This is a genomic window from Streptomyces sp. NPDC021080 (genome assembly GCF_044333225.1).
In the GTDB taxonomy this organism is placed as follows: Bacteria; Actinomycetota; Actinomycetes; order Streptomycetales; family Streptomycetaceae; genus Streptomyces.
Window position 1 is genome coordinate 114,474 of the sequence record NZ_JBIRQM010000018.1, and the last position, 55,951, is coordinate 170,424.

The window sequence follows — 55,951 nt, forward strand, 5'->3', positions numbered from 1 at the left end:
ACCTGGCACGCCGAGGACGGTCTTCCGGGCATGCGGACCGTGTCCGTCTCGATCGCGCTGACCGAGAACCTCGACACCAACGGCGGCCTCATGATCATGCCGGGGTCGCACCGGACGTTCCTCGGGTGTGCGGGGGCCACGCCCGAGGACAACTACAAGAAGTCGCTGCAGATGCAGGACGCCGGAACGCCCTCCGACGAGGCGCTCACCGCCCTGGCGAGCCGGCACGGCATCAAGCTCTTCACGGGCAGGGCCGGTTCGGCGACCTGGTTCGACTGCAACTGCATGCACGGCTCGGGCGACAACATCACCCCGTTCCCGCGCAGCAACGTCTTCATCGTGTTCAACAGCGTGGAGAACGCCGCGGTGGAGCCGTTCGCGGCGCCCGTGCGCAGGCCGGAGTTCATCGGGGCGCGGGACTTCACGCCGGTCCGGTGAGCCCGTCGGCCGGACGATCGGTACGCGGCCCCGGGGAACACGCCCCCGGGGCCGTGCGTCGGCGGTCCCGCCGGTCAGCCGCCGAGCACGTCCAGCAGCCGGTCGACGTCGGCAGGCGTGTTGTAGAGGTGGAACGACGCCCGCAGATTGCCCGCGCGGTTCGACACCTCGATGCCGGCCCGGCTCAACTCGCCCTGCCGGTGCCCCAGTCCGGGCACCGACACGATGGCGGAACCGGGTGCGGGCAGCGGCTCGTGGTCCAGCGCGGCCAGCCCGGTGCGGAACCGGTCCGCGAGGGCCAGGTCGTGCGCGTGGACGGCCTCCACGCCGAGTTCCTCGATCAGCGCGAGGGAGTGGCGCACCCCGGCGTAGGTGAACAGGGCGGGACTCACGTCGAACCGGCGGGCGGAGTGGGCCAGTTCCTGCACCGGCCCGTAGCAGCTGTCCCAGGGCTTCTCCCCGGCCACCCAGCCGGCCAGCAGCGGGGTGAGCCCGCCGAGGTCCTCGGGCACGACGAGGAAGGCCGCGCCGTGCGGGCCCAGCAGCCACTTGAAGGTGGTGCACACGGTGAAGTCGTAGCCGTTCGCGTCGACGGGCAGCCAGCCCGCCGCCTGCGAGAAGTCGACGTAGGTGCGCGCCCCGTGGGCGCGGGCCGCCTCGCGCAGCGCGGGCAGGTCGGCGATCCGTCCGTCGGCGGACTGGGCGGCGCTGACCGCGACGAGCACCGTGCCGGGCCGCACGGACTCGGCGAGCCGCTCCAGCGGTACGGCGCGCACCTTCAGGTCGCCGCGGACGTGGAACGGGTTCAGCACGGAGGTGAAGTCGTCCTCGGCGGTGAGGACTTCGGCCCCCGGGGCCAGGGCGGTCGCGATGAGCGCGGTCTGGGCGGCGACGGACGGGCCGGCGGCGACCCGGGCGGCCGGGACACCGGCCAGCCGGGCGAAGGCGGCGCGGGCCAGCTCGACGTCCTCGAAGAGCGGGTCGAGCGGCCTGCCCGCGGCCCGCAGGGCCACCGCCTCGTTCACGGCGGCGACGGTACGGGCCGGCAGCAGGCCGCTGCTGGCCGTGTTCAGGAAGGTGTTCTCCGGGGCGAACTCGGCACGGACGAGGGTCTCGAAGGTCTCCATGCGACCACTGTGGGCCCGGACGATGCCCAAGTCCATTGCGGACCTTTACGTGGTTTCCCCAAGCGCTGCTTATGAATGGGCCCCGACCTGCGGCTTCCCGGGCCGGGACCCCTTCAGGCGCTTCTCAGTTCTGCGGAACGGCGCAGCCGTCCGGGCCACAGGCCTCGGCGTCGGCGCTGGCGTCCTGGATCGGTGTGAGCCCCGGACGCTCTCCCCAGGCCTGGGCCAGCGCCTGGGCGAAGACCTCGGCGGGCTGGGCGCCGGAGACCCCGTACGTGCGGTCCAGGACGAAGAAGGGGACGCCGTTCGCGCCCAGCTCGGCGGCCTCGCGCTCGTCGGCGCGGACGTCGTCGGCGTAGGCGGCCGGGTCGGCGAGCACCGCGCGGGCCTCGTCGGCGTCGAGCCCGGCGGCGACGGCCAGCTCCACGAGCCGCTCGTCGTCGCCGAAGACGGTCCGCTCCTCGGCGAAGTTGGCCTTGTAGAAGAGGCCGATCAGCTCGTCCTGGCGACCGCGCGCCTTGGCGAGGTGCAGCAGGCGGTGCATGTCGAAGGTGTTGCCGTGGTCGCGGTCCCGGGTGCGGTACGCGAGCCCCTCGGCGGCGGCCTGCGTGCCGAGGTTGTCCTCGCCCGCCTGCGCCTGCGCCGCGCTCATGCCGTACTTCTTGGTGAGCATCGTGATCACGGGCTGGATGTCGCCCTTGGCGCGTCCGGGGTCCAGCTCGAACGAGCGGTGCACGACCTCGACCTCGTCGCGGTGCGGGAAGGCGTCGAGCGCCTTCTCGAAGCGGGCCTTTCCGACGTAGCACCAGGGGCAGGCTATGTCGGACCAGATCTCGACGCGCATTCTTCGGCTCTCTCCAGGTCGTGCGGTTACGGGACACCCTCCGGGGACGTCGTTTAAGTGAACATTCAAGCGGCTCGGGTCATTCCCCGGCCGTGCCCGCGTGCCCGTCCGCGCCCCCGGTCCGGTCCGCGTGCCCGTCCGCGTGCCCGGCCACGGCGTACCGCAGGTACAGGTGATGATCACCCTCCTCGGGCGGGTTCTCCGGGTCGGGGACCCAGCCCAGGCGGGCGTAGAAGGCCTGGGCGCGCAGGTTGTCGACGTGCACGTCGAGGGTCGCCGTGCGCTTCCCGTCCGCCTGCCACTGCTCCACGCAGGCAGCGTGCAGGGCCCTTCCGATCCCGGCGCGCCAGCGGTCGGTGTCGACGTGGAACTGGAACAGTTTGACCGTGTCGGCGGGCGTGCCATCGGCCGTACGGAACGAGGCGATGCCGACGATCCGTCCCTGGGCGACGGCGCACAGCACCTGTCCGTCGGGGCGCGCGATGGAACCGCGCCAGGCCTCGGCCCAGTCGACGTCACCCTGCGGGACGCCGTCCGGGTAGTACGTCGAGCGGGCCCGGAAGTGCAGATCGGCGATGGTCCCGGCCTCGGCGGGCAGGGCGGTGCGGATCACCGGCGCGCCGGTCACTCGTTCACTGATCATGCAACGGAGGACGTCATCGCTCCGGTCGCGGTTGCGTGCCGGCTGAACTGGGCCCGGTAGGCGCTCGGGGTGAGGCCGGTGCGGCGGACCACATGGGCGCGCAGCGAGTCGGCCGTGCCGAGCCCGCAGGCCGCGGCCACCTGGTCCATCGGCAGGGTCGTGGTCTCCAGGAGTTCCCTGGCCCGCTCCACCCGCTGGTGGAGCAGCCACTGCAGGGGGCTGACCCCGCTCTCGGCGTGGAAGCGGCGGGTGAGGGTGCGCACGCTGACACCCGCGTGCCGGGCCAGGTCGGTGAGGGTGAGCGGCTTGTCGAGGTTGCGCATGGCCCACCCGCGGGTGTCGGCACAGGCGTTGCCGCGCTCGGGGGGCAACGGGGTCTGGGTGAACTGGGTCTGGCCGCCGGGCCGTACGGGGGCGACCAGGGCGAGGCGGGCGACCTCGTTGGCGACGGCGGCGCCGTAGTCGGTGCGGATGACGTGCAGGCACAGGTCGATGCCGGCGGCGTAGCCGGAGGACGTGAGGAACGGCCCGTCCTGTACGTACAGCACGTCTCCGCGCAGGTCGACCCGCGGGTAGCGCCTGCGCATCTCCTCGGCGTGGGCCCAGTACGTGGTGGCCCTGCGGCCCTGGAGCAGGCCCGCCTCGGCGAGCTGGAAGGCGCCCGTACAGATGGACGCGACACGCTTGCCGGCGTCGGCCGCCTCGCGGACGACCGCCACGATCCGCGGGTCCGGCTCGAACGGTGCCCCGGTACCGGCGACGACCACCGTGTCCGCCTCCCGCACGGCCTCCAGACCGTGCGGGACGTACAGGTCGAGTCCGCCGGTCGTGGGCACGGGTCCCGGCTCGGCCGTGCAGACGACCACCTCGTAACCCGGCCTGCCGTCCACCTGGACCTTGCCGAACAGCATCTCCGGCATCGCGAGGTTGAAGAGCGCGACCGGGGACGGGGCGATGACGGTGACGCGGTGCGGGGCGAACCGCTCGGGCATGGCCAGAACCTCCGGACGTATGGCATTCGGGCCACTACTGTACGGCGCCGCGGGTCCGCAGCATGGGGACATGACGACGAACCAGATGTCCAGATCCCACGAACCCGGCCTTGAGCAGGAGGATTTGGGGTCCGGGTCCGGGAAGCCCTCCGCCACGCTCACCCTCACCGCCGCGCTGCTCGGCTTCGCGCTGACCTGTCTCGACGCGTCCGTGGTGAACGTGGCCCTGCCCACGATCGGTTCCTCGTTCGGCGCCGGGATGTCCGGCCTGCAGTGGGTGGTGGACGCCTACACCCTGGCCTTCGCCGCGCTGATGCTGTCCACCGGCGCCTTCTCCGACCGGACCGGGGCGAGCCGGGCGTACGCGCTGGGCACCGCGGTGTTCACGCTCGCCTCCGTGGCCTGCGGCCTGGCCCCGGACCTGCCGGCCCTGATCGGCGCCCGGGTGGTGCAGGGCGTGGCGGCGGCGGTCGTGCTCCCGGCCTCGCTGGCGCTGGTGCGGCAGGCGTACCCGGAACCGGCGCGGCGGGCCCGCGCGGTGGCCGCCTGGGCGGCGGGCGGTTCGCTGGCGGTGGCGCTCGGCCCGGTGGCGGGCGGCGCGCTGACCACGGCCTGGGGCTGGCGCGGCATCTTCTTCGTGAATCTGCCGGTGGGCGTGGCGATCCTGGTCCTGCTCGTCCGGGCCCCGCGCTCACGGCCCCGCCCGGCCCCACTGGACCTGCCGGGCCAGCTCACGGCGGTGGTGGCCCTCGCGGCCCTGGCCTTCGCGGTGATCGAGGGCGGGACGGCGGGCCGCGTCGCGCTGCCGGTGGCCGTGGTCGCGGGTGCCGCGTTCCTGTGGATCGAGTCGCGGCAGGCGCATCCGGTGGTGCCGCTCGGCCTGTTCCGCAACCGGACGGTGGTCACGACGGTCGCCGCCGGATCGGCGGTCAGCGTGGCGTTCTACAGCATGGTGTTCGTCTTCTCGCTCTTCTTCCAGCAGGTCCAGCACCACTCCGCGCTGTACTCCGGGCTGCTGTTCCTGCCGATGACGGGCCTGATCGCGGTGACGAACGTGGTGGCCGGCAAGCTCACGGGACGCTACGGGCCACGGCTGCCGATGCTGGTGGGACAGCCGGTGGCCGTCGCCGGACTGCTCGCCCTCCTGACCGTCGACGCCCGCACGCCCCCGGTGCTGGTGGCTCTGCTGCTGGTCCCCCTGGCGCTGGGGTGCGCCCTGACGGTGCCGCCGCTCACCACCGCGATGCTGGACGCCGTTCCCGCCGAGCGGGCTGGACTGGCGGCCGGGGTGCTCAACGCGGCCCGGCAGGTGTCCGGGGGCCTGGGCATCGCGGTGTTCGGGGCGCTGGTCGCGAGCGGTTTCGAGGCGGGCATGCGGCTGAGCCTGGCCGTCAGCGCGGCCCTGCTCACGGTGACGTCCGCCCTCAGCTTCCGTCTCTCAGGTCGCTCGGCCAGTCGGGCCTGAACTCGATGTGGTCGTAGGTCACGACGCAGCCCTCCCCCATCGGCGACTGGGTCATGAAGCCCACCAGCGCCGCCCCGGTCTCCTTCTCGCCGCCCAGGGTGAAGAGGCGGACGAAGGTCCAGCGCTCGCCGTCGCGGGAGGCGTGGAAGGCGAAGGCGCGGCCGGTGCGGCTCACCCGCAGCCAGACGGAACTGCCCTCCACCGTGAAGGAGTTGGCGTCGTCGGAGTGTTCCCGGGTGACCACCGTGCAGACGGTGGGCACGTCCGGGGAGAACTCCAGGCACAGCTTCGCCCAGGCCCGCTCCCCGACGTGGACGTAGAGCACGCCCGCGTCGAAGGCCGCCCCGAACCCCACCGTCACGCGGGCGATCAGCTGGAAGTCCCCCTCCGGCGAGCCGAGCAGCCGCGGCGCGTCGGAGGCCGGGTCGAGTCCTTCACCGGTGGGCGTCACGAAGCGGTCCTGCCGGGGCCCGGCCCAGCCGGTGAGCACACCGTCCTCGTACGACCAGTTCCCGTCGGGTCCGTAGGTGCGAAGGGCGAAGGGGAGTTCGGGGAGTGTGACGTCCATGGCTCCGAGTCTCTCAGGTCCGGGGCCGGCCTCATCAGGGGCGCGGGGTGTCGCCCCGGCCCGCGAACGGCCGCGTGAGGAGCGGCGACGATTCCGGACGGGCCGGGAGGAACCGGGGGCGCGACAGACCCACCACGGAGCCGGACCGGACCACCACGGAGCCGGACCGGACCGCAGAGGATCCGGGCCGGTCCGTAACGGCACCGGACCGGCCCATCAGGGAAAAAACCGGCCCGCCGCGGAAGGCGCTAGCGCTCCAGGCGTCCGTCGTACCGGCGCGGCAGCCCCAGCGGGTTGTCGTCGCGCAGCTCGGGCGGCAGCAGGGCCTCGGGCACGCCCTGGTAGGCCACCGGCCGCATCCACCGCTCGATGGCGGTGCCGCCGACCGAGGTGGACGTCGAGGTCGTCGCGGGGTACGGCCCTCCGTGGTGCTGGGCCGGGGCGACGGCGACCCCGGTCGGCCAGCCGTTCACCAGCACCCGGCCCGCGAGCGAGGTGAGTTCGGCGAGGATCTCGGCGCCGCGTCCCTCGCCCGCGGCCTCCTCCGCGGAGAGCTGCACGGTGGCCGTGAGGTTGCCGGGGAGCCGGGAGAGCACGGCGCCCGCCTCGGACTCGTCCTCGTAGCGCGCCACGACCGTGAGCGGCCCGAAGCACTCCTCGAGGAGCAGATCGTGCTCGCCGTCGGCCGCGAGCCTGCTCGCGGGCACGGTCAGGAAGCCGGGGCTCACCGTGTGCTCACCGGCCGCGCCCGGTGTCACCGGGCTCTGGACGTCCGGCAGCCCGGCGCGCTCGGCGACCCCGGCGATGAAGTTGTCGCGCATGCGGTGGTCGAGCAGGACCCCGGCGGCGGTGTCGCTCACCGCGTCGGTCAGGGACTTCAGCAGCCGGTCGCCCGCGGCGCCGGCCGGCGCGAGCACCAGGCCCGGCTTCACGCAGAACTGGCCGACGCCCAGGGTCATCGAGCCCGCGAGTCCCGTGCCGATCTCCTCGGCGCGCTCGGCGGCCGCGGCCTCGGTGACGACGACGGGGTTGAGGGAGCCCAGCTCGCCGTGGAACGGGATCGGCACCGGACGCGCGGCGGCCGCGTCGAACAGCGCGCGCCCGCCGCGGACGGAACCGGTGAACCCGGCGGCCGTGACCAGCGGGTGCCGGACCAGTTCGACGCCGGCCTCGAAGCCGTGCACGAGGCCGACGACGCCCTCGGGGATGCCGTGCCGGCCGGCCGCGCGGCGCAGGACGGCCGCGACCAGTTCGGACAGGGCCGGGTGGTCGGGGTGGGCCTTGACGACGACCGGGCAGCCCGCGGCCAGCGCGCTCGCCGTGTCACCGCCGGCCACCGAGAAGGCGAAGGGGAAGTTCGAGGCCGCGTAGACGGCGACGACGCCCAGCGGCACCTTGTAGCGGCGCAGGTCCGGGATCGGCGGGGTGGCCGTGCCGTCCGGGTGGTTGATGACGACGTCGAGGAAGGCACCCTCGTCCACGATTCCGGCGAATGCGCGCAACTGGTAGCAGGTGCGGGCGAGTTCTCCGGTGAGCCGGACCGGGCCGAGCGCGGTCTCCGCGTCGGCGGCCTCGACGAGCAGGTCCTTGGCGTCCTCGAGCTGGTCCGCGGCGGAGCGCAGGAACGCGGCGCGCACGGAGCGGTCGGCCAGCGCGGGGCGCGCGGCGTGCGCGGCGCGGACGGCCTCGTCCACCTCCTGGCCTGTGGCCTCCACCGCAACCTGTTCCCGCTGCTTCCCGGTACGGGGGTCGACACTCCAGACTGGTGCTGCTGCCACCGCGGGTCCCTTCAGATGTGATGCCACAGTTCTCACCAAAGTTCTTGTGTCACTCACCAGGGGTGTTCGATATGCTGAACGCTGTCTCTGATGGTGAACTTCCTGTTCGGAGACTATTTCCCGTCCAACGAAGGGGTCAAGGGCGATGTCGGCAGGCGAGACAGGCGGCGGGGCGCAGGTCAAGTCCGCGGTGCGGACCGTTGAATTGCTGGAGTACTTCGCCGGCAAGCCCGGAATGCATTCCCTCGCCGCGGTCCAGGAGGCCGTCGGATATCCCAAGTCCAGCCTGTACATGCTGCTGCGCACGCTCGTGGAACTCGGCTGGGTCGAGACGGACGCCACGGGCACGCGGTACGGCATCGGCGTACGGGCCCTGCTCGTCGGCACCTCGTACATCGACGGCGACGAGGTGGTCGCCGCCGCCCGCCCCACCCTCGACCGCCTCTCCGACGACACCACCGAGACGATCCACCTCGCGCGCCTGGACGGCACGAACGTCGTCTATCTGGCCACCCGGCAGTCGCAGCACTACCTGCGCCCCTTCACCCGCGTCGGCCGCCGGCTGCCCGCCCACTCCACCTCGCTCGGCAAGGCGCTGCTGGCCACGTACGGCGACGAGCAGGTCCGCAAGATGCTGCCGGAGACGCTTCCCGCGCTGACCGAGCACACGATCACCGACCGGGAGAAGCTCATCGAGGAGCTGCACCAGGTGCGGGAGCAGGGGTTCGCGGTGGACCGCGAGGAGAACACGCTGGGGCTGCGCTGCTTCGGCGTGGCGATCCCGTACCGCACGCCCGCCCGTGACGCGATCAGCTGCTCGGTGCCTGTGGCCCGGCTCACCCCCGCGCACGAGCAGATGGTCAAGGACGCCCTGTTCGACGCCCGCGACCGGCTCACGCTGGCCACCCGCAGGCTCTGAGCGGCCCTCCGGCCGGCCGCTCGCTCTCCGGCCGACCGCTCCATGAGGGATGCATGAGAAAACCGGGCGGATGGGAACGATTCACGCCTGATCGCTCGTCCTTGTGTGCGGGATGAACAAGACGATCAGGCGTACCGCCGTCTTCACTCTGCTGCTCGTGCTCTCCCTGCTGGTCAGGGCGACCTGGGTGCAGTTCTACGACGGACGGGCGCTCGCGGACGACAAGGACAACCGGCGGAACGCGATCTCGCTGTACGCGAACCCGCTCGGGAACATCGTCGTGGCCGGTGAGGCGATCACCGGCTCGGCACAGACGACAGGGAGCGACCTCAAGTACAAGCGGACGTACAAGGACGGCAGCCTGTACGCGGCGGTCACCGGCTACAGCTCGCAGGTCTACGGGGCGACGCAGCTGGAGGGCATCTACCAGAAGCTGCTGGACGGCTCGGACATCTCGCTGAAGAACCCGCTGGACACGCTCACCAACCAGCACGCCGACCCCGGTGACGTGGTCACGACGATCGACCCGGCCGTGCAGAAGGCCGCGTACGCGGCGCTCGGGAACAACAAGGGCGCCGCCGTCGCGATCGACCCGAAGACCGGCAAGATCCTCGCGGTCGTCTCGACCCCGTCGTACGACCCGACGTCGATCAGCGCGGGCAACAACAGCGTCTGGAAGAAGCTGACCGGCGACCCCGACAAGCCGCTGGTCAACCGCGCGCTGCGGCAGCCGCTGCCGCCGGGCTCGACGTTCAAGCTGGTGGTGGCCGCCGCCGCGCTGGAGGACGGGCTCTACGCCGACGTGGACGCGAAGACGGACAGCCCGGACCCGTACACCCTGCCGGGCACGACGACCGTCCTGAAGAACGAGAACGCGTCCGCGCCCTGCGAGAACGCCTCGATCCGGGTCGCGCTCCAGTACTCCTGCAACAACGTCTTCGGCAAGATGGCGGTCGACCTGGGCCAGGACAAGGTCAGGGCGATGGCGGAGAAGTTCGGCTTCAACGACACGAAGCAGGACGTGCCGGTGCGGGCGTACGCCAGTGTGTACCCCTCGGGCATGGACGACTCGTCCACGGCGCTGACCGGCATCGGGCAGTACGACGTCACCGCGACCCCGCTCCAGATGGCCATGGTGTCCGCCGCCATTGCCAACGACGGCAAGCTGGTCTCGCCGCACATGGTGTCGCAGACCAGCGACGCCGACGGCAATGTGCTGAAGGACTACGACGACAGCGCCGGGACCAAGGAGATCGTCAGCTCGGAGACCGCCCGGCAGCTCCGGTCCGCGATGCGGACGGTCGTCGAGGACGGCACGGGCACCAACGCCCTGATCCCCGGCGCGACCGTGGGCGGCAAGACCGGCACGGCCCAGCACGGCGAGAAGAACAGCAAGACCCCGTACGCCTGGTTCACCTCGTTCGCGAAGTCCGACTCGAACGGCAAGGAGGTCGCCGTGGCGGTCATGGTCGAGCAGTCGGACGCGGCGCGCTCGGAGGTCAGCGGCAACGGACTGGCCGCGCCGGTGGCCAAGGCGATGATGCGGGCGGCGCTGAAGAACTGAGGCGCGCCCGGCCCGTACGCGAGGCGGCCCCGCACCCCGTCGGATGTATCGGACGGGGTGCGGGGCCGCTCGTGTACGGAGCTCGGCCGTGCGGGGCTCGGCCGTGCGGGCCGGTGGGTTCAGGTGCCGGCCCTCGCGCGCGGGCCGGTCACTTCACGCCGAGCAGCTGCTCCACCGGGTCGATGGCGAAGTACACCAGGAACAGCGCCGAGACGGCCCACAGCAGCCAGTTGACCTCCTTCGCCTTGCCCAGCACCGCCTTGATGACGACGTAGGCGAGGAAACCGGCGCCGATGCCGTCGGTGATGGAGTACGTGAACGGCATCGCGACGATGGTCAGGAACGCCGGGATCGCGATCTCGTACTTGTCCCAGTCGATGTGCTTGACGTGGGTCATCATCAGGAACCCGACCGCGATCAGCGCGGGCGCCGCGGCCTGGAGCGGGACGATGGTCAGCAGCGGGGTGAGGAAGAGCGCGAGACCGAAGAGGCCGCCGGTGACCAGGTTGGCGAAGCCGGTGCGGGCGCCCTCGCCGACGCCGGCCGCGGACTCGATGTAGGCGGTGTTGGAGGAGGCGGAGCCCAGACCGCCCGCGACGGCGGCGGCGCCGTCGATGAACAGGACCCGGCCGATGCCCGGGACCTGCCCCTGCTCGTCGAGCAGTCCGGCCTCGGCGCTGATCCCGACGATGGTGCCCATGGCGTCGAAGAAGTCCGAGAGGACCAGGGTGAAGATGAGCAGGACCGCTGTGAGCACCCCGGCCTCGGCGAAGCCGCCGAACAGGCTGAAGTGACCGAGGAGCCCGAAGTCCGGAGTGTCGACGATCTTGTCCGGGACCTTGGGGGTGGTCAGGCCCCAGCTCTTGATGTCGGCGACGGCGTCGATGACGATCGCCACGATCGTCATCGTGACGATGCTGATGAGGATCGCGCCCTTCACCTTGCGGGCGAGCAGCGCGATGGTCAGCAGGACGCCGAGACAGAAGACGAGGACGGGCCAGCCGGTGAGCCGGCCCACGGCACCGAGCTGTACGGGGACGGTGGTGTGCGCGACGTCCGGGATGCGGCTGACGAACCCGGCGTCCACGAAGCCGATGAAGGCGATGAACAGACCGATGCCGACGCCGATGGCCTGCTTGAGCTGCTGCGGGATCGCGTTCATGATCGCTTCCCGGAGGCCGGTGAGCACCAGGACGCAGATCAGGACGCCTTCGAGGACGACCAGGCCCATCGCGTCGTCCCAGCTCATCAGCGGCGCCAGCTGGAAGGCGACGACGGCGTTGAGGCCGAGGCCCGCGGCGATGGCGAGCGGGAGGTTGCCTCCGATGCCCATGACGACGGTCATCACGCACGCCACCAGCGCGGTGGCGGTGACCAGTTGGCCGGTGTCGAGCGTGTGCCCGAACTTGTCCTTGGCGCTGCCGAGGATGATGGGGTTCAGGACGAGGATGTAGGCCATGGTGAAGAAGGTGGCGAATCCGCCGCGTATCTCCCGGCCGATGGTGGAGCCTCTGGCGGATATCTTGAAGAACCCGTCGACCCCGCCTGCCGCCGGTGGTGCGGCACTTGGCCGGTTGTCGACCTTTTGCGCTTCGGACATGGCGATTCTCCTCGTTGCCTGCGTGCTCGGTGTGCGGATGCTGGCTGGATTGTTCCCCCGTTCAACCGGTTTCAGGTTTTCTCCGTGTTACGGAAATCGGGTTCGGCCCCTCGCCCCGCAGACGAACGCCCCCACCGGTGAGGACCGGTGGGGGCGTTCGACCATGGGGGCGGGTCAGCTCACGAAGTACGTGGGGTTCGGGAGCTTGTAGGTCTTGTCGGCGTAGCCGCCGTCGAGGTCCGAGTACTGGTCGCCGAAGTTGGCGACGATGTCGTACCCGAGGGACTCGATGTGCTTGCGGGTGCCGGACTTGTACTGCACGGTCGTGCAGTTCCAGGCGGCGGCGGTGGCGCAGTCGCTCAGGTAGGCGGGCGGGTTGGCCGCGTCCTTGAGGAACATGTGCGCGGAGTCGAGGTTGACGTCGACGCCGACCTTCTTCAGGTTCTCGACCGCGGAGACGCGCTGCGACTCCTTCAGGCCCGAGTTGTAGAACACCTCGACGCCCTTGGAAGCGGCGTAGTTGACGAGGTCGGGGCTGCCGAAGACGGCCGGACGGTCCGCCTGGGCGACGTAGGCGGCCCAGGAGGCCGAGTTGTAGGTGTAGTTGGTCTTCTTCTCGTAGTCGAGGGAGAGCAGCAGCGTGTCGTCGATGTCGAAGACGACCGCGGCCTTCTCGTGCCGGTGGTGGGCCTTGCGGGCCGCCTGGTCGATGTGCCGCTTCGCGGCGGCGTCGAGGCGCGCGAGGTCCTTGGCGTACTGGCTGTCGGGGGACGCCTGGTAGACCCCGTTGCTGTCGGCGGTGGTGCCGTAGTAGGTGTCGATGTCCTTGACGAGGACGCCGATGTTGTAGGGCTCGTGCGTCGAGTTCGCCGTCGACTGACCGGCGGTGGCGACGCCGGTGCCGTACAGGGCGGCACCGGCGACGACACAGGTCGCGGCGACGGCCGCGATGCGGAGTGGCTTATGCATGACAGGTTTTCTACGCGCGTAACGTCCGTGGGCGCGAGGACCTTTGCCGGATCGATACATACTTTTCGGCCGACTTGAGCCCCACGCCCTTTCCGGAGAGCGTCAGTTCATGGTCGCGCCGATGGTCGTACTGCCCGTCGTCAGGAAGGTGGTCGCGGGCAACGCACCCCCGGACTGACGGGAGTTGTACGTGGTGGTCGCGTCCGTGGAGATGAACGACGGGGTGGAGACCCCGGAGTCCCAGTTGTTGCCGGCCGACGTCACCGAGGAGCCCTTGGACACCGCGGTGCCGTTGCCCACCGCGAGGTTCTTGCCCAGTTTGGCGGCGCTGGTGGCGAAGTAGTAGCCGTACTTCCCGTTGGCGTAGGCGGTGGTGCGGTTGATGACGATGGCTCCGGTGTCGGAGTTCTCGGTGAACCCGTTGCCCGCGTCGTCCCAGGCCGCGGAGTTGTTGACGACGTGGGCGACGACCTCGCCGTCGCCGCCCAGTTTGTAGCCGTTGCCGTCGCCCGCGAAGGCCGAGTCGCCCCAGCGGTTCTTGCCGTTGCCGAAGGACCAGGTGTGTTCGACGGTGACGGGTGAGGAGAACGACCAGAAGTCGATGCCGTCGTCGGAGTTGTTGTACAGACGCGCCCCGGTGATCAGGTTGCCGGTACCGGAGCCGAACTTCACGGCGACGCCGTCCGCGTTCTCGCCGTGGGTGGCGGCGTCGTAGTTGCCGTACGAGTCGAGGTTCTTCACCGTGTTGTCGACGGTGCCGTCGCCGGTCAGGGTGAAGCCCGAGTCGCCGCCGTCGATGGTCTTGATGTTGTTCCAGACGGTGCCGGTGCAGGACTGGCAGACGACCGCGCTGTCCGGGGAGTTCTGGAACGTGATGCCCGAGACGTTCCAGTGGTCGGCGGTCAGCTTGAAGATCCAGCTGCCCGACGGGAGCGAGGAGCCGTCGATCTTCACGGTCTCCGAACCGTACGCGGTGAGGGTCACCGGCGAGGAGGACGTGCCGTTGGCGGTGGACTGGAGGGTGGCCGTCGGGTAGTAGGTGCCGCCGCGCACCTGGATGACGGTTCCGGCGGCCGCGCCGGAGATCGCGGAGGTCAGCTCGGCGGTGGTGTCCACGACGACGGTGGCGGCCTGCGCCTGTCCGGGCAGGACGGCGAGGCCCGCGCCCAGTGCCAGAGCGGCGCCGAGGGCGAGAGCGGTACGACGAGACATGGAGTGGGGTCCTTTCGTCGTGCTGGCGGACGGAACGGGGGAATCACGGACACCAGTCGCCGAGGTAGGCCGCACGGGTGTGCTGCTCGGCCTCCGCGTCCGTGAGCTGGGGACGGTTCTCCGGGACGGTGATCACCGCGCCGGGACCCGTGTTGCGGTACTCGGCGAAGCGCTGGCTCTGCCAGGGGTGGGCGGCGGACATGTTCGTATAGGGAGCGACCGCGTCGACGCCGGCGCCCAGACGGGTGTCGCGGACGGTCAGCATCGGCCGGGCGGTGGGGTCCGAGCCGGGCACCCAGGGACGGGCCAGCTTGTAGTACGCGTCCGGCGCGGCGCTGCCGATCCCGCAGCGGGTGACCAGGAATCCGCGCGGGTCGGCGACGGCCGTGGACGGCGCGAAGACGAAACCGTACGGGGCGCCGGCCAGGTCCGTGCGGTCCAGGGTGCGGAAGCGGCAGCGCTCGAAGACCGCCGTCGCCCGCCCGAAGACGAAGTCCACGTCCCCCTCGACGTAACAGTCCCGGTAGTACTGCCGGGCGAAGGCGGCGAGCGCGATCGTGTCGGCGTACAGCGTGTCCTGGTGGCCGAGGAAGCGGCACCGGTGGAACGCGGAGCGGTCGCCCTGCACTTTGATCGCCACGGCCTGGGTGCCGGTGATCCCGGGGTGGTCGGCGCGCAGCCAGTCGTTGGCGAAGGTGACCGCGCGGGCGGTGAAGCCGTCGGTGCGCACGGTGGTGGTCGCCGACCCGGTGGTGCCGTAGGTGCCCGAACCGTCGGGCTTCGGCGTGCCGTTGGCGTTGTCGTACACCACGACGACATCGCGCGGGTCGCCGGAGGCGCCGATCCAGGTCATCTCGGAGCCGGCGGCGCCGGGCAGACCGGTCGCCGGGTCGACCGCGCCGACCGACACCGTCTCGCGGTACACGCCGGGTGCGATGACCAGGGTGAATCCGGCGCCGGTCGCGGCGGTCACGGCGGCCTGCACGGTGGTGTGGTCGCCGAGGCCGCCCGGATGGACGTACAGCGTCTTCGCGTCGAGCCGCGCGGACGGCGAGCCGTGGCGCCCGAACGGCGGGCGCCCGGTGGCACGGGCCGGGGCCGCGAGCAGGGGAGCCAGCACGGCTCCGGTGCCCGCGGCGACGAACGCCCTTCTGCTGACGGGGTGTCCGGCCATGGTCAGCAGGTCTTTCCGGCGCCCGCGTGGTGGTCGACGATGCCGGGTACGGCCCTCGGCGGGTCGACCCTCGTCCGCAGGACCGGGGTCCAGCCGGCACCGGACCGGAGCGTCTCGGCGGGGATCTCCGCGTTGTGCACGGCGATCAGATCGGTGAGGACGCCGTTGACGTAGTTGTCGGAAGCGGTCAGCGGCGCCTCCTTCCACTTCTTCAGGATCAGCCCGGCCCCGACCGATTCCGGCAGTGTGAACGCGTTGTGCTCGGCGACGAGTCGGGACTCCATGCCGATGCCGTAGCTGTAGCCGTAGGTGGAGTCGGCCACGAAGTGGTTGTTGTAGGAGTCCACTTGCCCGAAGCGCACGCGCGGGGCGCGCTCGACGAGTCCGGTGAACAGGTTGTGGTGGAGGGTGACCTTCAGATGGCCCCGGTCCACGGCGGCGGTCGCCGCGCTGTCGCTGTTGCCGATCAGGATGGTCTTGTCGTGGTCGGCGAAGACGTTCCAGGAGGCGGTCACATAGTCGGCGCCCTTGACGATGTCCAGTTCGCCGTCGTGCTGTTCGTAGATCCGGCCGTAGTACGTCGGCAGCGAGCTGTCCGGGTGGTCGCCGTCGGTGAACGTGTCGTGGTCGAGCCACACATGCGTGGCCCCGTGGACGACGGCGCTGTCGTACTCGGAGTTCCAGTTGCCGGTGTCGCCGTCGGTGGGGTCCCACTGCGGGAAGCAGTCGAGGGGACTCTCGAAGGCGAGGTTGCGGACGATGACGTTGTCGACGTCCTTGATCTGGAGGCTCGCGCCCTTGAAGCCGGCGTTGCGTCCGATGCCGACGATGGTCGTGTTGGCGGGGACGTACGCCTTGATGGCGGTGTCCTGAACGGCGGCGGAGGCGGCGCGCAGGTCCTCCTGCTCGCCGCTGACGACCTGGTCGTATCCCCACACCGCGGGGTCGTAGTCGGCGAGGTACCGATCGAAGTCGTAGCCGGGCGCGGCGAAGGAGTCGCAGCCCTCGGCGTTGGCGTCGATGGTGCCCCTGACCTTGATGATCTTCGGCGCGCTGCCGCCCGCGGCGAGCGCGGCCTTGAACTCCGCCCAGGTGGTGACGGTGCTGACCTGCGCGGCGCCGGCGGCCGAGCCGCCGGTGGTGCCGGTCCCGTCGGACGCCCAGCCGTCGCCCGCGGCGAGCGTCTGCCGGCCGAGGTCACCGGGACGTGCCTCGGCGGTGGCGTTCGTGGCGGCGAGCACGAGGGCGGTGCAGCCGATCAGCGCGGCGGCTCTCCGCGCGGTGACCGCACGCCAATCAATGGCATGCTCATGCCATATTCGTGTGTTCATGGTGCGACTCTCTTTCCTTCGGCTCGGACTCAGGGACTCAGAAACTCAGGGACTCGGCGTTCATGCGGTGGGCCAGGTGATCCAGGACTCGGGTATCTCGGCGCCGAGACGGCGTACGTCCCGGGGCGCGAGCACCCGGCGGCGCAGCAGCGCGCCCGCGACGAGGCGGGCCACGGCGATGGCGCCGGGCGGGTTGAAGTGCGTGTTGTCCTGTTCGGTCGCGGTCCAGTTGAAGTACTTCTTCGTCTCCTCGACGCCGAGCCGCTGCCACAGCGCGATGGACAGGGCCTGGAGGTCGAGGAGCGCCACGTGCTCGTCCGCGGCGAGCGCGCGCATCGACGCCGGGTAGTCGCCGTGGGTCGGCACCGCGTTGCCGTCCGCGTCGAACTTCCTGCGCTCCACCGGGGTGGCGAGCACCGGCCGGGCGCCCCGGGCCCGCGCACCGTCGAGGTACTGCCGCAGACAGTCCTGGAACGTCGTCCACGGCTCGGTGTAGCGCGTCGGGTCGGCACTCTTCTCGTCGTTGTGCCCGAACTGGACGAGCAGGAGGTCGCCGGGCCGGATCACGTCGAGGATCGCGGCCAGGCGCCCCTCGTCGATGAAGCTCTTCGAACTCCGTCCGTTCACGGCGTGGTTGGCGACCACGACGTCCTCGCGGAGGAAGAACGGGAGCGCCGTGCCCCACCCGGTCTCGGGCGCGGCGTCGGCGTACTTCTGGGCGGCGGTGGAGTCGCCGGCGATGTGGAGCGTGCGCGGCCGGCGGTACGGGGCGGCGAGCGCGGGGCCCGCGGCGGCGACGGCGAGCGGTAAGGCGGCCACGGCCGCCGACGTGACCTGTCTGCGCGTGAGGGACACGGGGGTGTGCCTTTCGACAGAGGTTCGGGAGGGATCCGGCGGAGGTCCCGCGGGGACTCGGGCCGGGGTCCGGGAAGCGGTCGCCCCGGCCCGGCCGCGGCACTCGCCGCGGCCGGGACCCGCGGGCCCTGGCACGCCGGGCTAGTGATGGGCCTTCCAGTCGGCCTGCGCCTTGTTCAGCTGGTCGGCCAGCGTGTCCAGGAAGTCCTTCGCGCTCATCTTTCCGAGCAGCACCTTCTGGAAGTTCGGCTCGTTGTCGGCCTTGGAGATGGTGTTCCAGTCGGGCAGGTAGTACGGCAGCTGCACGATCTTGGTGCCGGTGCCGTTCAGGGCCTCGGCGGCCAGCCTGGTCGGCTCGGCCCGCTGGACCCAGGCGTCCTTGGCGGCGTCGGTGTTCGCCGGCACCTGACCGGCCGACTCGTTGAACTTGGAGTTCTCCGCCGCCGAGACGGCGAACTCGATGAACTTCCAGGCCGCGGCCTTGTTCTTGCCGGACTTGAACAGGCTCAGCCCGTCGACCGGGTTGGACACCTGCACCCGTGTGCCGTCGTCGAGGGTGGGGTTCGGGATGCCGCGGAACGCGCCGGCGCCCAGCGCCTTCAGATGGTCCTGGTAGGAGCCGAGGTTGTGGCTCAGCATGCCGATGGTGCCGCTGTCCCACTGCGCGACCATCTTGGTGAAGTCGTTGTTGACGTCGGCCGACGGAGTGTCCTTCTTGTAGAGGGCGACGTACTTCTCCAGAGCGGCCACGTTCTTCGGGTCGTTGACGGTGGTCCTGTCGCCGTCCCAGAACGAGGTGATGCCGGTCTGGCCGTACGCCGCGTCCAGCGCCGGGGCGATGGAGCCCTCACCGCCGCGGATGGTGAAGCCGAACTTGTTCCCGCCCTTGTCCGTGAGCTTCGCCGCGGCGTCGTAGAACTTCGTCCAGGAGGTCGGCGCGTCCAGGCCCGCCGCCTTGAACAGGTCGGTGCGGTACCAGAGCGTGCCGTTGTTGGCGGAGGTCGGCACCTGGTACAGGGTGTCGCCGCCGCCCGCGGCCCGGCTGACGTCGAGCAGGTTCTGGCTCAGTTTTCCGTTCAGCGGGCTCTTCTCGATCCGGCTGTCCAGCGGCTCGAGCGCCCCCTGGACGGCGACCTCGGCGAGCATCGCGGTGCCCACGCCGCCGACGTCGGGCAGGCCGCCGCCCTGGATGGCGGTGTCGTACTTCGACTGGGCGCTCGCCGCCGGGATGCCGACGTACTTGACCTTGATGTCCGGGTACTTCTTCTCGAAGTCGGCGATGATCTGCTTCCAGATGTCGGTGCGGACACCGCCGTTGTTGTCCCAGAAGGTGATCTCGCCCTTGCCGGATCCCTCGCCCCCCTTGTCCCCCGCACTGCCGCTGCCGTCGTCACCGCAGGCGGTGGCGGTCAGCGCCAGCACGGAACCGAGGGCGACGGCCACGGCGGCGCGTCCGGCGCCGCGGATGCCGGACTTCGGTGGGCCGGACTCCGGTGCGCCGGTCCCCAGTGGGCTGCTGTTCAGTGGGCTTCTCTTCATCGATCGGCTCTCTTCTTCTGGTTCCGGCGGGGTGGCGAGGTGTCCTCGGAGATCGGCACCCGGCTGCTTCCGGAAGGGACGCACCCTTCCCTCCACATTCGGCAAGCGCTTGCTACGGGGGTACGACATTGCGGCTCCCAACAGGCGGACGGACGGCTGACGAACACCGGCGAACGGCGGACGGTGACCCTCAGGGGGTCGCGGTGACTCGGAAACGCGTGAAGGTGGCGGCACCGGCGTGCCCCGCGCCGGACGGCGCGAGCGCGAACAGGCCCAGCAGGGCGCCGACCCAGCCCCGGCCGGTGGCGGAGAAGACCTGCCCCGAGGGCTGCCGGCCGCCGCCGGTGTCGTAGGAGAAGCGGCAGCGGGCTCCGGCGCCGATCTCGATCCACAGCCGGGCCCGGCCCTCGGGCGCCGAGCGTGCCGGAGCGGCGTCGCGCTCGCCCTCGCGCCGCCCCGAGCGCACGGCGGGTGCCCCGGCGGAGGGGGTCTCGGCGAACCGGTGCACGAGCCGTACCGACCCCCCGGGCTCGCGCTGGAGGCCGATCCAGCCGAACGCGTCCCCGAGCACCACGAGCCCGGCCCGCGCCCCCGGCTCCTCGCTGTCGAGGCACAGGTCGACCTGGACGGTGGCGGTCGTACCCGGTATCCGCTGGGTCAGGACGTGGGGCACCGCGCGCAGGTCGTGCGCGTACGCCGTACGGACGCAGCTCAGCCGCAGTCCGTCGCCGGAGTGCTGGGGGGCCCAGCCGTCCTGGGGGTTGGCGGCCCACTGCCACTGGCGTCCGAAGCGGCCGCCGGGGAAGTCGTCGTCGGTGGCGGGCGCGGACGGCGGCTGGGCCGGCAGGTCCGGCTTGCGGTGTACGGCCACGGGGGCGCCCCGGTCGCCGAGCACCGGCCATCCGTCCGCACCCCAGCTCATCGGCTGGAGGTGGACCACCCGTCCGTAGGACCCGCGCTGCTGGAAGTGGACGAACCAGTCCTCGCCCGCCGCCGTGCGCACCCAGCCGCCCTGGTGCGGGCCGTTGACCGGGGTGTCCCCCTGCTCCAGGACCACCCGTTCCTCATAGGGCCCGAAGAAGCCGCGCGAGCGGAAGGCACCCTGCCAGCCGGTCCCGACTCCCCCGGCGGGCGCGAAGATCCAGAACCAGCCGTCGTGCCGGTAGGCCTTGGGTCCTTCGAGGGTGAACCAGCCGGGAATCAGGTCGGCGTCGACGATCACCTTCCCCTCGTCGAGCAAGCCGGTGCCGTCGGGACGCATCCGGTGTCCCGTGAGCCGGTTCCTCACTCCCGAACGGGATCCGGCCCAGGCGTGCACGAGATACGCCTCGCCGGTCTCCTCGTCCCACAGCGGGCAGGGGTCGATGAGTCCCCGGCCCTCCTTCACCGGGTGCGGCCGGGTCCAAGGTCCCCTGATCCGGGGGGCGTTGACCTGGAAGATGCCGTGGTCGGGGTCGCCCCAGAAGATCCAGAAACGGTCGTCGTGGTGACGCAACGCGGGTGCCCACACACCACGGTCGGGCCGGGGAATCATGAACTCGCGTGCGGGTTCGAGGCGTTGGAGGGCGTGCCCGACGAGCGTCCAGTTCACCAGGTCCCGGGAGTGCAGCAGGGGCAGGCCGGGGACGCGGCCGAAGCTGGAGGCGGTGAGGTAGAAGTCGTCGCCGACGCGCAGCGGATCGGGGTCGGACCAGTCGGCGTCGAGGACCGGGTTGCGGTAGGTGCCGTCACCCAGGTCGGCGGAGGGCAGGGCCATCAGGGGGTCACCGCCTCGCGGACCAGCGCGGCGGCCCCGGCCTTGTCCAGCGCCCCGTCGGCGACGACGGTGACGACCCGGCGTACGAGCGTGTCGCCCGCCTCGACCGTGAGCCGCCGGTCGTGGGCGAGAGAGGAACCGACGCCGGGGTACTGGGCGGTGCGCACGAACCACGGGTCGCACCGGGTCGCGGCGGTCGCGCCGGCGAGGACGAGCGTCCAGCCGGCGCCCGCGAGGGCGAGCCAGTCCGCGGTCCGCGCGTGCACGGCCTCCTCGCCCTCGGCGTCGGCGGTGAACACGCTCGGGGCGTCCTGTTCCTTGCGGGCCCGCCAGAAGAAGCCGCCGTAGGCCGCGTCCGGCCGTCCGTTGGTGGCCGGGCTGCCGATCGACAGACCGCGCGCGGTGACGTTCGTGAGCGAGAAGGTGAAGTCCAGCGCCCAGGCGGTCTCGGTGAGCCGGGCGGCGGCGACCGTACGGTGTTCCCGCAGCAGTTCGGTGCCCGCGGCCGTCCAGCGCAGTTCCTCCACGAAGCCGTCCGGGTCGCGCAGCCGGAAGCCGATGTGCCGCTGGGCGCCGTGGTTGTCGAGCTCGGTCGGTCCCCGGTCGCGGACGTAGGTGCGCCCGCCCCAGAAGTTGTGCCCCTCGACGTCGGGTACGGCCACACCGACGCCGAGGTGGTGCGGGTGATCGGCCGGGCCCAGTTCGGTGACGGCCGTGCCGGCCAGGGTGGTGACGGGGTGCAGGTACGGGCGCGGCGAGAGCCGGCCGGGCAGTGCGGGCCGGGTGACACAGCGGGCGACGGGACGGCCACCGATCCGCAGGACCACCGAGTCGTCGTTCATCGGGTGCTCACCTCTTTCGGGAGCGCCCAGGGGGCGCCCAGCTCGGAGTAGAGGGCGAGGGTGTCGGCCGCCGCCGCGACGAATCCGTCGACGCCGGGCACGACGCGGCGGTGTTCGCCCGGGGGCGTCTCCCAGGCGTCCGGGGGCAGTGCGACCGGGTCGGGGGCCTGCCGGATCGCCTCGACGACCTTCATGAAGGCGCCCGTCGACTCGGGCGGGACCAGCAGTTCGGCGCCCCCCGTCACATGCCCGGCCAGGTTCTCCAGCAGGTCGGTGCGGCCGTACCCGGTCTCCTCGGGGCCGTGTCCGGACCGCTGCACGAGGACCCGGTCCTGCTTGTACCAGAAGGTGATCCGGCCGCCCGTGCCGTGCACCAGGACGTACGGTTCGCCGGGGCGTTCGGCGCAGAGCGTGGCGGCGACGGTGATCCGGCCCCCGGTGGTCGTCACCCGTACGCACGAGGTGTCGTCGGACTCGATGGCGTTGGCGCGCAGCAGCTCGGTCCGGACGCCGGTGACGTCCTCGGCGCGGGTCGAGCCGTCCAGCGCGAGGGCGGTGGCGACGGCGTGGGCCAGCGGGTTGGTCAGGACGCCGTCGACGACGTCCACGCCGTCGAGCCGGCGCCGGCCCGCCCAGGGCGCGCGCCGGAAGTACGCCTCGTCGCGTGCCCAGGCGCCTGCCCCGCCGATGCCGGTGACCCGGCCGACGGCGCCCTCGGCGATCAGTCTCCTGATGGCCGGCACGGCGTGCGAGCCGAGCGACTGGAAGCCGATCTGGCAGGCCACTCGGGCGGCCGCGACCCCGTCGGCCATCCGCCGGAACTCGGCGTAGGAGGGCGCGGGCGGCTTCTCCAGGAGCAGGTGGACGCCCCGGCGCGCGGCGGTCAGCGCGAGGTCGGTGTGGGTGGGGATGGGGGTGCAGATCACCGCGACGGCGGCGCCGGTGGCATCGAGGAGGGCCCCGAGGTCGGCGGACTGCTCGACGCGCCGCCCGCCCAGCTCCTCCTCGGTGAGCGGGGCCGGCTCACAGACCCCGGCGAGGCGTACCACGCCCTTGTCCTGGAGACGGCGGATGTTGTCCAGGTGCCACCGGCCGTGGCCCCGGGCGCCCGCGAGGACGACGGGCAGCGGAAGCCGGTGTGTGCCGGCGGGCGTGGTGCGGGGACCGTCCGGGTGCCGGTCACGGTCCTGGCGCGAGGCGGCCGTCATCCCTTCACCGCCCCGGCGCTGAATCCGGTGATCAGCCACTTCTGGATGAAGGCGAAGACGACGACCACGGGGACGGCGGCGACGATGCCGCCCGCGGCGAGCGCGCCCAGGTCGACGCTGTCGGAGCTCATCAGGGTGTTGAGGCCGACCGGGATGGTCTGCTTGCTCTGGTCGCTGAGGAACATCAGGGCGAACAGGAAGTGGTTCCAGGCGTGCACGAAGGCGAAGGAGCCGACGGCGATCAGCCCGGGGCGCAGCAGCGGGAGGACGACGATCCGGAAGGCGTCGAAGCGGTTGCAGCCGTCCACCCAGGCGGCCTCCTCCAGGGTGTACGGCACGTTCCTGATGAACCCGCTGATGAGGATCATCGACAGCGGCAGCTGGAAGACGGTCTCGGCGATGACGACGCTGACCAGCGAGTTGATCATCCGGAGCTCGGCGAAGATCTGGAAGAGCGGGACCAGGAGCAGCGCACCCGGCACGAACTGCGAGCAGAGCAGCGCGAGCATGAAGCCGCGTTTGACGCGGAAGTCGAAGCGGGCGAGCGCGTAACCGCCGGCGAGAGCGACGAGGGTGGTCATCACCAGGGTGGCGACGGCGATGATCACGCTGTTCTGGAAATAGGTCCCGAAGCTGCGCTCGGTCCACACCTTGTCGAAGTGGTCGAGGGTCATGGGCCAGGGCACGAGCGAGGTGGACCCGGCCGGGCGGAGCGCGAAGAGGAGGATCCAGTAGAAGGGGATCAGGGTGAAGAGGAGGTAGCCGCCCAGGGGGAGGTAGAGGTGGCTGCGCGGGACCTCGTCCCAGGCGCGCCGCTTCCTCGGCGCGCGCGGCCGGGGTGCCTCGAGGGGCGGGGCGGGTGCGGCCGGGGCGGTCGCCTCGGCGTCCTTGGTGATCACTTGTCCCCGCCTCCGAACTTGCTCAGCCGCAGATAGACGATCGAACAGAACAGCAGGATCACGAACGCGACCGTGGTGAGGGCCGAGGCGTAACCGAAGTTGTGGGCGTCGACGCTGGTGTTGGCGATGTAGAGCGGGAGGGTCGTCGTCTCGCCCGCGGGTCCGCCGCCGGTCAGGGTGTAGAGCAGGTCGACGTTGTTGAACTCCCACACGGCGCGCAGCAGCGTGGAGAGGACGATCGCGTCCTTGAGGTGCGGCAGCGTGATGTGCAGGAACTGGCGGACACGGCTCGCTCCGTCGACCTCGGCGGCCTCGTACAGGTCCTTGGAGACGGACTGGAGGTCGGCGAGGATCAGGATCGCGAAGAAGGGGACCCCGCGCCACAGGTCGGCGACCACGGCCGCCGGGAAGACGGTGGAGGTGTCCGAGAGCCAGCTCGTCCCGTACGAGCCGATGCCGGCGTCGGCGAGGTAACGGGTGATGCCCGTCTGGGAGTTGTAGAGCAGCACCCAGATCGCCGAGGTCAGCACCCCGGAGACGGCCCAGGGCGAGAAGACCAGGGCTCGTGCCGCCGCCCGGCCGACGAAGGTCTGGTTGACGATCAGCGCGAGTGCCAGGCCGAACAGCAGCTGGAGCCCCACCTCGACGACGACCCACTGGGCGCTGAACGTCAGGGTGTCCCAGAACTGGGGGTCGTCCGTGAAGGCGTGGGCGAAGTTGCCGAAGCCCGCGTAGCCGTTGCGCCAGGGTTTGGTCGGGTTGTAGTTCTGCAGGCTGTAGTAGAAGACGCTGACGACGGGGTAGGCGATGAAGCCCAGCATCAGCAGCGCCGCCGGGGCGATCAGCAGATACGGAAGCCTGCGCGGGGTCGTGGAGGCACGGCGCCGCCGGGGTGGCGCGGGCGGTTTCGCCACGGCTGCGGCTTGGGCCATGACTGTTCTCCGTTCGCAGTGGGGCACGTACAGCGGGTGCAGGAAGCGCTTGCTACGACCCCGTGGGCCGGGCACTTCCACGTGCGGGTGTGCTGGGCGGGTGTGCGGGTGTGCCGGGGCCTCAGCCCGCGTACGGGTCCGGCACCTGGCCCGGCCGGGCCAGGAACGCGAAGTCGCAGCCGGTGTCGGCCTGGGTGATCTGGTCGTTGTAGAGCGCGCCGTAGCCGCGTTCGTACCGGACGGGCGGCGGGGTCCACGCGGCCCGCCTGCGCTCCAGCTCCGCGTCGTCCACATGGAGGTGGAGCGACCGTGACGCGACGTCGAGGGTGATCCGGTCCCCGCTGCGCACGAGGGCGAGCGGGCCGCCGACATGCGACTCGGGTGCCACGTGCAGCACGCACGCGCCGTAACTCGTGCCGCTCATCCGGGCGTCGGAGATCCGCACCATGTCCCGCACGCCCTGCTTCAGCAGATGGCCGGGGATGGGCAGCATCCCGTACTCGGGCATGCCCGGGCCGCCCTTGGGACCGGAGCCCCGCAGCACGAGGACGCTGTCCGCGGTGATGCCGAGCGACGGGTCGTCGATGGTGCGCTGCATGGTGCGGTAGTCGTCGAAGACGACCGCGGGACCGGTGTGCTTCAGCAGGTGCGGCTCGGCGGCGATGTGCTTGATGACGGCGCCGTCGGGACAGAGGTTGCCGCACAGGACGGCGACTCCGCCCTCGGCCGCGACCGGGTTGTCCCGGGTGCGGATGACGTCGTCGTCGTGCACCCGGGCGCCCGCCAGCTGCTCGCGCAGGCTGTCGTGCGACACCGTGGGCCGGTCCAGGTGCAGCAGGTCGGTGATCCGCGACAGGAACCCGGGCAGGCCGCCGGCGAAGTGGAAGTCCTCCATGAGGTACTTCTGTCCGCCGGGCCGGACGTCGGCCAGGACCGGCACGGTCCGGGCGATCCGGTCGAAGTCGTCCAGCGTGAGCGTGACACCGGCCCGTCCGGCCATGGCGATCAGATGGATCACGGCGTTGGTGGAGCCGCCGAGTCCGAGGACGGTCGTCACCGCGTCCGCGAAGGCCTCGGCCGTCAGGATGTCGGACAACACGCGTCCCTTGTGGACGAGTTCGACGATCCTGAGCCCGGCCGCCGCCGCCATCCGGTCGTGTCCGGAGTCGACGGCGGGAATGCTCGACGCACCGGGAACGGTGACACCGAGCGCCTCCGCGGCGGCGGTCAGCGTGGACGCGGTGCCCATCGTCATGCAGTGCCCCGGCGACCGGGCGAGCCCGCTCTCCAGCTCGGTCATCTCACAGTCCCCGATGATCCCGGCGCGCCTGTCGTCCCAGTACTTCCACATGTCGGTGCCGGAGCCGAGGACCTCGTCGCGCCAGTGGCCCGGGAGCATCGGCCCGGCGGGCACGAACACGGCCGGCAGGTCGACCGACGCGGCCCCCATGAGCAGGGCGGGCGTGCTCTTGTCGCAGCCGCCCATCAGCACGGCCCCGTCCACCGGGTACGACCGCAGCAGTTCCTCGGTCTCCATCGCGAGCAGATTGCGGTAGAGCATCGGGGTCGGCTTCTGGAAGGTCTCGCTCAGCGTGGACACCGGGAATTCGAGCGGGAATCCGCCGGCCTGCCACACGCCCCGCTTGACGGCCTGGGCGCGGTCGCGCAGGTGCACATGGCACGGGTTGATGTCGGACCAGGTGTTGAGGATCGCGACGACCGGCTTGCCCAGGTGCTCCTCGGGGAGGTAGCCGAGCTGCCGGGTCCTGGCCCGGTGGCTGAACGAGCGGAGCCCGTCGGTGCCGTACCACTGATGGCTTCTGAGCTCCTCGGGCCGTTTCACAGCGACCATCCGGCGGCTATGGCGGCGACCTCGGACCGCTCGCTCGCGGGCAGCGGCCTGCTCGGCGGGCGCACGTCGGGGCGGCACAGACCGAGCGAGGACAGCGCTTCCTTGACCACGGTGACGTTGTTCGCGGAGGCGTCGGCGGCGCGCAGTTCCTCGAAGCGGCGGATCCGCTCCCAGACCTTCATCGCGGCCGGGTAGTCGCCGCAGCGGAGCGCCTCGATCATGTTCAGCGAGACGGCCGGGGCGACGTTCACGAGACCCGAGGTGAACCCGGTGGCGCCGGCCGAGAAGTACGAGGGGGCGTAGGGCTCGGCGAGGCCGGCCACCCACACGAACCGTTCGAGGCCGGCGTCCCGGGCGAAGGACGCGAAGCGTGCCGCGTCGGGGACGGCGTACTTCACACCGACGACGTTCGGGCAGGCGTCCGCGAGTTCGGCCAGCCGCGACCCGGCGAGCACCGGATTGCGGATGTACGGCACGACGCCGAGCTCCGGCACGGACTCGGCGATCGCCCGGTGGTAGTCGACCCAGCCGCCCTCCGAGACGTAGGGGTGGACGGGCTGATGGACCATCACCATCGGTGCGCCGAGGGCGCGGGCGTGCCGTGCGGAGGCGACGGCGGTGGGCAGGTCGTGACCGACGCCGACGAGGACGACCGCGCGGTCACCGGCCTCCTCGACGGTCAACTCGGTGATGGTGCGGCGCTCTTCGGGGGTGAGGGCGTAGAACTCACCGGTGTTGCCGTTGGGGGTGAGGGTGCGGACGCCGCCGTCGATCAGCCGGCGCAGCAGGGCCCGGTGGGCGTCCCGGTCGATCGTGCCGTCCTCGGCGAACGGGGTCACCGGGATCGCCACGACCTCGGCGAGTGCCGCCCGCTGGGTCTCGAACGTCGCTGTCATTCCCGTCCGTCCTCTTCCTCGCCCTGAGGGAAGGCCCGTCGCACGAACGAGGCGATGTGTGCGTGCAGGGCTCCGGCCGCGCCGTCGGCGTCGCCGTCGAGGGCGAGCCGCAGGATCTCCCGGTGCTCGCTCGCCTCCCGCTCCCAGGAGGGATCGGACGCCCAGGCGACCGCCGAGACGAGGGCCGCCTGGTCGCGCACCTCGTCGAGCATCCGGCCGAGCAGCGGATTGCCGCAGGGCGTGTACAGGGCGCGGTGGAACTCCCGGTTGGCCAGGGACCGTTCGGCGGTGTCGGCGGCGCCGTCGGCGCGGGTGAGCGCGTCACGGGCGGCGTCGAGGGACGCTCCCCGGCGCACCGCCCGCCGCAGCGCCTCGGGTTCGAGGAGCAGCCGTACGTCGTACACCTCGCGCGCCATGTCCGCGTCCACCATGCGCACCGTGACGCCCTTGTACTGGTTCATCACGACGAGCCCGGTGCCGGCCAGGGTCTTGAGCGCCTCGCGCACCGGGGTCTTCGACACCCCGAACTGCGCGGCGAGGTCGGTCTCGACCAGGGCCTGACCCGGGGTCAACTGTCCGGTGAGGATGCGGTGTTTGATCCCCTCCAGCACGAACTGCGTGCGGGACGACGGGATCGGGGTGGGCACAGAGGTCATGCGCGCCTCTCTGGTCTCACGTCTCGGATCACGGGAGCCGGGCACCGGTCGCGGACACCGGCCCCGGTCTCGCATATCGCGTCTCATATATGACGTACGAAGTACGACGCGTTGAAGGTAGGAGCGTGACCGTGTTTCGTCAACGCTTCCGGCAGAGGAAGTTACGGAGGGAGCCGTGCAGGGCGTCGAGGAGGGAGCCGAGGAGAGACGTGAGGCGCGGGCGTCCGGGGGTCCGCGCCTTCCCCGGGGCGGGGGCGCATCCGGATGTTCGCTCCCGCGATGCCGTACCGGAGTACGCGTACGGGCTGCCCGCTCGGCGGACAGCCCGTGACTCATCCCATGGAGACGGAAGTTCGGCAGGAAGACCGGCGCGCCGGCCCCGTGCGGCGGCCGGGCGGCCGGGCCGCCGCCGGCCGCCGTGGAGTCCGTGCGCTTCCGTGTGCTTCCGTGACGCGGCGGCGCCGAACCGCACCCCGCCGCCGGCCGCTCCCCGCTACGGCTTCCAGCCGGGGTCACGGCCGCTGAGGCCGATCACACGGTCGAGGAGCGGTGCACCGTCCGGCACCGGGACGACGGGGCCGAAGATGCCCCCGACGCGGGTCGGGTCGTCGGCCACACCGGCGAGGAACCGGTGCGTCACCTCCAGGGCGGTGTCGTCGGGGGTGTACTCCTGGCCGGTGGCCCGCGCGAGGTCCCAGCCGTGCACCACCAGTTCGTCGGCGGCGACGGCCGCCACGACCTCGGCGGGCAGAGTCACTCCGCCCGCCCGGGTCGTTCCGGTCCAGGCGGCCGGGTTCCGCCAGGCGTCGGCGAGTTCGTCGAGCGCCTTCGGCAGAGCCGCACGCCAGTCCGGCCCGATGTCGGGCAGGGAGGCGGCCGGGCTGGTGTCGGTCGTGGGGCCCAGGTCCTTGCGCCCGGCGTCACGGAAGGCGACGGCCAGTCCGGCCAGATGCCCGAGCAGGTTGCGTACCGCGTACTCCGGACAGGGGGTCACCCCGTCGAGCTGCGCGTCCGTGACACCCTCCGCGAGGCGCGCCACGACGAGGGCCTGCGGCCCGAAGTCGAAGGTCTGACCGGTCATTCGATTCTCCTCAGAACGCGTATCCGTCTGCTTGTCGGTTCGGGGACCCCCGGGAACACGGGGGCACCCGTGAGCGAGACCCGTGGGACAGGCCCCTCGGGGCACTCCCGTGAGGAAGCCCGCCCGGGCAGGTCCGCAGGGGACTCCCGCGAAGGAGACCCGTGCGGAATCCCACGAGGGCGACCCCTCGGACAAGCCCATGGGGGCGCTCCCGCCGGGGCGAGCCGTCGGGCAGGTCCGTGGGTGCACTCCCGTGGGGTAGACCCCGTCCGTACCCGAGACTCATCGGTTCCCCGGCGCGGGGTTCCGCACCGGGGCGGCCGGACGGCCCGGCGGCCCGCTCCTCCGTATGCAGCAGCGGCGCAGGCGGAGCGATCATCCGGGACCGAAGCTGGGCGTGCCCACGCCCCGCCCGACTCGGGAGATCCCCATGCCCCTGCCCCGCCGCCCCCGGCTGCGCCCCTCCCTCGGCGCCCTGCTGGCCGCCGCCTGCCTGACCGGCGCCGTGGCCGCACCGGCCGACGCCGGCCCCGGCTCCGCGGACCGCGACCACGACCGCGCCCTGCGGAAGCAGCTCGAAGAGCTGGTGCGCAGCCCCGGCGGCCCGCCCGGTGTCATCGCCGTCCTGCGCCGCGAGGGCGAGTCCCGTGTCGTGCGCGCCGGAGTCGCCGACCTCGGCAGCGGACGTCCGATCGAACCGGACGACCACACGCGGATCGCGAGTACGGCGAAGGCGTTCAGCGGCGCCGTGGCGCTGCGCCTGGTGGACCGGCGCGCGCTCTCCCTCGACGACACCATCGGCCGCCGGCTGCCGTCCCTGCCGCGACAGTGGGGCGCCGTGACGCTGCGCCAGCTGCTGAACCACACCAGTGGACTGCCCGACTACTCGCAGAGCCCTGAGTTCATCAAGATCCTCACCGCCGATCCGCACCACCACTTCGACTCGCGCCGGCTGCTCGACTACGTGGCCGGCGAGCCGCTGCTGTTCCGGCCGGGATCGCGGTACAAGTACTCGAACTCGGACAACATCGCGGTCGCGCTGATGGCCGAGGCGGCGACCGGGACGCGCTACGAGCAGTTGCTGCGGGGACTCGTCTACCGGCCGCTCGGCCTGCGCGACACGAGCCTGCCGCAGGGCTACGAGATGCCCGAGCCGTACATGCACGGTTACGACGTCACGCCGCCGAATCCGCCGGAGGACGTCAGCGAGGTGCTCAGCGCGTCGGGCGTGTGGGCGTCGGGCGGGATCATCTCGACCCCGGCGGACCTGACCCGCTTCATCCGCGGGTACGCGGGCGGGGCCCTGATCTCCGGGGCGACCCTGCGCGAGCAGCGCCGCTGGATCGACGGGGCCTCGGAGCCGGCGGGACCCGGCCGCAACAAGGCGGGAGCGGCGATCTTCCGCTACTCCACCCGCTGCGGAGTCGTCCTCGGCCACACCGGCAACTTCCCCGGCTACACCCAGCTGATCGCCGCCACACCGGACGGCCGGCGGTCACTGACCTTCTCGCTCACCACCCAGGTGAACGAGTCGACCAAGCCCGAGCTGCTGAAGGAGCTGCGCAGGGTCGAGGAGAATTTCGTCTGCGCCCTGCTGAAGAACTGACCGAGAGAATCCCCGGCGGGGCGCCCGGACCGGCACGGACGCCCCGCAGAGCGTTCACCTTCATTTCATTGCAACGAATTCGGTCGGAGCGTTGCATTAGAATCTGAACCATTGCAACGAATTTCCGGCATTGAACTGCAATAACAAGGGAGTTGAGCAACAAGCATGTTGCCTCATCCATGAATGCAACGTAGCGTTTCCATTGTCAGAAACAAACAGGGAACGCACGTGACGCAGACAAAGGAGAGCACCATGCAGAAGTTCGACACCCCCGCCCCCGTTTCGGCCGTCGTCGACATCCCCGCGGGACGCATCCGGTTCATCGCCGCCGACCGTGCCGACACCACCGTCGAGGTCCTGCCCGCGGACGCCTCCAAGGGCCGCGACGTGAAGGCGGCGGAGCAGACCGAGGTCTCCTGCGCCGACGGTGTCCTGCGCGTCGAGATCCCGGGGGCGAGGAACCGGCTGCTCGGTTCGTCCGGGTCCGTCGAGGTGACCGTGCAGCTGCCGGCCGGCTCCCGCGTCGAGGCGAAGGCGGCCGCCGCCGAGCTGCGCGGCGTGGGGCGGCTCGGCGACGTCGCCTTCGAGGGCGGCCACCGCACCGTCAAGCTCGACGAGGCCGACAGCGTCCGCCTGACCGGCCTCGACGCCGACATCACCGTCGGCCGCCTCAACGGCACCGCCGAGATCAGCACGCAGAAGGGCGACCTGAACATCACCCGGGCCGCACAGGGCACCCTCACACTCAGCACCCTGGCGGGCGACATCACCGTCGGCCAGGCCGCACAGGGAACCCTCACGCTCACCACCCGGAAGGGCGACATCACCGTCGGCGCGGCCCCCGGCGTCTCCGCGACCCTGGACGCCGGCACCACCCTCGGCCGGATCAGCAACACCCTCAAGAACACCGGCGACACCCCCGCCCTGACCATCCACGCCACCACCGCCCACGGCGACATCACCGCCAGCAGCCTGTGACGGGCTGACGTCATGGCCCGTGCCCGCCCCCTTCGCCCCGTCCCGGGCGGAGGGGGCGAAGTACGGGTGACCCCCGGCGGGCGGGCGCGGCAGAGAATCGGGACCCCTAGGGCCTGTCGTCACATTCCCGTCTGCCCCGCAACGTCTGGCACGTACTCTCGCCGCACCGAGCGAAAGCCCGAGTACGTCCAGTACGAGGACTTCCACCCGGCACGCCGAGAGCACGCACCAGACGCCGCGAGGCCGCCCTCCGGGCGACGACGGGAATGTGACGACAGGCCCTAGTCCAGCCCCGCCAACGCCCTCCGCACAGCGTCCAGATCGGCGTCCGAGGCCAACCCCGCGTGATACAGGCGCAGTTCCGTGGCGCCGAGCGCGGCCGCGCGGGCCGCGTCGGCCGCCAGACCGTCCGGCCGGCCCCCCATCCCGGACACCACGGTGAAGTTGGCGGCCAGCACCCTGCCCCGCGCCCCTGCCCGCACCGCCTCCGAGAACGGCGTCAGCAGACCCGCGCCTCCGGTACACGGCACGACCACACCGTCGGCCACGGACAGGATGTGCCCGGGGTCCACCCCGGCGTTGGCGCCGCAGTGGAAGGACACGGGGTCGGCGTGCAGCAGCACCTGGAAACCGGCCGGCGCGGCGGAGCGCACCGCCGAGACCGTCTCCTCCTGGAGCGAGCGGGCCACGTGGTCGCGCCAGACGCGGGTGGCCGCCGCGGTCCCCGCCCCGAGCAGCTTCTCGACTCCGGCCCAGCCGCCTCCGGACGGCTCCCCCCGCCACACCGGCTCCAGCGCACCGCGCACGAAGGACGCCAACTCCTGGGCGTCGAGGCCCTCTCGGCCGTACCCCTCCGCGCACACGGCGCAGAAGCAGAGAGACATCAGATACTGCCCGGCGTCCCCGAGCGGCACCCCGCCGGTCTTGTCGTGGGCGTGCAGATGAGCGAGCCCGTACCAGCCGAGCGACTCCAGTTCCGTACCCGCCGCACCGGGCCGGACCGCGGCCTCCACCGCGAGGTCGGCCAGGTAGGCACGGGTGGCGGGCCGGGCGACACAGGGGGCCCAGGGGTAACGGTCCCCGTAGGCGTTGACGACGGAGGTCTCCGGATGCTCCTCCCCCATACGGGAGTTGTGCGCGAGCACGACCCAGGTGTGGACGTCGAGCCCGGCCCCGGCGAGCGCGGCGGCGGCCTCGCCGTACGCGTCACCGGGTGCCCAGGCCCCGGCCGGGTACGGGCGAAGGGCCCGGCCCCGCCACCGCGCCTCGTCCACCGGATACAGCACGGCGGCGTGCGCGGCCGTGACGACCCGGTGCCGGGGGTGGCGGGGCGTCAGCGCGCGCGTGGAGTGATAGGCGGACGCGAGCGTCACCTGGCGGACACCGAGACCTGCGGTCCTGGCGGCGGCCTCCGGGTCCCCGTCGACGTCCCAGGGATAAAGGAACGCGGACGCCCTCACAGGCCCTCCTCGATGAGCGCGTAACCGCGGTCGATCAGCTGCGCGAGCTGTTTGACATGGTCCTCGGCCGGTTCGTGCAGCGGGGGCCGCACCTCGCCGACGTCCAGTCCGCGCAGCCGCACACCGGCCTTGACGAGGGCGACCGCGTAGCCGCGTCCCCGCGCCCGCAGATCGGCGAAGGGCCGGTAGAAGCCGTCCAGCAGCCGGTTCACCGTCGTGTCGTCCCCGGTGTTCAGGGCCCGGTGGAAGGCCAGCGCGATCTCGGGGGCGAAGCAGAAGACCGCCGAGGAGTAGAGCGTGATGCCCAGCCCCCGGTAGGCGAGCCCGGTCAGTTCGGCCGTCGGCAGACCGTTGAAGTAGAGGAAGCCGCCGGGCGTCTCGCTGCGTACGGCGCTGACGATCCGCTGCATCAGGTCCAGGTCGCCGAGCCCGTCCTTGAAGCCGATGATCCCCTCGGTGCGGGCGAGTTCGACCGCGCTCGCGGGGGTGAAGACGGCATTGTCGCGCTGGTAGACGATGACGTCGAGGGAGGTGGCGACGGCGATCTCCCGGTAGTGCCGCAGCAGTCCCTCCTGCCCGGCCGTCACGAGATACGGCGGCATGGCGAGCAGTCCGTCGGCCCCGGCGGCCTCCGCGAGGCGCGCGTAGCGCACGGCGAGGGCGGTCCCGTATCCGGCGCCCGCCACCACCGGGACGCGCCCCTTCGTCGCCTCCACAGCCGCCCGCACCAGGACCTCGAACTCCTCGGGCACGAGCGCGTGGAACTCGCCGGTGCCGCAGCACGCGAAGACCGCCGCCGCTCCGGCCTCGACGCCGCTTCGCACGTGCTCCCGGTAGACGCCGGGATCGACGGCGCCGTCGGGGCCGTACGCGGCGACGGGGAAGAAGAGCGGCCCGCTGGGAATGCTCAGCCGAGCGGCAAGAGGGGCTGACGTCACGGACTCTCCTCGTAAAAGATGCCCACCGAGTGCACGTTTCTGATCCACGTCCATATCCCTGAACGCGCCCACGCTAAGCCGCCACCTCCGGGCCGGTCAAGCACGCAAACCCGCAACACGAAGGCGGATTTCCCCCCCTCCGCGTGACACTTGACGCGACGCGCCGACGCTCCTTAGCGTGTCCACGGATGTGAATCTGATACACGAATACGGCTGACCGAACAGAGTCCCACCGACCGCCCCACGGGCGGAGCCCCCACCGACCGACCGACCACCCACCGACCGCCCCACGACGCCCGGCCCTGGCGCACCGCACCCCCACGGAGGAGACCCCGCATGCCCGCTCCCCGCACCGTTCTGCTCACCGGCGCCGCCGGCGGACTCGGCACCCTGATGCGCGGGCTGCTGCCGGCGTACGGCTACGAGCTGCGCCTGCTCGACATGCTCCCGGTCGAGGGCGAGCCGGAGGCGATCACCGCGGACCTCGCCGACCGGGCGGCGCTGCGCGCGGCGGTGCGGGGCGTCGACGCGATCGTCCACCTCGCGGGCATCTCCCTGGAAGCCTCCTTCGACAAGATCCTCAAGGCGAACATCGAGGGGACGTACAACCTGTACGAGGCGGCGCGCGAGGAGGGTGTACGCCGTGTCGTCTTCGCCTCCTCCAACCACGCGGTCGGCTACACCCCGCGCCCGCGGGGGGACGACCCCCTGATCCCCGTCGACACCCCGCGCCGCCCCGACACCTTCTACGGCCTGTCCAAGTCGTTCGGCGAGGACCTGGCGCAGCTCTACTGGGACAAACACGGCCTGGAGACCGTCTCGGTGCGCATCGGGTCCTGCTTCGCGGAGCCCACCAGCGTGCGCATGCTCTCGGTGTGGATGAGCCCCGAGGACGGTGCCCGCCTCTTCCACACGGCTCTGACCGCCGAGGACGTGGGGCACTCGGTCGTCTACGGCTCGTCCGCCAACACCCGCCTGTGGTGGGACCTCTCGACGGCACGGGCCCTCGGCTACGAACCGCGCGACGACTCCGAGCCGTACGCCGAGAAGCTCATCGCCGAGCAGGGCGAGCTCGACCCGGACAACCCGGACCACGCCCACCTGGGCGGCCACTTCACCACGCACCCGCCGATCTGGCCGTACTGACGCGGCGGTCGAAGGCCGAGGGGCGGGCGGGCACCGAACGGGCAGTTCTACAGCGGGTGTCGGTCATCCCCGTCATCGCATCCGACGACCACCACCCGCAAAGATCACGCATTCGAGACAAGAACTCCCGTTCCCTCCCGAACTTCGTACGCACGGAGACCGCCGACACTCACTCGCACACGCCAGAGCACCCTTGAACGCAGTCAACGCGCAGCAGTTGCCAACCCCCAGGCGCTGGAACAGTTCGCGTCGGGCGTAGGCCGCAAGATCGTCGTAGTGCCCTGAGAAATCCCGCACGCCGGGTCCCGGACCACCGGCCCGGGACCCGACGCACGCCCCGCCCCCCGGTCCCGGGCCCGCACCCCTGCCCCTGCCCCTACCCTTGAGTAAGGGAACGGTAAAGCGCCTCCGCTCGTTACCCCAGTCATGACAGCTATGACGCCCGGCTCGAACATCCCTCTCCCCGTCTCCCGCGTGACGGTGGACGTCACCGCCCCGGTGCGGCTCGACGTGTCGAGCCTGCTGCTCACCGCCGACGGCAAGGTGCGCTCCGACGCCGACTTCATCTTCTACAACCAGCCCACCGGCCCCGGTGTGACCTACCGCTCGGGCGGCGGCACGGAGCCCGACGCGATCACGGTCGACACGGCCGCGGTGCCCCCGGGCATCGAGAAGATCGTCGTCACCGCGAGCCCCGACGCGGCGGGCCAGTCGTTCCAGGGCATCGAGCCCACGGCCACCATCCGCAACGCGGACGACAACACGGTCCTGGCCACCTTCACCCCGCCCCACCTCGGCACGGAGACGGCCCTGGTGATCGTCGAGGTCTACCTCCGGGGCGGCGCCTGGAAGGTCCGCGCGGTCGGCCAGGGCTACGCGAACGGCCTGGCCGGCATCGCCACCGACTTCGGCGTGAGCGTGGAGGAACCCGCCCAGCCGACTCCCGTGGCCCAGCCCCCGGCCGCGGCCCCCCACCTCACCGCCCCGCAGCCCCCGGCCGCTCCCCCGGCCCCGCCGATGCCCCCGGCGCCGCCCGCCGCCACCGGCAAGATCAACCTGGACAAGGGCCGGGTCAGCCTCCAGAAGAACCAGACGGTGTCCCTGGTCAAGGGTGGTGCCCCGCTCCTGTCCACGGTCCGGATGGGCCTCGGCTGGGAACCCGCGTTCCGTGGCAAGAACATCGACCTGGACGCCTCGGTCATCGCGTACGGCCCGCAGCGCAACCACATCGACAGCTGCTACTTCGGCAAACTGTCCATCGTGAACGGCTCGATCAGGCACTCGGGCGACAACCTCACGGGCGAGGGCGGCGGGGACGACGAGGTGATCACCGTCGACCTCGGCCGTCTGCCCCAGGAGGTCACCGGCCTCGTCTTCACGGTGAACTCCTTCTCCGGCCAGAAGTTCACCGATGTGGCCAAGGCGTACTGCCGCCTCATCGACGCCGTCAGCGGCGAGGAGCTCGTCCGCTTCGACCTCACCAACGCCGAAGCCGAGACGGGCGTCATGATGGCCAAGCTGATCAAGCAGTTCTCCGGCGAGTGGGAGATGACGGCCCTGGGCAGCTTCGTCAAGTCCCGCACGGTCCGCAGCATGGTGAAGCCGGCAGCGGAATCCCTCTGACCCGAGACGAGCCACCCCCGGCCGGGGGCGAGAGCCCGGCCCCCGGCACCGCGTTTCCTCGCCCCCTCCGCCCCTGCCCGACCCACCCCTGGGGCTCCGCCCCAGACCCCGCTCCTCAAACGCCGGAGGGGCTGGACCCTCCCCGGCCGGAACTGAAAAGTGGACCGGTCGGGGCCGGAATACGGACCGGTACCACCACGCACCCGCAGCCGGGATCCGGCAGGAGGGGCCGTGCCGGTACATCGATGCCCGTCGCCACCGACGCCCACACCTCACCCGACGGCGACGGGCTGATGCACCGGCACGGCCCCGACCCCCAACCGGACCGACCCCGCGACGGCCGGCGCGAGCGAACCCGCTACGCCCGCAACCCCTCCGTCAGCAGCGACACATACCGACGGATGTACGCCCCGTCCCCGCTCCCGAGCTCCGACGCGGTGGCCACCCCGTGCGCCAGCCGCAACACGTCGATCGGCTCCACGTCGGTCCGCAGGGTCCCTTCCCGCTGAGCGGCCTCGACCAGCCGCCCCGCCGCCCCCTTCACAAAGGCCCCGCACCGGGCCAGCACCTCGGAGCTCCCGTCCGCGACGGCCGACCCGAGCAGCGCTTTCAGCCCGCGGACCTGGATCATCCCGAGGCCGAGTTCGTTGAGCCACTCCACGAGGGCCTCCCCCGGCGGCAGCTCGGCCGCGAGCTCGTCCGCACGGACGGCGAGCGCCTCGACGGCGTCCACGTAGACGGCCTCCAACAGCGCCTGCCGGGTGGGAAAGTGCCGGTACAGCGTCCCTGATCCCACCCCGGCCCGCTTGGCGATGTCGTCCAGGGACGCGTGTTCCCCGTGTTCGGCGAACGCGGCCGCCGCCTCCTCGAGGAGCCGCTCATAGTTCCGCCGCGCATCCGCCCGCATCGGCTTGACCTGGGCCATTCAGATACTCCTTGCGAACCGGGGACCCTCTCCGTATCTTGGCGAGAGTCAAACGGAGACAGTCCCCGCTTATCTCGGCGAGCAGTCCGCGCTGCCCACCCGCACCGTACCGGGGACGCCGGACCAGGAGAACTCCATGCCCACCCCGTCCACCGACACACCGTCAACCACCTTACGTACGAGCCGACTTGGCCCAGCCGGTCCGACCACAGCCGCCACCCTGCTCGTGATCGTGACCGCCTACCTGATGGTCGGAGTCGACTCCACCGTCGTCAACGTCGCACTGCCGGACATCCAGCGGGACCTCGGCTACACCTCCACCGGCCTGTCCTGGGTCCTCAACACGTACACGCTCGCGTTCGGCGGCCTGCTCCTCCTCGGCGGCCGGATCGGCGACATCGCGGGCCGCCGCCGCACCCTCGCCACGGGCGCCCTCCTCTTCGCCGCCGCCTCCCTGCTCGGCGGCCTCGCCACCGAAGGGTCCTGGCTCCTCGCGGCCCGCGCGCTCCAAGGCGTGGGTGCCGCGCTCATCGCTCCCAGCACCCTCGCCCTCATCACCACCAGCTTCCCCGAAGGCCCCCGGCGCCATCACGCCCTCGGCATCTACTCCTCGATGGCGGGGATCGGCGCGTCCGTCGGCCTGGTCCTCGGCGGCATGCTCACGTCGTGGGCGTCCTGGCGCTGGTCCCTGCTGATCAACGTGCCGATCGGCATCGCGGTCGCCGCCGCCCTCCCCCGCTTCGTCCCCGAGACCCCGCGTCACGCGGGCCGCTTCGACGCGGCCGGCGCCCTCACCGGCACAGCGGGCACGGCCTCACTGGTCTACGCGTTCATCCGGGTCTCGGAGGAGGGCTGGAGCGACGCCCCGGCGACGACGGCCTTCGGCGCGGCGGCGGCCCTGCTCGTCGGCTTCGTCCTGGTGGAGGCACGCGCGGAGCAGCCCGTCATGCCGCTGCGCCTGTTCGCGCACCGCAACCGCGCCGGGGCCTACGCCGGTGTCCTGCTGCTGCCCGCTGGCATGTTCGGCGCGTTCTACTTCCTCACGCTGGTCGGCCAGCAGGCGCTGGGATACAGCCCGTTGCGCGCCGGCTTCGCCTTCCTTCCCATGACCCTGCTGATGTTCACGACCGTGCGCTTCGTGCCCCGGCTGCTCCAGCGCTTCGGCGCCAAGCCCGTCCTGCTCACCGGAATGTCCCTGATCGCCGTCGCGGGCGGCTGGCTGTGGCGGCTGGAGCCCGGCGACGGCTACCTCGTGGGCCTGCTCGGCCCACTGCTGCTGCTGGGGCTGGGCGTCGGTCTGAGCTTCCTGCCGCTCAACGCCACCATCCTCGCGGGCGTCGAACCGCGGGAGGCGGGGTCCGCCTCCGGACTCCTCCAGACCCTCCAGTGGCTGGGCGGCACCCTCGGGCTCTCCGTCCTGGTCACCGTCTTCGGCACGGCGACCCGGCACGCCCACGGCTCGCCCACGGAGATCCTCACCGAGGGCTCGGCCCGCGCGTTCGGCGCCGGCTCCCTGATCGCCCTGGCCGCACTGGTGCTGTCGGCGCTGGTGATCACGAGCGCCGGACGCGAACGCGGCGCCTAGGGGGTGTCCTCACCGGACCCGGCACGCGCGAGGGCGCGGCCCGTACCGAAGTACGGACCGCGCCCACCCCGGGCTTCAGACCCGACCGCTCAGCCCCCGAGCCTCAGCCCGCCTGGGCCCACGGCCAGTCCGCGTCCCGCGCCGACTCGAGGAGCGGCACCATCCGGAAAGCCGCGTCCGAGAGCCCTCCGAAGGTGTGGCGGTTGCCCTTGCCCGAGGGGCCGTGGCCCGCCTGGTAGCCGGCGAGGTTCCACGTGTAGACCGGAACGTGCGCCGGCACCTGCTCGGTCGGGTCGCCGTACTGGCTGTACATGGCCTGCTCGTCGGTGACGATGAGGACCCTGTCGTGCTTCTTGTAGTGCGCGCGGACCGCCTCGGTCGTGTCGGTGCCGCCGAGGTCGCCGAACCGTCCGATGACCTTGAGCACGGACTCGCCCGCGCTGAAGTCCACTCGCTTGCTGGTGGTGCCGAACTCGACGAGGTCCGCGTCCGCCGCCCGCAGCGCGAGCGCCGTGCCGAAGATCGCCGCCGCGTCGGCCCGGTTGAGCTCGGAGCGCTCCGACAGCCGCGAGTAGAACATCGAGCCCGAACGGTCCACGAGCACCAGGGTCCGGCCGGGCAGCGCGGGCACGTTGGCCAGCGAGTGGCCGAGCGCCTGCTCCAGCGGGTACGACCAGCGCAGCGACGGCGCGTGCTGGTAGGCCGCGAGGTAGCGGAACGGGAACTGCCGCGAGCGCGCGACCTCCGCCGGGTCGCTGATCTTCGCGGCGACCTGTGCCGCCACCTCGTCACTGACGCCGGCCTCGTCGAAGTTGCGCAGGTTGCGGACGAGCGCCATGGCACCCATGGACGGGATGACGGCCTCCCAGGCCGCCTTGTCCATCGGTCCCTGGAGCCAGCCGGCCAGCGCCTCCCAGGTCATGCCGGCCTCCGCCAGACGCTGCGCGCCCTGCGAGCCGGTGACGACCTTGCGCCGCTTGGCGGGCCGCAGCGCCATCAGGTCGCGGTGGGCGGCGAGCACGGGCAGCGACTTGGGGACGACGGCCGTGTCCGGGTTGTGGCGCCGGTCCAGCGCGTACTGGAACAGGTCGCCCTGCCACGGCTTGTCCGGGTCCGGCGCCGCGTGCACGAGGTTGAGGATGTCGCCGAAGCGGTAGCCCTTGGACGCGGTGTCGTACTTCAGCAGCGACTTGGCGCTGTACATACGTCGTACGGCGTCGGCGACGCCCCGCTTGACGGGCTTGGGCACGCTGCGGCCGTACCGGGAGGTCCAGTAGGCGAGCAGCTCGCCCGGCTCGTCCGGACGGCGCAGTACGGAGGCGATGACCTGCCGGTTGGCCGGGCCGTCGGTGGCGCCCGCGTCGAGGCGTGCCTTCACGTACTCGGCGGCGCCCACGAGCGAGGCCGTACGCAGGTTTCCCTCTCCGCGCAGCCAGCCGAGCAGACCCGCGGTCCAGGACGGATCGGTGACGGCGAGCTCGCGCACGAGCGCGGCGAACCGGTCGTCGCGGGCGTCGCCGGTCTCGTAGAAGGTCTGCTGCGAAACGAAGTTGGCGATCGCGAGCAGGAAGAGCTCGGAGCGTGCGTCGCGCTCGCGGCCGAGGCCGCCCTGGTGCGTCCGCAGCACTCGGCCGGTGGACGTCACGCGCGAGGTGGGCTGTGCCTTCGCCGTCTTGTTGTTGAAGCGTGCCATGGTGAATTCCCCCGAATTCGTGAGTTTTTCGGAGGGAGGCGCAGCAAATGGAAGGTGTCCGAGGTCAGAATTCGGCAACGGGCTTACGCAGGCGCTCGGCCGGGTTGAGCCACACCGACCGGACGTCGGTGACGGGATTTGAACCCGCATCCTCCTGATCCCAGATGAAGTAACCGTCGCCTGCGCACCGGGCACCCACCATGAGCTGCGCCTCCCGAGATCAAGTCGGCAGCGGCGTGGATTCTTTGGAAGAGAAGTAGCCGCGGCCCGCGCACCGGGAGGTGCATGAAGTTGTGGTGTCCAGAGATCGAGATCGGCGGAACCGACGTAGGTGCTCTAACCCCTGAGCTACACCGGCGCGTTGTGCCGGCGGCGGGACTCGAACCCGCGACCGCCCCATTATCAGTGGAAGTAGGTCCTGCCTTCGCACCTGGACGTGCACCACTTTAGGAGGGCCGCCGCGAGTCCGGCGAGCGATTTAATTCCCGGGGAGAACGGCGGGAGTTCAGCCGCGCTTCTGCCGCTTCCAGGGGCCCGTGATGGCGAGCATGATGCCCGGTTCCTGGATGTTGGCGAAGAGGGTGCGGCCGTCGGGCGAGAAGGTGACACCGGTGAACTCGCTGTACTCCGGGGCCTCGGCGGTGCCGAGGTTGAGCTCGTTGCGGGCGATCGGGTACGTACGGCCGCTCTCGGTGGCGCCGAAGAGGTGCTGGACGCCTTCGCCGTCCTCGGCGATGACGAGGCCGCCGTACGGGGAGACGGTGATGTTGTCCGGTCCGTCGAAGGCGCCGTCCGCGGAAGGGTCGGGGTTCACGCCGATGAGGACCTTCAGCGTCAGGGTGCGGCGCCCCGGGTCGTAGAACCAGACCGCTCCGTCGTGGGCCTGGCCGGGGCTCTCGGCGCGGGCGTAGGAGGAGACGATGTAGGCGCCGCCGTCGCCCCACCACATGCCTTCGAGCTTGCGGGCGCGGGTGACCTGGCCGTCGGTGAACTGCTTGCGGACGGAGACGCCCGTGGCGTCGCGGTCGGGGACGTCGACCCAGTCCACGCCGTACACCGTGCCGATCCTGGTGGCGCGGGAGAGGTCGTCGACGAACTTGCCGCCGGAGTCGAAGCACTTGAACGCCTGGAGCGCTCCGGCGTCGTCGGCCAAGGTGGCGAGCTGTCCGTGGCCGTGCTCGAAGCCCTGCGGAGGCGTCCAGCGGTACAGCAGGCCGTTGGGGCCCGAGGCGTCCTCGGTGAGGTAGAGCCGGCCCCGCTTGGGGTCGACGACGACGGCCTCGTGGGCGTAACGGCCCAGTGCCTTGAGGGGCTTGGGGTTCCGGTTGCGCCGCCGGTCCTGCGGGTCGACCTCGAACACGTAGCCGTGGTCCTTGGTCATGCCGTTCTGGCCGGCCTTGTCCTCGGTCTCCTCGCAGGTGAGCCAGGTGCCCCAAGGAGTGTTGCCGCCCGCGCAGTTGGTGGAGGTGCCGGCGATGCCGACCCACTCGGCGACGTGGTCGTGGCGTACCTCGACGACGGTGCAGCCGCCGGACGCGGCCGGGTCGTAGACGAGTCCCTCGGTGAGCGGCACGGGGTGTGTCCAGCCGGAGCGGGGACCCTTGAGCTCGTGGTTGTTGACGAGGAGGGTGGCGCCGCGCGGACCCTGGAAGGTGGAGGTGCCGTCGTGGTTGGACGGCGTGAACTCACCCGAGTCCAGCTTGGTGCGGCCGCTGTAGGTGATGACACGGTAGGAGAAGCCGGCGGGCAGCGAGAGGAGGCCCTTGGGATCGGTGACGAGCGGGCCGTAGCCTACGCCGCCGTGGCGGGTCTCCGCCGAGCCCTCACCCGTGCCCTCGGTCTCCGTCTCCGTGGCGGCGAGCGCGTTGGGCGCGGTGGCGAGGGCGCCCACGCTGCCGATCAGGACCACGCCTGCGCCGGTGATCGCGGACTGCCGGGCGAAGTCCCTGCGAGAGAGCGACATGTGATGTCTCCTGTGACGGTGGACTCGGACTGTCGTGGGGGGTGGCCGGACCTCGGTTCGCGGCCACACCGTCCCGTCCCCGTCTGAACACGGGTTGAACGCGCGCCGACTTCCGAGGTCCCGCTTGCGTGAATCCACCCGACCGGCGCAGGGGAACGGACCGCTCCGCGGAACAGCCCACCCGCTCCCGGCCGGGCCTCTGGCCCCGGCCCGGGCACTGACACCCGGCACCCGGGCCGGGTCCGTCACAGAACAGGCACCCCGCACCCCGGGGCACAGCACCCGGGTCGCGGGTGCCACAGCATCGGGCCCCTGGGCCCCGGGCAGAGCACAGCCACCCGGCATCCCGCCCCGGGGCACCTCACCGGGCCGGGGGGGGTCACGCTCCCTGTTGCGACCGGGCCTTGAACGCCGCCTTGCGGGCCTCCTTGGCGACCTTCTTGTCGGGGTGCAGACGGCCCATGGCCTCCAGGACGTCCGGGGCGGCGGGGTGCTCGACCCGCCAGGCCGTGTCGAAGAAGCCGCCGTGCTGCCGGGCCAGGCCCTCGACCAGGGCCTGCAGTTCGTCGGAGTTCCCCTCGGCGGCGAGCTGCGCCGCCACCGTGTCGATGGTCAGCCAGAAGACCATCGCCTCGGAGGGCGGGGGCACGTCGGCCGCGCCGCGCTCGGAGAGCCAGACCCGGGCGAGACCGCCCAGCTCGGCGTCGTCGAGCACCTCGCGCAGCGCGGGCTCGGCCTCCGCCCCGACGAGCGCGAGCGCCTGCTGGCAGTGCAGGCGGCGCAGCGGGCCGCCCGGGTCCGCTCCGCGCGCGGCGGAGAGCAACTCCTGTGCGGCGGAGAGCGGTTCACGCCGGGCGAGCCACTGCTCGATCTCGGCCTGCGCGGCGGTCGGCGGGAAGCCTGCCGTGCCGTCCAGCAGCGTGTCCGCGCCCTTGTCGGTCAGCTCGCCCACCGCGGGGGCGGAGAAACCCGCCTCGATCAGCCGGGCGCGCAGCCCGTACAGACCGAGCGGTGTCAGACGCACCACCCCGTACCGCGACACGTCCATGTCGTCGGCCGGGGCCGGCTCCTCGGCGGTGTCCGCCATCAGGGCTTCGTCGACGGGCTGGAAGTCGACGAGTCCGACGGGCTCCAGCAGCCGGAACTGGTCGTCGAGCCGCATCATGGCGTCCGAGACCTGTTCCAGGACGTCGTTGGTGGGCTCTCCCATGTCGTCGGGCAGGATCATCGAGGCGGCGAGGGCGGGCAGCGGCACCGACACCCCGCCGAGCGCGTCCTCGCCGACGGTCAGCAGATAGAGGTTGCCGAGCACCCCGTCGAGGAACTCGGACTCCGCCTCCGGGTCCCAGTCCAGCGAGGAGAGGTCGATCTCTCCCCCCTCGTCCATGGCGTCGACGAGATCCCCGAGGTCGGGCACGCTCGCGTCGGCCAGGACGGCGTCGAGCGCGCCGAGCCAGATACCGAGGACGTCCTGCGGGGCCCCGGAGGTGAGCAGGGCGAGGTCCTCGCCCGCGGAGACGGTGCCCTCCTCCTCGTCCACGATCTCGACGAGCCCGGTGTCGACGGCCACCCGCCAGGCCTCGGAGGCGAGGGCGGCGGCGTCGTCGCCGGACAGTCCGAGCACGCCGGCCGCTTCGGGAAGCTGTTCCTCGTCGAGTTCGCCCCCGGCACCGACACGGGTGGCGGGGCCTGCCCAGCGGGCCAGCCGTGCGGCGCGGGAGAGCAGCGGCACGGCGAGAGCGTCCCGCGCCAGCCGAGCCTCGGAGTGCAGCCGCACGGGCGGCAGGGAAGAGCTGTCTGACATCGGCTGGGTTCTCCTCCGAACGACCACGACGGGCAGGGCGGGCGGGCAGGCAGGCAGGTGCCAACTGCTCAGCCTAGACGGATTTCCACCCATGCCGCCCGGTTCATGTATCCGACAGGTCTCGTACACCGTCGAAACCTTGACAACTCCCCCCGTCACACACGAGATTGACGCGCGTAGAAGTTCAACGGCCGTACAGCCGAGCCCTTCTACGCGCGTCACTGGCCCGCAAGCAGTTCGCGCTCCCCCCACCAGTCCACCCTCGTCCCGACGCTCATGAACGTCCCCGGAGGGATTCCCTTGCCGAGCAAGAGAACCGCGCGCATCGGCGCGCTGACCGTCGCCGCGGTCTGTTCCACCGTCTCCGCCGTCGTGCTCACCACACCGGCCCGGGCGGACACCGTCCACATCCACGACATCCAGGGCACCACCCGGACCTCCCCCCTCGCGGGCACGAAGGTCACCGACGTGCCCGGCATCGTCACCGGTGTGCGGACGTACGGTTCGTCCAAGGGCTTCTGGTTCCAGGACCCCACCCCGGACGCCGACCCCGCCACCAGTGAGGGCGTCTTCGTCTTCACCAGCTCCGCCCCCAAGGTCGCCGTCGGCGACTCGGTCACGGTGACGGGCACGGTCTCGGAGTACGTCCCGGGCGGCGTCTCCACCGGCAACCAGTCGGTCACCGAGGTCACCAAGCCGACGGTCACCGTCGTCTCCAGCGGCAACCCCGTCCCGGCCGCGACGGTCGTCGACGCCAAGTCCGTGCCGGACGACTACGCCCCGGCCGGCGACACCGCCGCGGGCGGTTCGGTCAACGCCCTCACCCTGGAGCCGGCGAAGTACGCCCTGGACCACTACGAGTCCCTCGAGGGCATGAACGTCCAGGTCGCCGACACCCGCGTGGTCACCGCCACCGACCCCTACAGCGAGCTGTGGGTCACGGTGAAGCCGCACGAGCACGCCACGCGCCGCGGCGGCACGGTGTACGGCTCGTACACCTCGCAGAACACGGGACGCATACAGGTCCAGTCCCTCGGCGCGACCGCCGACTTCCCGGCCGCGAACGTCGGCGACAAGCTCACCGGCACCACGGCGGGTCCGCTCGACTACAACCAGTTCGGCGGCTACACCCTGGTCGCCAACCAGCTGGGCACCCTTCAGAAGGGCGGCCTGGAGCGCGAGACCACGCGCAAGCAGGCGCGCGGCGAGCTGGCGGTGGCGACGTACAACGTCGAGAACCTGGACCCGGGCGACGGCACGTTCGCCGCGCACGCGTCCGCGATCGTGAACAACCTGAACTCGCCCGACATCGTGTCCCTGGAGGAGATCCAGGACAACAACGGCGCGACGGACGACGGCACGGTCGCCGCCGACCAGACGGTGAACAAGCTGATCGACGCGATCGTCGCGGCGGGCGGCCCGAAGTACGACTGGCGCTCCATCGACCCGGTCAACGACCAGGACGGCGGCGAGCCCGGCGGCAACATCCGCCAGGTCTTCCTCTTCAACCCCGAGCGGGTCTCGTTCACCGACCGCGCGGGCGGCGACTCGACGACCGCCGTCGGTGTCACGAAGGTGCACGGCAAGGCGCAGCTCACCGCGTCCCCGGGCCGCATCGACCCGGCGAACGAGGCCTGGAAGAGCAGCCGCAAGCCGCTCGCGAGCGAGTTCGTCTTCCGCGGCCGGACGGTCTTCGTGATCGCCAACCACCTCAACTCCAAGGGCGGTGACCAGGGGCTGACCGCGCAGTACCAGCCGCCGACGCGCAGCTCCGAGGTGCAGCGGCACGCCCAGGCGACCGTGGTGAACGCCTTCGTCGATGAGATCCTGAAGACGCAGAAGAACGCCGACGTCATCGCACTCGGCGACATGAACGACTTCGAGTTCTCCGAGACCGCCAAGATCCTGGAGGGCGACGGCGAACTCTGGTCGGCGATCAAGTCGCTGCCGAAGAGCCAGCGTTACACGTACGACTACCAGGGCAACGCCCAGGTCCTCGACCAGATCCTGGTCAGCCCCTCGATCCGCAAGGGCTGCGACCTGGAGTACGACAGCGTGCACATCAACTCGGAGTTCTCCGACCAGATCAGCGACCACGACCCGCAGGTGCTGCGGTTCCGTCCGTAGTCCCACGCAGGCGAAGAGCCCGGCCCCTTCGTCCGGGGGGCCGGGCTCTTCGTCTGTCCGGAGCGTTCGCTCCCCGCCCGCGGGTCAGCCCGCGAAGACCTCGTCGAGCCAGCCCTTCCAGGCCGTCTCGTTGCCCTTGGCGTCGGCACCGGGGGCGAAGTCGTGGACGCTCATGCCCACCGGTGCGCCCCAGCGGCCGCGGCCGAAGAAGCGGATGAGCGCGCCGTCGGTGCGCAGCCCGATGAAGTACGGGTTGCGGTAGTCGAGTACGGCGTCGAAGCCCTCGCCACCGGGACCCTGCGCCCGCACCCGCGCGCCCTCGGCGGTGTCCTCCGCGAGACCGAGGGCCCGTCCGACGGCCGTGAAGGCGTCGGTGCCCGTGGAGGCGCCGGGCCCGTCGAAGGTCGCGAAGGCCACCGGGCGGCCCGCGAAGTGGGTCACGTACTCGCGCAGGGTGTGCAGATAGAAGTCGGTGTGCTTGTCGGCTCCGTCGTACTGGTTGTCCCAGTCGTCGGTGAAGATGCCGCTGTGCACATAGCGGACCCAGGAGCTGCGGCCGTCGTCGCGGGGCTCGATGGTGTGGTCGATCTGGTTGAGGCTCTGCGTCGGGAATCCGACGTCCTCGGTGCGCACGGTCAGCCGGTGCGGCGGGTCCCAGGTGGTGATGACGCTGCCGAAGGGTCCGGCACCGCCCTCGCGGGGCTCGAACTCCATGGGCCACAGCCAGCCGCCGCTGCCGCTGGTGATCGCGTCCCACACCTGACCGGGCGGAACGCCGACCTCGTACTCGCGGGCGACCTCGAATTCCTTGGGCATGATGATGACTCCTGGATGATCAGTGGGTGGCTTCGGGACCCACGGGGGCTTCCACGACTTCGGCCTGCGCGACACCCTCGGCCTGCACCGGGGCTTCGGTCCCTACGACGACTTCGGTCTGCGCGGCGGATCCGGATCCCGCCGCGGATCCGGTCCGCGTCACGGCCTCGGGTCCGGCCGCGGCCTCGGGTCTGACCGCGGGGTGCACGGCGACGACGATCCGGTGCGGGCGCCCGGCCTCCGCGTCCCCGTCGTGGTACTTGCGGATGAGCGCGCTCACCCCGGCCGTCAGCTCCTCGATGAACGCGGCCCGGTCGGCCGCCGACGCGAAGGTCACCTCACCGTCGAGCGCGTACGTCGCCAGCCGCTTGCGGGCCTTCGCGGCTCCGGTGACGAGGGAGCCGACGTCCCGGACGAGCCGGGCGCCGAGCGCGAGGAGCCAGCGGGCGGACAGTTGGTCCCGGAAGCGGTCCGGATCGGGCTGCACGGCGGCCAGCGCCTGCGGCGAGATGACGTACGACGCCGCGGTCGCGCGCATCAACCGCTCGGTGACATTCCCCTTGCGGCGCTCGCCCGCCAGCTCGACCAGGCCGTGCCGCTCCAGCGTCTTGAGGTGATAGTTCACCTTCTGCCGGGGGAGGCCGACCTTGCCGGCCAGCATGGCGGCCGACGCGGGTCCGGCGGCCAGCTCGGCGAGCAGCCGGGCCCGTACGGGGTCCAGCGACACGGCGGCGGCCTCGGCGTCCTCGATCACGGTCACGTCCAACATGACTCCACCCTCCCACCGAAAACTTTTTTTGTCCAGACGATTCGAATCGTCGGTGGGTCGCGCGTCCGGGACTCCCGGGTGGCCCGCGCGCCACGAGGGCGGGCGCTCCGGACGCTCCCGGCGGGCTTCGGCGGAGCGGCGCGGGAGAAGGCGGAAACGAGTGTCGCGCCGGTGCCCGCGGAGGCGGCCGGGACACCCTGGGCGGATACGAGCTGCGGGCCCGAGGCTCGGGCCGAGGTGCGGACCCGGGCTCGGGCCGAGGTGCGGACCCGGGTTCAGGCCGAGGCGGCCGGACCGGGGCGGCCCCCGGACCGGCCCGCGCTATTCCTGCGTTCCCCGGTCGTGCAGCCGGGCCAACTGGCTCTGGAACCAGTCGAGTCGGGCTTGGAGCAGTGCGGCCTCCGCGGCCAGCTCCGACACCCCGAGGCCGGCCGGGGCGGCCACGGAACCACCGGCGGCCCGGACCCGCAGGCCCTCACCGGCCAGCCGCGCGAAGGAGGCGAGCGAGAGCGACGTACGGCCGCGCACGCATCCCGCACAGGCGGCCGTCAGGGCGCGCCAGCCCGGACGGCCCCAGCCGGCGTCGGCCAGCGCCGCGGCCACGGCGCCGCAGTCGCACGGGCCGACGGTGGCACCGCGCACCCGCTGGCGGGCGTAGCGGAACCCCCGCTCGAAGCGGATGTACGCGCCGAGGACGGAGACTTCGAGGAGGACGGCGGCGCGGTGTTCGGCGGTGCACAGCATCGCCTCGGCGACGGCGGACTCGTGCACACAGTGGAAGCCGCAGTCGCAGCGGCGGTGCGGCGCGCGATGCCGCCGTCCGTAGACACAGCGCGCCTCGTCCAGCACTCCGTACGGCAGCGCTCCGCCCAGCGACACTCCGGTGAACCCGGCCCGGGTGCCGTCCCGGGACAGCACCGGGTGGGCGATCTTGTATCCGGTCGGCGGCTCCGTCGGGCGTTCCTCGGGGAGCCGCAGCCTCATCGTCCGGCCGGAACCCCGTCGGGCACGGACGTCTCCGACTCCTCGACGTTCCCGGGGAGTTCGAGCGCATCCTCGGGTGCCGTGGTCTCTTCCCGCGCGACTTCCTCCGCGACTCCGGTGGCGAGTGCCTTGCCGAGCCTCATGACGCCTCCCATGACCTGCGGTCGGTGACCTTCCGATCCATGGTGGCCCATGAAGGGCCGAAAGGGACATGGGGCCTCGGGCCGGGGACCCGGCAGAACATCTCAGCAGCGCTAATCGATATCCCGTAGAAGATTTAAGTGGAGCTGTACGGTCATCGCGCCGAAACTGCTCGTATGACGAACTCCGACCGGTCTCCGGCACCCTTCGGCCGGGCGCTCTGCGCGATGATCACACCGTTCACCGAGGCGGGCGCACTCGACCTCGACGGCGCCCGGCGCCTGGCCGACCGCCTGGTGCGCGAGGGCTGCGACGGCCTGGTGCTGAACGGCACCACGGGCGAATCGCCGACCACCTCGGACGCCGAGAAGTCCGCGCTGGTCCGTGCGGTCCGCGAAGCGGTCGGCGACCGGGCCCGCCTGGTCACGGGCGTCGGCTCGTCCGACACCCGGCACACGGTCGGCCTCGCCCTGGCGGCCGGTGAGGCGGGCGCGGACGGCGTGCTCGTCGTCACCCCGTACTACTCGAAGCCGCCGCAGGACGCGCTGGAGGCGCACTTCACCGAGGTCGCCGACGCGAGCGCGCTGCCGGTCATGCTCTATGACATCCCCGGCCGCACCGGCACCCGCATCGAGCCCGGCACGATGGTCCGGCTCGCCGCGCACCCCCGGATCGTGGCCGTGAAGGACTGCTCCTACGACTTCCTCGGCACCCAGAAGGTGCTCGCGCTGACGGATCTGGCGTACTACGCGGGCTGCGACGAGCACGCGCTCGCCCTGTACGCGGTGGGGGCCGCCGGGTACGTCAGCACGGTGGCGAACGTCGTGCCGGGACTGATGCGGTCCGTGCTCGACACGTTCGACGCCGGCGACACGGCAGGGGCGACCCGGCTGATGCGGCGGGCCGTGCCGCTGATCGAGGCGATGATGGCGGCGGACCTGCCCGGCACGGTCACCGCGAAGGCACTGCTGGCCGCGCTCGGGCTGCCGGCGGGCCCGGTCCGGGCACCGCTGCGGCCCGCCGGCCGGGAGACGGCCGACGGGCTGCGGGCGGTACTGGCGCAGGTCACGGACGAGCTCGCGCCGGTCTAGGGCCTGTCTGACAATTCCCGTCCGCCCGGCCCCAGAACCCGCGGGGCAGCGGCTCAGCGCCGGGCGAAGACGGGCTCCCAGCGTCCCTCGCTGACGTCGCTGCCATGGAGGAAGCCGCTGAGCGGCACCTCCTTGTCGCTGCCGATCGTGACCAGCACCAGCCGCGGATGGAACTCGTTCTTGTCCGCCTTGCCGAGGTCCCAGGCGATGAGGGACTTCTCGTTCACCCAGGCGAGCAGTTGCTGGCCGTGGATCTCGGCCATGTGCTTGCCGGTGCGCGGGTCGAGGAGCCACGAGGAGGTGTGCCACTTCTCGCCCGCGAAATCCCCGGCGAGCTTGGAGCCGTCGGGCGACAGGCCGGCGTCGACGAACCAGTCGCGGTACTGCTCCCCGTCGGACACGCTCACCTTGTGTCCGGAGGCGTCGTAGAAACGCATGTACGGCTTGCTCGGCTGCCCGCCCCAGACGGTCTTCCCGTCGCGGCAGAAGTGGAAGTCCTGGCGGACGTTCAGCGAGTTGCCCATGATGTCCGGCTCGACCGTCACCGGGGCCCAGGAGCCCTTCCCCGACGCCACGTCGAAGATGTGGAACCCGGTGCGGACGGAGTCGTAGGGCTTGATGGGCTGATTCCCCTCCTCCTTGGTCCGGTGGTCGGGGTTCTTGTCGTACGTCGTCGCGAGGAGCTTCGTGCCGTCGGGCGAGAACTCGAGACCGCCCACCGGGTGGTCGACCGGGATCCACCGCTCCACCTTGCCGCTGGTGAGGTCGAGCAGCCCGATCCGGCGCACCGGCAGGTGCTGCTCCAGTACGGCGGCGGTCCGCAGGCCCGGGGCCACCGCGACCCACGACCATCGGGTGGTCTTCTCGTAGCGGCCGGACTTCGGGTTCAGCAGCGAGTAGGTGCGCACCCCGACGCCCTGGCGGGAGGTCTGCCAGTGGGTCTTCTCGGTGAAGTACGCGGCCATCACCGTGTTTCCCGCTCCGACCGTCCTGCGCGGCGGCGACTGCGCCGGCTGCGCGTCGATCCGGTCGTCGTGTTTCACCACGCCCGACGGCCGTACGTCGTGCCCGCCGGACTCCAGCCGCGGCACCCCGACGACGGCGGTGAGCACCGCGGCCACGGCCACGGCGGCGGACACGATGCGCCGGTTCCGGCTGCGTCTGCGCACGGTCAGCACCCGGTCGGCGAGGCCGGAGCCGGGCGGCGGCTGTTCGGCGGCCTGCTCGCGCAGCGCCTCACGCACCAGTTCCTCGACGTTCACGGCCGTACCTCCACGGGCGAGTAGTCACGGGACGCCGGCTGTCCGCCGACGGCCGGGGCGAGGGCGGCCAGTTCGGGCGCGAGGGTGCGCAGCCGGGCCAGGGAGCGGTGGGTGGTGGACCGCACGGTCCCCACGGAGCAGCCCAGCAGCCGGGCCACGTCGGCCTCCGGCAGGTCCTCGAAGTACCGCAGCACCAGGACGGTCCGCTGGCGCGCGGTGAGCCGGGACAGCGCCTCGCGCATCACCAGGCGCAGGTCGGCGGCGGCCGCCGTGTCGGTGCCCGGCGGTCCGTTCTCGGGTGGTTCGGCGACGCTGAACTCGCGTCGCCGCCACTTCAGCCGCCAGCGGCTGATCTGCTGGCGGTAGAGCACCTGCCGTACGTACGCCTCGGGTTCGTCGATGCGGTGCCAGCGGCCGGCGGCCTTGGCCAGGGCGCTCTGCAACAGGTCCTCCCCCGCGTGCCGGTCGCCGCCGCTGAGCAGCACGGCCGTCCTCAGCAGGGCGGCGGACCTACCGGCCACGAACTGTCTGAAGCTTTCGAGCCCTTCGGCATCCATCGTCACCTTCTCTTCCTCGGCAGGCCTCGTGTGTCCCACCCCTGTGCCCCTGATGACGCGCGCCGCCGCCCCCCGCTATGCCTCCCCGTGATGATCGAACCGCGAGAAATCCTCCCGCCCCCGGACCCGCTGTCCTCTACCGTGACCCGATGAGCCGCCCCCTGCTGTTCCTCGACGTCGACGGCCCGCTCAATCCGTACGCGGCCCAGAAGGAGCGCCGGCCCGCGGGGTACACCACGATCCGGGTGGCCCTGCACCCCGGCCGGCCGCTGCGCGTCTGGCTCCACCCCGGCCACGGCCGCGCTCTCCTCGACCTCGGCTACGACCTGTGCTGGGCCACCACCTGGATGGACGCCGCGAACCGCTGGATCGCCCCCGTGATCGGCCTGCCCGAACTCCCCTGGGTCGACTTCACCGGCGCCCTCTTCGACGAGCGCCCCGACGGTGTCCACTGGAAGACGGAACGCATCGTGGACTACGCCGGGGGCCGCCCGTTCGCCTGGGTGGACGACGAACAGGGCCCTCCCGACGACACGTTCGTGGCCGCCCGCCACCCGGCCCCCGCCCTCCTGCACCACGTCAACCCCCGTCTGGGCCTGCGCGAGAGCGACTTCGAGGCCCTGAGGGAGTTCGCGAAGAGCCTCGCGACGTAGAGATGCCCTCCCACGACAGCGGGAACTCCTGGTCGACGAGCCACGGTGCTGCCCGTGGTCGCCGGTGGAACCGGGCGATCAGGGGCAGTCCGACGCCAAGGCCTCCGGCCGGGTCCGTCACCGGTTCCCTTCGGCCGCTCGGAGCTCTTCCGCCAACCGGTCCCGATACCGACGGGAGAAGGTGACCGGTTCCTGCTCCGGCCCGAGCAGCGGCTCGAGGTCCCGCTCGTCGACCCGGTCGTCGGACCAGGTACGACCGCGTTCGGGACCGCTCACGACGAGCCACCGGCGGTAGGCGCAGCCCGCATGGCAGAGGACGACGGCGCCGACCGTCCGCTCGGGATTCCGCATCACCGGGTCCCACTTCTCGCCCCAGGCCTCGTACGCCTGGTCGAAGTCCTCGATCCCTTCGAAGTCCTCTTCCTCCGGGCGCTCCTCCAGGAGCGCGAGGACCCGCGCCGGGTCGGGCCCCTGGACAGGGAACGGCTCGGAGAGCCGGGCGAGGCCGAAGTGGAGCGAACTCCTCATGCGGTACTCACGCACGAGCGCCCTCCCGGGCCGGCCTCGGGCCGTGGAAGGGCGCTCAATGGTGACCGACGTCGACAGGCTCCGCCAGTTCGGCAGCAGGTCAACACGTCGACCGGTCAGGCGGCCGTACGTCACGGCCGCCCCTGATCAGTTGTGGCTGTGCAGGATCTCGTTCAGGCCGCCCCAGACCGCGTTGTTCGGGCGGGCCTCGACGGTTCCGGTGACCGAGTTGCGGCGGAAGAGGATGTTCGAAGCCCCGGACAGCTCGCGGGCCTTGACGATGTCGCCGTCGGGCATCGTCACGCGCGTACCCGCGGTGACGTACAGCCCGGCCTCGACCACACACTCGTCGCCGAGCGCGATGCCGACGCCCGCCTCGGCGCCGACGAGGCAGCGCTCGCCGATGGTGATACGGACGTTGCCGCCGCCCGAGAGCGTGCCCATGGTGGACGCGCCGCCGCCGATGTCCGAACCGTCGCCGACGACGACACCGGCGGAGATGCGGCCCTCGACCATGGAGGTGCCGAGCGTGCCCGCGTTGAAGTTCACGAAGCCCTCGTGCATGACGGTCGTGCCCTCGGCGAGGTGCGCGCCGAGGCGGACCCGGTCGGCGTCGGCGATGCGGACGCCCTTGGGAGCGACGTAGTCCGTCATGCGCGGGAACTTGTCGATGGAGGTCACCTGGAGGTGCAGGCCGGCGGCACGCGCGTTCAGCCGGACCTTCTCGACGTCGTCGACGGCGACCGGGCCGAGCGAGGTCCAGGCGACATTGGCGAGCAGCCCGAACAGACCGTCCAGGTTCTGGCCGTGCGGCTTGACCAGGCGGTGCGAGAGGAGGTGCAGGCGCAGGTACGCGTCGTGCGCGTCGAGCGGCTTGTCCTCCAGCGAGGCGATGACCGTACGGACCGCGACCACCTCGACGCCCCGGCGGGCGTCCGGGCCGATGGCCTGCGCGGCTCCCTCGCCGAGGAGTTCCACGGCCCGCTCGGCGGACAGCCGCTCGGTGCCGGCCGGACCGGGCTCGGCGGACAGTTCGGGGGCGGGGAACCAGGTGTCGAGAACGGTGCCGTCGGCGGTGAGGGTGGCGAGCCCGGCGGCGACGGCGCCGGTGGTACGAGAAGCAGTCGTGTCGGTCATGGATGCAACCTAACTTGACGGGGGCCGCGCGAGCGAACCGGTGCGCGGGGCGTCTCGGTGAGCGGGCGTCCGGTCGCGGCCCGAACCGCCCCCGGCCCTCCTGGCTTTCCCGCCCCGGCCCCTTCCCGGACCCCTCGGCTCACCACCCCGGCCCCTTCTCCGGACCCTTCGGCTCACCACCCCGGCCCCTTCTCCGGACCCTCGCCTCACCGCCCCGGGTCTTCCCCGGCTCCCTCGCCGCTCCCCAGGATCCGGGCCAGCACCTCCCGCGCGTACCCCTCGTCGTAGGTGGTGCCCGTCAGCAGTACCTGGAGACAGATGCCGTCCAGCAGCGCGACGAGCGCCCGTGCGGTGACCGGGTCCGTGCGGTGGGTCAGCGGGCCGACGAGGCTGTCGATCCACTCGGCGGCCACCGGGCGCAGCGCGGGTCTGCGCAGGGCGGCGAGGTAGAGCTCGTACTCCAGCTCCACGCCCGTACGGTCACCGGCCAGCCATTCGCCGATCAGTCCGGCGAGTTCGGCGGCCAGGTCCGCGTGGGTGTCCTCCAGGGTGCCGCGTGCGGCGAGCACCTTGGCGAAGCCCTCGTTCGCCTGGCGCAGGGCCGCGACCATGAGTTCGTCGAGGGTCTTGAAGTGGTACGTGGTGGAGCCGAGCGGCACGTCGGCCTCGGCCGCGACGGAGCGGTGGCTGAGCCCGGCGATGCCCTTGGCGCCCACGACACGGATCGCCGCGTCGATGATCCGCTGCCGCCGCTCGGGGTCGTACCGCCGCGCCGTCACGGCCGGCCGCCCGCCGCGCCGGGCCCGGACATCAGTGCGCCCCGCCCAGGTTCAGCAGGACGACCCCGCCGATGATCAGGACGATCCCGGCGGCCTTCGCGGCCGTGAGCCCCTCGCCGAGGAACAGCATGCCGATCACGGCGATGGCGGCGGTGCCGACGCCGGCCCAGATCGCGTAGGCCGTGCCGACGGAGACGGTCTTCAGGGTCTGCGCCAGCAGCGCGAAGGCGACGACGTATCCGAGGA

50 protein-coding genes (2 of these 50 only partly in view) are annotated in these 55,951 nt (G+C 71.7%); 12 read left to right on the forward strand and 38 right to left on the reverse strand.

Annotation, left to right across the window (positions count from 1 at the left end):
* Window positions 1-438: the end of an ectoine hydroxylase gene (thpD, locus tag ACH4S8_RS35910; protein ID WP_398401752.1), read on the forward strand. It extends 450 nt beyond the left edge of the window; the window shows 438 of its 888 coding nt (coding positions 451-888); the start codon falls outside the window, past its left edge; the stop codon is at window positions 436-438.
* A gap of 74 nt (window positions 439-512) precedes the next feature.
* Here thpD and ACH4S8_RS35915 read toward each other — a convergent pair whose 3' ends face one another.
* The 4 genes from ACH4S8_RS35915 to ACH4S8_RS35930 form a co-directional block, all read right to left on the reverse strand.
* Entirely contained in the window at window positions 513-1,565 is a 1,053-nt protein-coding gene (locus ACH4S8_RS35915) for an aminotransferase class V-fold PLP-dependent enzyme (RefSeq protein WP_398401754.1), read from the reverse strand.
* Window positions 1,566-1,689: 124 nt separating this feature from the next.
* On the reverse strand, window positions 1,690-2,409 hold the full coding sequence (locus tag ACH4S8_RS35920; protein WP_398401757.1) for a DsbA family oxidoreductase: 720 nt from the start codon (window positions 2,407-2,409) through the stop codon (window positions 1,690-1,692).
* 79 nt (window positions 2,410-2,488) lie between these two features.
* Window positions 2,489-3,052: a GNAT family N-acetyltransferase gene (locus ACH4S8_RS35925; protein WP_398401759.1), complete on the reverse strand. Its 564-nt coding sequence runs from the start codon at window positions 3,050-3,052 to the stop codon at window positions 2,489-2,491.
* A complete protein-coding gene (locus ACH4S8_RS35930) occupies window positions 3,049-4,044 on the reverse strand; it encodes a GlxA family transcriptional regulator (RefSeq protein ID WP_398401761.1) in 996 nt (331 codons plus the stop codon). Before ACH4S8_RS35930 ends, ACH4S8_RS35925 begins: the two co-directional genes overlap by 4 nt.
* Before the next feature lie 70 nt (window positions 4,045-4,114).
* Between ACH4S8_RS35930 and ACH4S8_RS35935 the strand changes: the two genes are divergently transcribed.
* On the forward strand, window positions 4,115-5,509 hold the full coding sequence (locus ACH4S8_RS35935) for an MFS transporter (protein WP_398401763.1): 1,395 nt from the start codon (window positions 4,115-4,117) through the stop codon (window positions 5,507-5,509).
* Here ACH4S8_RS35935 and ACH4S8_RS35940 read toward each other — a convergent pair.
* Both ACH4S8_RS35940 and ACH4S8_RS35945 read right to left on the reverse strand, forming a co-directional pair.
* Window positions 5,469-6,077 (reverse strand): DUF1349 domain-containing protein, encoded by a 609-nt coding sequence (locus tag ACH4S8_RS35940; RefSeq protein WP_398401765.1) that lies wholly within the window; start codon window positions 6,075-6,077, stop codon window positions 5,469-5,471. The genes ACH4S8_RS35935 and ACH4S8_RS35940 overlap by 41 nt on opposite strands.
* A 248-nt stretch (window positions 6,078-6,325) precedes the next feature.
* Window positions 6,326-7,855, reverse strand: a complete 1,530-nt coding sequence (locus tag ACH4S8_RS35945) for an aldehyde dehydrogenase (NADP(+)) (protein ID WP_398401767.1) — start codon at window positions 7,853-7,855, stop codon at window positions 6,326-6,328.
* A gap of 145 nt (window positions 7,856-8,000) precedes the next feature.
* Here ACH4S8_RS35945 and ACH4S8_RS35950 point away from each other — a divergent pair, with 145 nt between their 5' ends.
* Complete coding sequence (locus tag ACH4S8_RS35950; protein WP_362407137.1) at window positions 8,001-8,774, forward strand: IclR family transcriptional regulator; 774 nt, start codon at window positions 8,001-8,003, stop codon at window positions 8,772-8,774.
* 112 nt (window positions 8,775-8,886) lie between these two features.
* Entirely contained in the window at window positions 8,887-10,338 is a 1,452-nt protein-coding gene (locus ACH4S8_RS35955) for a peptidoglycan D,D-transpeptidase FtsI family protein (RefSeq protein WP_398401770.1), read from the forward strand.
* Between the two features lie 148 nt (window positions 10,339-10,486).
* Here the strand turns inward: ACH4S8_RS35955 and ACH4S8_RS35960 are convergent, their stop codons facing one another.
* The 16 genes from ACH4S8_RS35960 to ACH4S8_RS36035 all read right to left on the reverse strand — a co-directional run bounded on the left by ACH4S8_RS35960 (window position 10,487) and on the right by ACH4S8_RS36035 (window position 29,140).
* Window positions 10,487-11,938 (reverse strand): NCS2 family permease, encoded by a 1,452-nt coding sequence (locus tag ACH4S8_RS35960; RefSeq protein ID WP_398401772.1) that lies wholly within the window; start codon window positions 11,936-11,938, stop codon window positions 10,487-10,489.
* A gap of 174 nt (window positions 11,939-12,112) precedes the next feature.
* Complete coding sequence (locus ACH4S8_RS35965) at window positions 12,113-12,907, reverse strand: HAD family acid phosphatase (RefSeq protein ID WP_398401774.1); 795 nt, start codon at window positions 12,905-12,907, stop codon at window positions 12,113-12,115.
* A 102-nt stretch (window positions 12,908-13,009) separates the two neighbouring features.
* A complete protein-coding gene (locus tag ACH4S8_RS35970) occupies window positions 13,010-14,119 on the reverse strand; it encodes a chondroitinase-B domain-containing protein (protein ID WP_398401776.1) in 1,110 nt (369 codons plus the stop codon).
* 43 nt (window positions 14,120-14,162) lie between these two features.
* Window positions 14,163-15,293: a pectinesterase family protein gene (locus ACH4S8_RS35975; RefSeq protein WP_398401778.1), complete on the reverse strand. Its 1,131-nt coding sequence runs from the start codon at window positions 15,291-15,293 to the stop codon at window positions 14,163-14,165.
* 2 nt (window positions 15,294-15,295) lie between these two features.
* Entirely contained in the window at window positions 15,296-16,624 is a 1,329-nt protein-coding gene (locus tag ACH4S8_RS35980) for a polysaccharide lyase family 1 protein (RefSeq protein WP_398401780.1), read from the reverse strand.
* 60 nt (window positions 16,625-16,684) lie between these two features.
* Window positions 16,685-17,479, reverse strand: coding sequence for a rhamnogalacturonan acetylesterase (locus ACH4S8_RS35985; RefSeq protein WP_398401782.1), 795 nt, complete (start codon window positions 17,477-17,479; stop codon window positions 16,685-16,687).
* A 141-nt stretch (window positions 17,480-17,620) separates the two neighbouring features.
* Window positions 17,621-19,018 (reverse strand): ABC transporter substrate-binding protein, encoded by a 1,398-nt coding sequence (locus tag ACH4S8_RS35990; protein WP_398401784.1) that lies wholly within the window; start codon window positions 19,016-19,018, stop codon window positions 17,621-17,623.
* Window positions 19,019-19,208: 190 nt separating this feature from the next.
* Window positions 19,209-20,774: a family 43 glycosylhydrolase gene (locus ACH4S8_RS35995; RefSeq protein WP_398401786.1), complete on the reverse strand. Its 1,566-nt coding sequence runs from the start codon at window positions 20,772-20,774 to the stop codon at window positions 19,209-19,211.
* Window positions 20,774-21,616, reverse strand: coding sequence for a PmoA family protein (locus tag ACH4S8_RS36000; protein ID WP_398401789.1), 843 nt, complete (start codon window positions 21,614-21,616; stop codon window positions 20,774-20,776). The genes ACH4S8_RS35995 and ACH4S8_RS36000 overlap by 1 nt, the downstream gene beginning before the upstream one ends.
* Window positions 21,613-22,824, reverse strand: coding sequence for a Gfo/Idh/MocA family protein (locus ACH4S8_RS36005; protein ID WP_398401791.1), 1,212 nt, complete (start codon window positions 22,822-22,824; stop codon window positions 21,613-21,615). Before ACH4S8_RS36005 ends, ACH4S8_RS36000 begins: the two co-directional genes overlap by 4 nt.
* Window positions 22,821-23,723, reverse strand: a complete 903-nt coding sequence (locus ACH4S8_RS36010) for a carbohydrate ABC transporter permease (RefSeq protein WP_398401793.1) — start codon at window positions 23,721-23,723, stop codon at window positions 22,821-22,823. Before ACH4S8_RS36010 ends, ACH4S8_RS36005 begins: the two co-directional genes overlap by 4 nt.
* Window positions 23,720-24,655 (reverse strand): carbohydrate ABC transporter permease, encoded by a 936-nt coding sequence (locus ACH4S8_RS36015; RefSeq protein ID WP_398401795.1) that lies wholly within the window; start codon window positions 24,653-24,655, stop codon window positions 23,720-23,722. The genes ACH4S8_RS36010 and ACH4S8_RS36015 overlap by 4 nt, the downstream gene beginning before the upstream one ends.
* A gap of 121 nt (window positions 24,656-24,776) precedes the next feature.
* A complete protein-coding gene (gene araD / locus ACH4S8_RS36020; protein WP_398401797.1) occupies window positions 24,777-26,507 on the reverse strand; it encodes an L-arabinonate dehydratase in 1,731 nt (576 codons plus the stop codon).
* On the reverse strand, window positions 26,495-27,403 hold the full coding sequence (locus ACH4S8_RS36025; RefSeq protein WP_398401799.1) for a dihydrodipicolinate synthase family protein: 909 nt from the start codon (window positions 27,401-27,403) through the stop codon (window positions 26,495-26,497). Before ACH4S8_RS36025 ends, araD begins: the two co-directional genes overlap by 13 nt.
* A complete protein-coding gene (locus ACH4S8_RS36030; protein WP_398401801.1) occupies window positions 27,400-28,059 on the reverse strand; it encodes a GntR family transcriptional regulator in 660 nt (219 codons plus the stop codon). Before ACH4S8_RS36030 ends, ACH4S8_RS36025 begins: the two co-directional genes overlap by 4 nt.
* Before the next feature lie 493 nt (window positions 28,060-28,552).
* The gene (locus tag ACH4S8_RS36035; protein ID WP_398401804.1) at window positions 28,553-29,140 is read right to left on the reverse strand and encodes a TIGR03086 family metal-binding protein; all 588 of its coding nucleotides are present in this window, start codon (window positions 29,138-29,140) and stop codon (window positions 28,553-28,555) included.
* A 430-nt stretch (window positions 29,141-29,570) separates the two neighbouring features.
* On the opposite strand from ACH4S8_RS36035, the gene ACH4S8_RS36040 reads away from it, so the two are divergent.
* Together ACH4S8_RS36040 and ACH4S8_RS36045 are read left to right on the forward strand one after the other, a co-directional pair.
* Window positions 29,571-30,746, forward strand: a complete 1,176-nt coding sequence (locus ACH4S8_RS36040) for a serine hydrolase domain-containing protein (protein WP_398401806.1) — start codon at window positions 29,571-29,573, stop codon at window positions 30,744-30,746.
* A gap of 252 nt (window positions 30,747-30,998) precedes the next feature.
* The gene (locus tag ACH4S8_RS36045; protein ID WP_398401903.1) at window positions 30,999-31,724 is read left to right on the forward strand and encodes a DUF4097 family beta strand repeat-containing protein; all 726 of its coding nucleotides are present in this window, start codon (window positions 30,999-31,001) and stop codon (window positions 31,722-31,724) included.
* A 281-nt stretch (window positions 31,725-32,005) separates the two neighbouring features.
* Here ACH4S8_RS36045 and ACH4S8_RS36050 read toward each other — a convergent pair whose 3' ends face one another.
* Together ACH4S8_RS36050 and ACH4S8_RS36055 are read right to left on the reverse strand one after the other, a co-directional pair.
* The gene (locus tag ACH4S8_RS36050; RefSeq protein ID WP_398401808.1) at window positions 32,006-33,184 is read right to left on the reverse strand and encodes a hypothetical protein; all 1,179 of its coding nucleotides are present in this window, start codon (window positions 33,182-33,184) and stop codon (window positions 32,006-32,008) included.
* Entirely contained in the window at window positions 33,181-34,122 is a 942-nt protein-coding gene (locus tag ACH4S8_RS36055) for a 5-dehydro-4-deoxyglucarate dehydratase (protein ID WP_398401810.1), read from the reverse strand. The genes ACH4S8_RS36050 and ACH4S8_RS36055 overlap by 4 nt, the downstream gene beginning before the upstream one ends.
* Window positions 34,123-34,458: 336 nt before the next feature.
* On the opposite strand from ACH4S8_RS36055, the gene ACH4S8_RS36060 reads away from it, so the two are divergent.
* Both ACH4S8_RS36060 and ACH4S8_RS36065 read left to right on the forward strand, forming a co-directional pair.
* Window positions 34,459-35,268 carry an NAD-dependent epimerase/dehydratase family protein gene (locus ACH4S8_RS36060; RefSeq protein WP_398401812.1) on the forward strand — a complete coding sequence of 270 codons (810 nt, stop codon included), beginning with the start codon at window positions 34,459-34,461 and terminating at the stop codon, window positions 35,266-35,268.
* Window positions 35,269-35,703: 435 nt separating this feature from the next.
* Entirely contained in the window at window positions 35,704-36,891 is a 1,188-nt protein-coding gene (locus tag ACH4S8_RS36065) for a TerD family protein (RefSeq protein WP_398401905.1), read from the forward strand.
* Window positions 36,892-37,249: 358 nt separating this feature from the next.
* Here ACH4S8_RS36065 and ACH4S8_RS36070 read toward each other — a convergent pair whose 3' ends face one another.
* The gene (locus ACH4S8_RS36070; RefSeq protein ID WP_398401814.1) at window positions 37,250-37,816 is read right to left on the reverse strand and encodes a TetR/AcrR family transcriptional regulator; all 567 of its coding nucleotides are present in this window, start codon (window positions 37,814-37,816) and stop codon (window positions 37,250-37,252) included.
* Window positions 37,817-37,952: 136 nt separating this feature from the next.
* Between ACH4S8_RS36070 and ACH4S8_RS36075 the strand changes: the two genes are divergently transcribed.
* The gene (locus ACH4S8_RS36075; RefSeq protein ID WP_398401816.1) at window positions 37,953-39,401 is read left to right on the forward strand and encodes an MFS transporter; all 1,449 of its coding nucleotides are present in this window, start codon (window positions 37,953-37,955) and stop codon (window positions 39,399-39,401) included.
* Window positions 39,402-39,504: 103 nt separating this feature from the next.
* Here the strand turns inward: ACH4S8_RS36075 and ACH4S8_RS36080 are convergent, their stop codons facing one another.
* The 3 genes from ACH4S8_RS36080 to ACH4S8_RS36090 all read right to left on the reverse strand — a co-directional run bounded on the left by ACH4S8_RS36080 (window position 39,505) and on the right by ACH4S8_RS36090 (window position 44,861).
* On the reverse strand, window positions 39,505-41,094 hold the full coding sequence (locus ACH4S8_RS36080; protein WP_398401818.1) for a TROVE domain-containing protein: 1,590 nt from the start codon (window positions 41,092-41,094) through the stop codon (window positions 39,505-39,507).
* A 505-nt stretch (window positions 41,095-41,599) separates the two neighbouring features.
* Window positions 41,600-43,057 carry an alkaline phosphatase PhoX gene (locus tag ACH4S8_RS36085; protein ID WP_398401820.1) on the reverse strand — a complete coding sequence of 486 codons (1,458 nt, stop codon included), beginning with the start codon at window positions 43,055-43,057 and terminating at the stop codon, window positions 41,600-41,602.
* A 379-nt stretch (window positions 43,058-43,436) separates the two neighbouring features.
* Entirely contained in the window at window positions 43,437-44,861 is a 1,425-nt protein-coding gene (locus ACH4S8_RS36090; RefSeq protein WP_398401822.1) for a hypothetical protein, read from the reverse strand.
* Between the two features lie 300 nt (window positions 44,862-45,161).
* Between ACH4S8_RS36090 and ACH4S8_RS36095 the strand changes: the two genes are divergently transcribed.
* Entirely contained in the window at window positions 45,162-46,988 is a 1,827-nt protein-coding gene (locus ACH4S8_RS36095) for an endonuclease/exonuclease/phosphatase family protein (RefSeq protein ID WP_398401824.1), read from the forward strand.
* 84 nt (window positions 46,989-47,072) lie between these two features.
* On the opposite strand, the gene ACH4S8_RS36100 is transcribed toward ACH4S8_RS36095, so the two are convergent.
* The 4 genes from ACH4S8_RS36100 to ACH4S8_RS36115 form a co-directional block, all read right to left on the reverse strand.
* Window positions 47,073-47,804, reverse strand: coding sequence for an SRPBCC domain-containing protein (locus ACH4S8_RS36100; RefSeq protein WP_398401826.1), 732 nt, complete (start codon window positions 47,802-47,804; stop codon window positions 47,073-47,075).
* A 19-nt stretch (window positions 47,805-47,823) separates the two neighbouring features.
* Window positions 47,824-48,573: an ArsR/SmtB family transcription factor gene (locus ACH4S8_RS36105; protein ID WP_398401828.1), complete on the reverse strand. Its 750-nt coding sequence runs from the start codon at window positions 48,571-48,573 to the stop codon at window positions 47,824-47,826.
* 321 nt (window positions 48,574-48,894) lie between these two features.
* Window positions 48,895-49,557 (reverse strand): hypothetical protein, encoded by a 663-nt coding sequence (locus tag ACH4S8_RS36110; protein ID WP_398401830.1) that lies wholly within the window; start codon window positions 49,555-49,557, stop codon window positions 48,895-48,897.
* Window positions 49,554-49,700 carry a hypothetical protein gene (locus ACH4S8_RS36115; protein ID WP_398401832.1) on the reverse strand — a complete coding sequence of 49 codons (147 nt, stop codon included), beginning with the start codon at window positions 49,698-49,700 and terminating at the stop codon, window positions 49,554-49,556. Before ACH4S8_RS36115 ends, ACH4S8_RS36110 begins: the two co-directional genes overlap by 4 nt.
* A gap of 174 nt (window positions 49,701-49,874) precedes the next feature.
* Between ACH4S8_RS36115 and dapA the strand changes: the two genes are divergently transcribed.
* The gene (gene dapA / locus ACH4S8_RS36120) at window positions 49,875-50,789 is read left to right on the forward strand and encodes a 4-hydroxy-tetrahydrodipicolinate synthase (RefSeq protein WP_398401834.1); all 915 of its coding nucleotides are present in this window, start codon (window positions 49,875-49,877) and stop codon (window positions 50,787-50,789) included.
* 53 nt (window positions 50,790-50,842) lie between these two features.
* On the opposite strand, the gene ACH4S8_RS36125 is transcribed toward dapA, so the two are convergent.
* Both ACH4S8_RS36125 and ACH4S8_RS36130 read right to left on the reverse strand, forming a co-directional pair.
* Entirely contained in the window at window positions 50,843-52,051 is a 1,209-nt protein-coding gene (locus ACH4S8_RS36125; protein ID WP_398401836.1) for a WD40 repeat domain-containing protein, read from the reverse strand.
* On the reverse strand, window positions 52,048-52,608 hold the full coding sequence (locus ACH4S8_RS36130) for a SigE family RNA polymerase sigma factor (RefSeq protein ID WP_398401907.1): 561 nt from the start codon (window positions 52,606-52,608) through the stop codon (window positions 52,048-52,050). The genes ACH4S8_RS36125 and ACH4S8_RS36130 overlap by 4 nt, the downstream gene beginning before the upstream one ends.
* Before the next feature lie 149 nt (window positions 52,609-52,757).
* On the opposite strand from ACH4S8_RS36130, the gene ACH4S8_RS36135 reads away from it, so the two are divergent.
* The gene (locus tag ACH4S8_RS36135) at window positions 52,758-53,261 is read left to right on the forward strand and encodes a hypothetical protein (protein WP_398401838.1); all 504 of its coding nucleotides are present in this window, start codon (window positions 52,758-52,760) and stop codon (window positions 53,259-53,261) included.
* Between the two features lie 117 nt (window positions 53,262-53,378).
* On the opposite strand, the gene ACH4S8_RS36140 is transcribed toward ACH4S8_RS36135, so the two are convergent.
* The 4 genes from ACH4S8_RS36140 to ACH4S8_RS36155 form a co-directional block, all read right to left on the reverse strand.
* Complete coding sequence (locus ACH4S8_RS36140; RefSeq protein WP_398401840.1) at window positions 53,379-53,804, reverse strand: hypothetical protein; 426 nt, start codon at window positions 53,802-53,804, stop codon at window positions 53,379-53,381.
* A 132-nt stretch (window positions 53,805-53,936) separates the two neighbouring features.
* A complete protein-coding gene (gene dapD / locus ACH4S8_RS36145) occupies window positions 53,937-54,926 on the reverse strand; it encodes a 2,3,4,5-tetrahydropyridine-2,6-dicarboxylate N-succinyltransferase (RefSeq protein ID WP_398401842.1) in 990 nt (329 codons plus the stop codon).
* Window positions 54,927-55,132: 206 nt separating this feature from the next.
* A complete protein-coding gene (locus ACH4S8_RS36150; RefSeq protein ID WP_398401844.1) occupies window positions 55,133-55,705 on the reverse strand; it encodes a TetR/AcrR family transcriptional regulator in 573 nt (190 codons plus the stop codon).
* Between the two features lie 31 nt (window positions 55,706-55,736).
* Window positions 55,737-55,951, reverse strand: the 3' portion of a protein-coding gene (locus ACH4S8_RS36155) for a DMT family transporter (RefSeq protein WP_398401846.1). Its footprint extends 106 nt past the window's final position; 215 of the gene's 321 nt are visible here — the last part of the coding sequence; its start codon lies off the right edge, out of view; its stop codon occupies window positions 55,737-55,739.

Coding starts and splice junctions, on each gene's coding strand:
- ACH4S8_RS36135 (WP_398401838.1), top strand. CDS start 52,758: ATGAGCCGCCCCCTGCTGTTCCTCGACGTCGACGGCCCGCTCAATCCG.
- ACH4S8_RS35915 (WP_398401754.1), bottom strand. CDS start 1,565: ATGGAGACCTTCGAGACCCTCGTCCGTGCCGAGTTCGCCCCGGAGAAC.
- dapD (WP_398401842.1), bottom strand. CDS start 54,926: ATGACCGACACGACTGCTTCTCGTACCACCGGCGCCGTCGCCGCCGGG.
- ACH4S8_RS35995 (WP_398401786.1), bottom strand. CDS start 20,774: ATGGCCCTGCCCTCCGCCGACCTGGGTGACGGCACCTACCGCAACCCG.
- ACH4S8_RS36045 (WP_398401903.1), top strand. CDS start 30,999: ATGCAGAAGTTCGACACCCCCGCCCCCGTTTCGGCCGTCGTCGACATC.
- ACH4S8_RS35930 (WP_398401761.1), bottom strand. CDS start 4,044: ATGCCCGAGCGGTTCGCCCCGCACCGCGTCACCGTCATCGCCCCGTCC.
- ACH4S8_RS35925 (WP_398401759.1), bottom strand. CDS start 3,052: ATGATCAGTGAACGAGTGACCGGCGCGCCGGTGATCCGCACCGCCCTG.
- ACH4S8_RS36090 (WP_398401822.1), bottom strand. CDS start 44,861: ATGTCAGACAGCTCTTCCCTGCCGCCCGTGCGGCTGCACTCCGAGGCT.
- ACH4S8_RS35950 (WP_362407137.1), top strand. CDS start 8,001: ATGTCGGCAGGCGAGACAGGCGGCGGGGCGCAGGTCAAGTCCGCGGTG.
- ACH4S8_RS36080 (WP_398401818.1), bottom strand. CDS start 41,094: ATGGCACGCTTCAACAACAAGACGGCGAAGGCACAGCCCACCTCGCGC.
- ACH4S8_RS35935 (WP_398401763.1), top strand. CDS start 4,115: ATGACGACGAACCAGATGTCCAGATCCCACGAACCCGGCCTTGAGCAG.
- ACH4S8_RS35980 (WP_398401780.1), bottom strand. CDS start 16,624: ATGAACACACGAATATGGCATGAGCATGCCATTGATTGGCGTGCGGTC.
- ACH4S8_RS36025 (WP_398401799.1), bottom strand. CDS start 27,403: ATGACAGCGACGTTCGAGACCCAGCGGGCGGCACTCGCCGAGGTCGTG.
- ACH4S8_RS36030 (WP_398401801.1), bottom strand. CDS start 28,059: ATGACCTCTGTGCCCACCCCGATCCCGTCGTCCCGCACGCAGTTCGTG.
- ACH4S8_RS35975 (WP_398401778.1), bottom strand. CDS start 15,293: ATGGCCGGACACCCCGTCAGCAGAAGGGCGTTCGTCGCCGCGGGCACC.
- dapA (WP_398401834.1), top strand. CDS start 49,875: ATGACGAACTCCGACCGGTCTCCGGCACCCTTCGGCCGGGCGCTCTGC.
- ACH4S8_RS35955 (WP_398401770.1), top strand. CDS start 8,887: ATGAACAAGACGATCAGGCGTACCGCCGTCTTCACTCTGCTGCTCGTG.
- ACH4S8_RS36100 (WP_398401826.1), bottom strand. CDS start 47,804: ATGCCCAAGGAATTCGAGGTCGCCCGCGAGTACGAGGTCGGCGTTCCG.
- ACH4S8_RS36000 (WP_398401789.1), bottom strand. CDS start 21,616: ATGAACGACGACTCGGTGGTCCTGCGGATCGGTGGCCGTCCCGTCGCC.
- ACH4S8_RS36075 (WP_398401816.1), top strand. CDS start 37,953: ATGCCCACCCCGTCCACCGACACACCGTCAACCACCTTACGTACGAGC.
- ACH4S8_RS35960 (WP_398401772.1), bottom strand. CDS start 11,938: ATGTCCGAAGCGCAAAAGGTCGACAACCGGCCAAGTGCCGCACCACCG.
- ACH4S8_RS36070 (WP_398401814.1), bottom strand. CDS start 37,816: ATGGCCCAGGTCAAGCCGATGCGGGCGGATGCGCGGCGGAACTATGAG.
- ACH4S8_RS36015 (WP_398401795.1), bottom strand. CDS start 24,655: ATGGCCCAAGCCGCAGCCGTGGCGAAACCGCCCGCGCCACCCCGGCGG.
- ACH4S8_RS36060 (WP_398401812.1), top strand. CDS start 34,459: ATGCCCGCTCCCCGCACCGTTCTGCTCACCGGCGCCGCCGGCGGACTC.
- ACH4S8_RS35970 (WP_398401776.1), bottom strand. CDS start 14,119: ATGTCTCGTCGTACCGCTCTCGCCCTCGGCGCCGCTCTGGCACTGGGC.
- ACH4S8_RS36035 (WP_398401804.1), bottom strand. CDS start 29,140: ATGACCGGTCAGACCTTCGACTTCGGGCCGCAGGCCCTCGTCGTGGCG.
- ACH4S8_RS35965 (WP_398401774.1), bottom strand. CDS start 12,907: ATGCATAAGCCACTCCGCATCGCGGCCGTCGCCGCGACCTGTGTCGTC.
- ACH4S8_RS36115 (WP_398401832.1), bottom strand. CDS start 49,700: ATGAGGCTCGGCAAGGCACTCGCCACCGGAGTCGCGGAGGAAGTCGCG.
- ACH4S8_RS36130 (WP_398401907.1), bottom strand. CDS start 52,608: ATGGATGCCGAAGGGCTCGAAAGCTTCAGACAGTTCGTGGCCGGTAGG.
- ACH4S8_RS35940 (WP_398401765.1), bottom strand. CDS start 6,077: ATGGACGTCACACTCCCCGAACTCCCCTTCGCCCTTCGCACCTACGGA.
- ACH4S8_RS36005 (WP_398401791.1), bottom strand. CDS start 22,824: ATGACGGCCGCCTCGCGCCAGGACCGTGACCGGCACCCGGACGGTCCC.
- ACH4S8_RS35990 (WP_398401784.1), bottom strand. CDS start 19,018: ATGAAGAGAAGCCCACTGAACAGCAGCCCACTGGGGACCGGCGCACCG.
- araD (WP_398401797.1), bottom strand. CDS start 26,507: ATGGTCGCTGTGAAACGGCCCGAGGAGCTCAGAAGCCATCAGTGGTAC.
- ACH4S8_RS36110 (WP_398401830.1), bottom strand. CDS start 49,557: ATGAGGCTGCGGCTCCCCGAGGAACGCCCGACGGAGCCGCCGACCGGA.
- ACH4S8_RS36085 (WP_398401820.1), bottom strand. CDS start 43,057: ATGTCGCTCTCTCGCAGGGACTTCGCCCGGCAGTCCGCGATCACCGGC.
- ACH4S8_RS35920 (WP_398401757.1), bottom strand. CDS start 2,409: ATGCGCGTCGAGATCTGGTCCGACATAGCCTGCCCCTGGTGCTACGTC.
- ACH4S8_RS36065 (WP_398401905.1), top strand. CDS start 35,704: ATGACGCCCGGCTCGAACATCCCTCTCCCCGTCTCCCGCGTGACGGTG.
- ACH4S8_RS36105 (WP_398401828.1), bottom strand. CDS start 48,573: ATGTTGGACGTGACCGTGATCGAGGACGCCGAGGCCGCCGCCGTGTCG.
- ACH4S8_RS36040 (WP_398401806.1), top strand. CDS start 29,571: ATGCCCCTGCCCCGCCGCCCCCGGCTGCGCCCCTCCCTCGGCGCCCTG.